This window comes from Nonomuraea coxensis DSM 45129, from assembly GCF_019397265.1.
Lineage (GTDB): Bacteria > Actinomycetota > Actinomycetes > Streptosporangiales > Streptosporangiaceae > Nonomuraea > Nonomuraea coxensis.
Genome location: NZ_CP068985.1, coordinates 1,224,829 through 1,282,499, shown reverse-complemented (window position 1 = coordinate 1,282,499; position 57,671 = coordinate 1,224,829). Strand labels below are relative to the sequence as shown.

At 72.0% G+C, this 57,671-nt stretch carries 50 protein-coding genes (2 of these 50 only partly in view); 31 read left to right on the top strand and 19 right to left on the bottom strand.

What is annotated here, in order from left to right; all coding sequences use genetic code 11:
• Window positions 1-641, top strand: the 3' portion of a protein-coding gene (locus Nocox_RS06430; protein WP_157382851.1) for a ferric reductase-like transmembrane domain-containing protein. 205 nt of this gene lie to the left of the window's left edge; 641 of the gene's 846 nt are visible here — the last part of the coding sequence; the start codon falls outside the window, past its left edge; the stop codon is at window positions 639-641.
• Window positions 642-672: 31 nt separating this feature from the next.
• Window positions 673-2,286 carry an NADH-quinone oxidoreductase subunit NuoF family protein gene (locus tag Nocox_RS06425; protein WP_343224366.1) on the top strand — a complete coding sequence of 538 codons (1,614 nt, stop codon included), beginning with the start codon at window positions 673-675 and terminating at the stop codon, window positions 2,284-2,286.
• Window positions 2,287-2,518: 232 nt separating this feature from the next.
• On the opposite strand, the gene Nocox_RS06420 is transcribed toward Nocox_RS06425, so the two are convergent.
• Entirely contained in the window at window positions 2,519-3,151 is a 633-nt protein-coding gene (locus Nocox_RS06420) for a L,D-transpeptidase family protein (protein WP_020541416.1), read from the bottom strand.
• A 203-nt stretch (window positions 3,152-3,354) separates the two neighbouring features.
• Here Nocox_RS06420 and Nocox_RS06415 point away from each other — a divergent pair, with 203 nt between their 5' ends.
• The 6 genes from Nocox_RS06415 (at window position 3,355) to Nocox_RS06390 (ending at window position 7,337) form a co-directional block, all read left to right on the top strand.
• Window positions 3,355-3,993 carry a GNAT family N-acetyltransferase gene (locus Nocox_RS06415; RefSeq protein WP_020541415.1) on the top strand — a complete coding sequence of 213 codons (639 nt, stop codon included), beginning with the start codon at window positions 3,355-3,357 and terminating at the stop codon, window positions 3,991-3,993.
• Between the two features lie 70 nt (window positions 3,994-4,063).
• Window positions 4,064-4,717: an HAD family hydrolase gene (locus tag Nocox_RS06410; protein WP_020541414.1), complete on the top strand. Its 654-nt coding sequence runs from the start codon at window positions 4,064-4,066 to the stop codon at window positions 4,715-4,717.
• A gap of 55 nt (window positions 4,718-4,772) precedes the next feature.
• A complete protein-coding gene (locus tag Nocox_RS06405; protein ID WP_020541413.1) occupies window positions 4,773-5,282 on the top strand; it encodes a DUF6912 family protein in 510 nt (169 codons plus the stop codon).
• An 89-nt stretch (window positions 5,283-5,371) separates the two neighbouring features.
• On the top strand, window positions 5,372-5,821 hold the full coding sequence (locus Nocox_RS06400; RefSeq protein ID WP_020541412.1) for a DUF2690 domain-containing protein: 450 nt from the start codon (window positions 5,372-5,374) through the stop codon (window positions 5,819-5,821).
• Window positions 5,822-5,906: 85 nt separating this feature from the next.
• On the top strand, window positions 5,907-6,533 hold the full coding sequence (locus tag Nocox_RS06395) for an HAD family hydrolase (RefSeq protein WP_020541411.1): 627 nt from the start codon (window positions 5,907-5,909) through the stop codon (window positions 6,531-6,533).
• Window positions 6,534-6,629: 96 nt separating this feature from the next.
• Entirely contained in the window at window positions 6,630-7,337 is a 708-nt protein-coding gene (locus Nocox_RS06390; RefSeq protein WP_020541410.1) for an HAD family hydrolase, read from the top strand.
• A gap of 2 nt (window positions 7,338-7,339) precedes the next feature.
• Here the strand turns inward: Nocox_RS06390 and Nocox_RS06385 are convergent, their stop codons facing one another.
• Window positions 7,340-8,956 carry a penicillin-binding transpeptidase domain-containing protein gene (locus tag Nocox_RS06385; RefSeq protein ID WP_084685364.1) on the bottom strand — a complete coding sequence of 539 codons (1,617 nt, stop codon included), beginning with the start codon at window positions 8,954-8,956 and terminating at the stop codon, window positions 7,340-7,342.
• A gap of 244 nt (window positions 8,957-9,200) precedes the next feature.
• Between Nocox_RS06385 and Nocox_RS06380 the strand changes: the two genes are divergently transcribed.
• From Nocox_RS06380 to Nocox_RS06360, 5 genes are all read left to right on the top strand, one after another.
• Complete coding sequence (locus Nocox_RS06380; protein ID WP_026213955.1) at window positions 9,201-10,631, top strand: ATP-binding protein; 1,431 nt, start codon at window positions 9,201-9,203, stop codon at window positions 10,629-10,631.
• A gap of 74 nt (window positions 10,632-10,705) precedes the next feature.
• Window positions 10,706-11,623 (top strand): LysR substrate-binding domain-containing protein, encoded by a 918-nt coding sequence (locus tag Nocox_RS06375; protein WP_020541407.1) that lies wholly within the window; start codon window positions 10,706-10,708, stop codon window positions 11,621-11,623.
• The gene (locus Nocox_RS06370) at window positions 11,620-12,477 is read left to right on the top strand and encodes a serine hydrolase (RefSeq protein ID WP_020541406.1); all 858 of its coding nucleotides are present in this window, start codon (window positions 11,620-11,622) and stop codon (window positions 12,475-12,477) included. Before Nocox_RS06375 ends, Nocox_RS06370 begins: the two co-directional genes overlap by 4 nt.
• A 59-nt stretch (window positions 12,478-12,536) precedes the next feature.
• The gene (locus tag Nocox_RS06365) at window positions 12,537-14,498 is read left to right on the top strand and encodes an acetoacetate--CoA ligase (protein WP_020541405.1); all 1,962 of its coding nucleotides are present in this window, start codon (window positions 12,537-12,539) and stop codon (window positions 14,496-14,498) included.
• A gap of 91 nt (window positions 14,499-14,589) precedes the next feature.
• On the top strand, window positions 14,590-15,162 hold the full coding sequence (locus Nocox_RS06360) for a substrate-binding domain-containing protein (RefSeq protein WP_020541404.1): 573 nt from the start codon (window positions 14,590-14,592) through the stop codon (window positions 15,160-15,162).
• A 14-nt stretch (window positions 15,163-15,176) separates the two neighbouring features.
• Here the strand turns inward: Nocox_RS06360 and Nocox_RS06355 are convergent, their stop codons facing one another.
• Window positions 15,177-16,109 (bottom strand): LysR family transcriptional regulator, encoded by a 933-nt coding sequence (locus Nocox_RS06355; protein ID WP_020541403.1) that lies wholly within the window; start codon window positions 16,107-16,109, stop codon window positions 15,177-15,179.
• Between the two features lie 83 nt (window positions 16,110-16,192).
• Here Nocox_RS06355 and Nocox_RS06350 point away from each other — a divergent pair, with 83 nt between their 5' ends.
• Window positions 16,193-17,119, top strand: coding sequence for a Gfo/Idh/MocA family protein (locus tag Nocox_RS06350; protein ID WP_020541402.1), 927 nt, complete (start codon window positions 16,193-16,195; stop codon window positions 17,117-17,119).
• A 334-nt stretch (window positions 17,120-17,453) separates the two neighbouring features.
• On the opposite strand, the gene Nocox_RS06345 is transcribed toward Nocox_RS06350, so the two are convergent.
• Entirely contained in the window at window positions 17,454-18,125 is a 672-nt protein-coding gene (locus Nocox_RS06345; RefSeq protein WP_020541401.1) for a response regulator, read from the bottom strand.
• Window positions 18,122-19,495, bottom strand: a complete 1,374-nt coding sequence (locus tag Nocox_RS06340; protein WP_211212547.1) for a sensor histidine kinase — start codon at window positions 19,493-19,495, stop codon at window positions 18,122-18,124. Before Nocox_RS06340 ends, Nocox_RS06345 begins: the two co-directional genes overlap by 4 nt.
• A gap of 136 nt (window positions 19,496-19,631) precedes the next feature.
• Between Nocox_RS06340 and Nocox_RS06335 the strand changes: the two genes are divergently transcribed.
• The 5 genes from Nocox_RS06335 (at window position 19,632) to Nocox_RS06315 (ending at window position 25,497) form a co-directional block, all read left to right on the top strand.
• A complete protein-coding gene (locus tag Nocox_RS06335; protein ID WP_020541399.1) occupies window positions 19,632-20,549 on the top strand; it encodes an ATP-binding cassette domain-containing protein in 918 nt (305 codons plus the stop codon).
• Window positions 20,546-22,120 carry an ABC transporter permease subunit gene (locus Nocox_RS06330; protein ID WP_020541398.1) on the top strand — a complete coding sequence of 525 codons (1,575 nt, stop codon included), beginning with the start codon at window positions 20,546-20,548 and terminating at the stop codon, window positions 22,118-22,120. Before Nocox_RS06335 ends, Nocox_RS06330 begins: the two co-directional genes overlap by 4 nt.
• Window positions 22,117-22,893, top strand: coding sequence for an ABC transporter permease subunit (locus tag Nocox_RS06325; protein WP_020541397.1), 777 nt, complete (start codon window positions 22,117-22,119; stop codon window positions 22,891-22,893). Before Nocox_RS06330 ends, Nocox_RS06325 begins: the two co-directional genes overlap by 4 nt.
• Window positions 22,894-22,961: 68 nt before the next feature.
• Entirely contained in the window at window positions 22,962-24,191 is a 1,230-nt protein-coding gene (locus Nocox_RS06320) for an FxsB family cyclophane-forming radical SAM/SPASM peptide maturase (protein ID WP_343224365.1), read from the top strand.
• Between the two features lie 10 nt (window positions 24,192-24,201).
• Window positions 24,202-25,497: an HEXXH motif domain-containing protein gene (locus tag Nocox_RS06315; protein ID WP_051112467.1), complete on the top strand. Its 1,296-nt coding sequence runs from the start codon at window positions 24,202-24,204 to the stop codon at window positions 25,495-25,497.
• Here the strand turns inward: Nocox_RS06315 and fxsT are convergent.
• Window positions 25,487-27,997, bottom strand: a complete 2,511-nt coding sequence (gene fxsT, locus Nocox_RS06310; protein ID WP_157382850.1) for an FxSxx-COOH system tetratricopeptide repeat protein — start codon at window positions 27,995-27,997, stop codon at window positions 25,487-25,489. The two genes, Nocox_RS06315 and fxsT, sit on opposite strands and share 11 nt — an antisense overlap.
• A 163-nt stretch (window positions 27,998-28,160) precedes the next feature.
• On the opposite strand from fxsT, the gene Nocox_RS06305 reads away from it, so the two are divergent.
• The 4 genes from Nocox_RS06305 (at window position 28,161) to Nocox_RS06290 (ending at window position 34,681) form a co-directional block, all read left to right on the top strand.
• Window positions 28,161-28,319, top strand: a complete 159-nt coding sequence (locus Nocox_RS06305; RefSeq protein ID WP_020541392.1) for a hypothetical protein — start codon at window positions 28,161-28,163, stop codon at window positions 28,317-28,319.
• 172 nt (window positions 28,320-28,491) lie between these two features.
• Window positions 28,492-30,381 (top strand): tetratricopeptide repeat protein, encoded by a 1,890-nt coding sequence (locus tag Nocox_RS06300; RefSeq protein WP_157382849.1) that lies wholly within the window; start codon window positions 28,492-28,494, stop codon window positions 30,379-30,381.
• A gap of 258 nt (window positions 30,382-30,639) precedes the next feature.
• Window positions 30,640-31,887 (top strand): MFS transporter, encoded by a 1,248-nt coding sequence (locus tag Nocox_RS06295; RefSeq protein ID WP_020541390.1) that lies wholly within the window; start codon window positions 30,640-30,642, stop codon window positions 31,885-31,887.
• A gap of 52 nt (window positions 31,888-31,939) precedes the next feature.
• Entirely contained in the window at window positions 31,940-34,681 is a 2,742-nt protein-coding gene (locus Nocox_RS06290) for a P-loop NTPase fold protein (RefSeq protein WP_020541389.1), read from the top strand.
• Here the strand turns inward: Nocox_RS06290 and nagZ are convergent.
• The 6 genes from nagZ to Nocox_RS06260 form a co-directional block, all read right to left on the bottom strand.
• The gene (nagZ, locus tag Nocox_RS06285) at window positions 34,678-35,967 is read right to left on the bottom strand and encodes a beta-N-acetylhexosaminidase (protein ID WP_020541388.1); all 1,290 of its coding nucleotides are present in this window, start codon (window positions 35,965-35,967) and stop codon (window positions 34,678-34,680) included. The two genes, Nocox_RS06290 and nagZ, sit on opposite strands and share 4 nt — an antisense overlap.
• A gap of 21 nt (window positions 35,968-35,988) precedes the next feature.
• A complete protein-coding gene (gene ptsP, locus Nocox_RS06280; RefSeq protein WP_033408241.1) occupies window positions 35,989-37,650 on the bottom strand; it encodes a phosphoenolpyruvate--protein phosphotransferase in 1,662 nt (553 codons plus the stop codon).
• Entirely contained in the window at window positions 37,647-37,910 is a 264-nt protein-coding gene (locus Nocox_RS06275; RefSeq protein WP_020541386.1) for an HPr family phosphocarrier protein, read from the bottom strand. Before Nocox_RS06275 ends, ptsP begins: the two co-directional genes overlap by 4 nt.
• Window positions 37,911-38,035: 125 nt before the next feature.
• Window positions 38,036-38,482: a PTS sugar transporter subunit IIA gene (locus tag Nocox_RS06270; RefSeq protein WP_026213953.1), complete on the bottom strand. Its 447-nt coding sequence runs from the start codon at window positions 38,480-38,482 to the stop codon at window positions 38,036-38,038.
• Window positions 38,483-38,493: 11 nt separating this feature from the next.
• Entirely contained in the window at window positions 38,494-38,730 is a 237-nt protein-coding gene (locus Nocox_RS06265; RefSeq protein WP_020541384.1) for a PTS sugar transporter subunit IIB, read from the bottom strand.
• Window positions 38,731-38,763: 33 nt separating this feature from the next.
• Window positions 38,764-39,798: an SIS domain-containing protein gene (locus Nocox_RS06260; RefSeq protein WP_020541383.1), complete on the bottom strand. Its 1,035-nt coding sequence runs from the start codon at window positions 39,796-39,798 to the stop codon at window positions 38,764-38,766.
• 126 nt (window positions 39,799-39,924) lie between these two features.
• Between Nocox_RS06260 and Nocox_RS06255 the strand changes: the two genes are divergently transcribed.
• The 5 genes from Nocox_RS06255 (at window position 39,925) to Nocox_RS06235 (ending at window position 44,637) form a co-directional block, all read left to right on the top strand.
• Window positions 39,925-40,665, top strand: a complete 741-nt coding sequence (locus Nocox_RS06255; protein WP_020541382.1) for a GntR family transcriptional regulator — start codon at window positions 39,925-39,927, stop codon at window positions 40,663-40,665.
• Window positions 40,666-40,725: 60 nt separating this feature from the next.
• Window positions 40,726-42,042 carry a PTS transporter subunit EIIC gene (locus Nocox_RS06250; protein WP_020541381.1) on the top strand — a complete coding sequence of 439 codons (1,317 nt, stop codon included), beginning with the start codon at window positions 40,726-40,728 and terminating at the stop codon, window positions 42,040-42,042.
• 30 nt (window positions 42,043-42,072) lie between these two features.
• Window positions 42,073-42,663, top strand: a complete 591-nt coding sequence (locus tag Nocox_RS06245) for a DUF6461 domain-containing protein (RefSeq protein WP_020541380.1) — start codon at window positions 42,073-42,075, stop codon at window positions 42,661-42,663.
• An 80-nt stretch (window positions 42,664-42,743) separates the two neighbouring features.
• On the top strand, window positions 42,744-44,087 hold the full coding sequence (locus Nocox_RS06240; protein WP_157382848.1) for a PTS transporter subunit EIIC: 1,344 nt from the start codon (window positions 42,744-42,746) through the stop codon (window positions 44,085-44,087).
• Window positions 44,088-44,253: 166 nt separating this feature from the next.
• Entirely contained in the window at window positions 44,254-44,637 is a 384-nt protein-coding gene (locus Nocox_RS06235) for an Rv3235 family protein (protein ID WP_020541378.1), read from the top strand.
• A gap of 67 nt (window positions 44,638-44,704) precedes the next feature.
• Here Nocox_RS06235 and secA read toward each other — a convergent pair whose 3' ends face one another.
• On the bottom strand, window positions 44,705-47,494 hold the full coding sequence (gene secA, locus Nocox_RS06230) for a preprotein translocase subunit SecA (RefSeq protein ID WP_020541377.1): 2,790 nt from the start codon (window positions 47,492-47,494) through the stop codon (window positions 44,705-44,707).
• Window positions 47,495-47,718: 224 nt separating this feature from the next.
• Here secA and Nocox_RS06225 point away from each other — a divergent pair, with 224 nt between their 5' ends.
• Together Nocox_RS06225 and Nocox_RS06220 are read left to right on the top strand one after the other, a co-directional pair.
• Entirely contained in the window at window positions 47,719-47,979 is a 261-nt protein-coding gene (locus tag Nocox_RS06225) for an HGxxPAAW family protein (protein WP_020541376.1), read from the top strand.
• Between the two features lie 246 nt (window positions 47,980-48,225).
• Window positions 48,226-49,662 carry a winged helix-turn-helix domain-containing protein gene (locus Nocox_RS06220; RefSeq protein ID WP_084685352.1) on the top strand — a complete coding sequence of 479 codons (1,437 nt, stop codon included), beginning with the start codon at window positions 48,226-48,228 and terminating at the stop codon, window positions 49,660-49,662.
• A 124-nt stretch (window positions 49,663-49,786) separates the two neighbouring features.
• Here the strand turns inward: Nocox_RS06220 and Nocox_RS06215 are convergent, their stop codons facing one another.
• The 6 genes from Nocox_RS06215 to mtrA form a co-directional block, all read right to left on the bottom strand.
• The gene (locus tag Nocox_RS06215; RefSeq protein ID WP_020541374.1) at window positions 49,787-50,485 is read right to left on the bottom strand and encodes a response regulator; all 699 of its coding nucleotides are present in this window, start codon (window positions 50,483-50,485) and stop codon (window positions 49,787-49,789) included.
• 172 nt (window positions 50,486-50,657) lie between these two features.
• Window positions 50,658-51,347 (bottom strand): ribosome hibernation-promoting factor, HPF/YfiA family, encoded by a 690-nt coding sequence (hpf, locus tag Nocox_RS06210; protein WP_020541373.1) that lies wholly within the window; start codon window positions 51,345-51,347, stop codon window positions 50,658-50,660.
• A gap of 612 nt (window positions 51,348-51,959) precedes the next feature.
• Window positions 51,960-52,694, bottom strand: a complete 735-nt coding sequence (locus Nocox_RS06205) for a ComF family protein (protein ID WP_020541372.1) — start codon at window positions 52,692-52,694, stop codon at window positions 51,960-51,962.
• 22 nt (window positions 52,695-52,716) lie between these two features.
• The gene (locus Nocox_RS06200; protein WP_084685350.1) at window positions 52,717-54,456 is read right to left on the bottom strand and encodes an LpqB family beta-propeller domain-containing protein; all 1,740 of its coding nucleotides are present in this window, start codon (window positions 54,454-54,456) and stop codon (window positions 52,717-52,719) included.
• Window positions 54,443-56,188 carry an MtrAB system histidine kinase MtrB gene (gene mtrB / locus Nocox_RS06195; protein WP_020541370.1) on the bottom strand — a complete coding sequence of 582 codons (1,746 nt, stop codon included), beginning with the start codon at window positions 56,186-56,188 and terminating at the stop codon, window positions 54,443-54,445. The genes Nocox_RS06200 and mtrB overlap by 14 nt, the downstream gene beginning before the upstream one ends.
• Window positions 56,189-56,208: 20 nt before the next feature.
• Window positions 56,209-56,886 (bottom strand): MtrAB system response regulator MtrA, encoded by a 678-nt coding sequence (gene mtrA, locus Nocox_RS06190; RefSeq protein ID WP_026213951.1) that lies wholly within the window; start codon window positions 56,884-56,886, stop codon window positions 56,209-56,211.
• A gap of 268 nt (window positions 56,887-57,154) precedes the next feature.
• On the opposite strand from mtrA, the gene Nocox_RS06185 reads away from it, so the two are divergent.
• Window positions 57,155-57,671 carry the beginning of a DUF7847 domain-containing protein gene (locus Nocox_RS06185; protein ID WP_063711603.1) on the top strand. The gene runs 728 nt beyond the window's last position, so only the first 517 of its 1,245 coding nucleotides appear in the window; its start codon is at window positions 57,155-57,157; its stop codon lies beyond the right edge, outside the window.

Below are 57,671 nucleotides of genomic sequence, written 5' to 3'. Positions count from 1 at the left end.
CGGTCGCGCTCGGCATCATCACCACCGAGCGCGTCTTCCTCTCGCCGGCGAACCGGGTCCGGGCGCAGCTCGCGCACCGGGCCACCGCCCTCATCGGGCTGGCCTACCTGATCACGCACGTCTCCCTCATGATCAGCCTCGGCCACATCCCGCTGGGGGCGGCGTTCGTGCCGGTGGCGGGGATCTACGTGGCCCTCGGGACGGTGGCGCTCGACCTGATGGTCCTGGCCGTGGTCACCGGCATGATCCGGGGGCGCTTCGCGACGCGGAACAGGCCGTGGATGTGGCGGGTCATGCACTCCGCCGCGTACCTGGCCTGGCCCATCGCGATCATGCACGGACTCACGGCCGGCCGCCCGGCGGCCGGCTGGGTGGCCTGGTCGTACGTGGCCAGCCTGGCGGCGGTCGGCGGGGCGCTGATCGTGCGCGTGCTGGCCTCCCTCCGCCGCCCGCCCCAGGTGGCGGAGCGCGTCGAAGGACCCGCGGTGACCGCTCCGGCGGCCGTGGGCGTGCCCGCCGAGCGGCCGCGGCGGGTCGTGGCGGCCAACGCGGCAGCAGGCAACGCAGCCGCCGCCGCGGCGGCGAGGAACGCGCCGGTGAGCCTCGCGGAGGCTCGCCGCAGATATCGGGAGGCCGGTTGAGCAACTCGACTGTCATCACGAAGGAGCGACCGTGATCCCGGCCAGAGTGCCCAGGGTGTTGCGCATGGGTCCGGCCCGGCTGACCGCCGGGCTGGACCACTGCCGTCGACTGGACCTGCCCGCCCACCGCACCCTCCACGGCCTCGTGGAGCCGCGCGAACTGGGCGAGCTCATCTCGTACGCCAACGAGGTGGACATGCGCGGACGCGGCGGCGCGGCCTTCCCGTTCGCGCGCAAGCTGCGGGCCGTGGCCGACGCGGCCGGCTCGAACGGCGAGAGCGTCGTGCTCGTCAACGGCGCCGAGGGCGAGCCGGCCAGTTCGAAGGACGCCATGCTGCTGACCCGCAACCCGCATCTCGTCCTCGACGGCGCGGTGCTGGCCGCCGAGGCCCTGGGGGCGAGGGAGGTGGTGGTCGCGACGGCCGGGGGCGAGGTGGCCGAGGCGTCCGTCGCCGCCGCGGTGGCCGAGCGCCGGGCGGCCAACGTCTCAGGCGGGGCCGAGAGCCGGGTGCCGATCCGGGTGGTCGGCATCAAGGAGCGCTTCATCTCGGGCGAGGGCGGCGCGCTGGTCAAGGCCGTCAACGGCGAGGAGGGCATCCCGCCGGGCCGCAAGAAGCGGGCCGCGACGAGCGGCGTGGACGGGCTGCCGACGCTGCTGTCCAACACCGAGACGTACGCGCAGCTCGCGCTGCTGGCCGAGTGCGGCCCCCAGAAGTACGCCGCCGTCGGCACCGCCAAGGAGCCGGGCACGATCCTGCTCACCGTGAGCGGCGGCGCCGCCGAGGGGGCCGTCATCGAGACCCCGACCGGCGCCCTGCTGGCCGACGTGCTCGCCATGTGCGAGGCCGACATCGGCGACGGGGTGCTGATCGGCGGCTACCACGGCGCGTGGCTGTCGGCCGACGCGGTCGAGACGGCCGTGATCTCGCGCGAGGGCATGAAGGCCGCCGGCGCCACGCTCGGGGCGGGCATCATCGTGCCGCTGGGCGAGTCCACGTGCGCCCTGGGCGAGGCGGCCCGGGTCGCGTCCTACCTGGCCGGAGAGTCGGCCGGGCAGTGCGGCCCCTGCCGGCTCGGCCTGCCGGACATCGCCAAGCTGATGAACGCGCTGGTCGAGGGGTCCGGCTCGGTGGACGCGGTACGCCGGGCCGTGCGGCTGGTCGAGCGGCGGGGCGCGTGCTTCCACCCCGACGGCACGGCCAAGTTCGTGCTGTCGGCGCTGGACGCCTTCGAGGCGGAGATCGCGCTCCACCTGGAGCACGGCTCGTGCGGGCGGCCGGTGCGCGGCGTCATGCCGATGCCCGAGCGCGCGGCCGAGCTGGAGTACCGCCTGGAGGTGGACTGGTCGCGCTGTCAGGGCCACGGGCTGTGCGCGCACCTGCTGCCGGAGTTCGTCGAGCTGGACGACTACGGCTTCCCGTCGTTCCGCAACGTGCCGGCGTGGATGGCCAAGGAGGCGCGGCGGGCCGTGGACATGTGCCCGGCGCTGGCCCTGCGCCTCGCCGGCACGACCGGGGACGGGCACGGGCCTGGCCCGTCGAGGTCGACCGGGTCCCCGCTCCGGCTGGTCAAGGACGGAGTGATGAAGGCGGCGAGCGTGCCCCGGCTGGCCCGGGCGGGCGCAGGAGGCGGCGCGGCCGGCTGACGGACGCATGACGCACGGCGCATGACGCACGGCGCACGGCGCATGGCGCACGGCGCATGGCGGGTGGCGCACGGCGCATGGCGGGTGGTGGTGGTGGCGGGCGGTGGCCCGGCCTTTTGCCACCGCCCGTACGCCGCGCGCTCGCCGGGTGGCGGTTCAAGGAATGGGCCAGACGGGCCGCGACAATAGACGCCAACATGTCCGATTATTTCGCGGAAAATGCGTATGTGAATTAGTTCCGGTGATGCCGTTTCTGCCGGTAGATCTTGCCGCGCACGTACACCGGATCGCCGATCTTGACCAGCTCGAACAGCCGCTTGGAGACCGTTATCGGCACCCGGACGCAGCCGTGCGAGGCCGGCCGCAGCGGCACCTGCGTCGAGCCGTGCAGGGCGATCCCGCCGACGAAGTAGAGCGAGTTGAACATCGAGCCCAGCCGCCCGGTCGTCCAGCCGGGCGCGCGGCTGGTGACCCGGAAGTCGCCCACCGGCGTGATCGCGGTCCCGCAGCGACCGTCCTTGCAGTAGCGCACCTCGGCGCCCGAGGAGATGTGCGAGGTGAGCACGGGGCGGCGGTTGCGGTAGACGGTGAGGAGCTGGTAGCTCAGGTCCACCTCGACCCGGTTCGCGGCACCCCTGGGCACGAGGGGCCGCTGGCGCGAGCGCCGGTCCAGCGCCTTCCACACCTCGGGGCCGACCGCGCCCCTCGGCATCATCCTGCGGGTCTTCTGCAACGCCCAGACGGCGAACTTGGTCTGCTCGTCGTAGACGCCGTTGTACCGGCCGAAGTAGAAGCCGCCCTGGTGGAGGCGGCGCTGCAGCGCCCTGACCTCCTCGCCGCGGTCGCCGGGCCGCAGAACGGTCACGGAAGCCGTTTCCTCCTCCGCTTCCTCGTCCGCCGCGGCCGGCGCACTCATCACCGTTGAAAAACCGCATAGCAGGATGAGAGCGGCTATTCCCCGTACCTTAGTCTTCATATAGCGCGCGTACCCGAATCATCGAATAAGCACCTTCTGGCTTCGGAAAATAAGTCGCGATCCTCCTATCTGCTCGGGGAAGATGTGGCGGTATGCGTAACTGGCCGTTTTTCGACCTGTCCATCACGACGCCGCGCCTCGTGCTGCGCGTCCCGTCCCTGGAGGATCTCGACGAGCTGGGCGACCGCGCCGCCGAGGGCATTCACGAGGACGGCTTCATGCCGTTCCTGTTCCCCTGGACGGACGGCGACCCCGCCGAGCGGGCCCGGAGGACCGCGCAGTACCACTTCCGCGCCTGGGGCGCGCTGACCGCCGACGACTGGGCGCTGGAGTTCGCCGTCCTGTACGAGGGCCAGGTCATCGGCACCCAGGGGATCCAGGGCAAGGACTTCGCCGTCACCCGCGAGGCGGGCACCGGCTCCTGGCTCGGCCGGCGCTTCCACGGCCAGGGCATCGGCACCGAGATGCGGGCGGCCGTCCTGCACCTGGCCTTCGCCGGGCTCGGCGCGCGCCACGCGGTGACGGAGGCGTTCGAGGACAATCACGCCTCGCTCGCGGTCACGCGCAAGCTCGGCTACCGCGAGGACGGCATCAGGATGCACGCCCGCAAGGGCGAGCCGGTCGTCACCCAGCGCTTCCGGCTGGCCGCCGAGGACTGGAGCGAGACCCCGGGCATCGAGATCCGCAACCTCGGCCCGTGCCTGCCGTTGCTGGGCCTCGACGCCTCCTGACCTGGCAACTTAGCCTGATTTATCGCCATTTCCGAGGACGTCCTATTCTAGAACGGAGTTCGAGCTGGAGGTGGCCGTGGTCACGGGTGTGCTGATCGACTGGGGCGGGGTGCTCACGACCAGCCTCGCCGACTCCATCGCCAAGTGGATCGAGGCGGACCGGATCGACGGCGCGCACTACCGCTCCGTCATGCGCGAGATGATCGACCACGCCTACGGCGAGGGCGCGGGCGAGAACGCCGTCCACGCCCTGGAGCGCGGCGAGCTCGACGGGCCCGCGTTCGAGCGCGACCTCGCCGCCCGCCTGCTCACCCTGGACGGGGTGCCGCCGGTCGCCGACGGGCTGCTGGAGCGCATGTTCGCCGGGTTCGAGCGGGTCGAGGCGATGCACGACATGCTGCGCGACGTCCGCGCCCAGGGCGTCAGGACCTGCCTGGTCTCCAACTCCTGGTCCCACACCTACCAGCGCGACGGCTGGGACGACATCTTCGACGCCGTGGTCATCTCCGGCGAGGTCGGCATGCGCAAGCCCGAGCCGCGCATCTTCCACCACGCGCTCACCCTGATCGGGCTGCCCGGCGCGGAGTGCGTGTTCATCGACGACATCGAAGCCAACATCACGGCCGCGCGGGCCCTCGGCATGGCCGGGATCCACCACCGCGACCCGGACACGACCATCGCGGAACTCGAGTCTCTCCTCCGCCTCACGCTGCGGCGGGCATGATAGGTGCCCTGCACGCCGGGCCGTTCCCGGCGGCCTGAAGCACGAAAGGTTCGTGATGCGCGTCTATCTGCCGTGCACCCTCCCGGCCCTGGCCACCGCGGTCAAGCTGGGAGAGCTGGGCCCGGCCCCGCTGACCGGCTACGCGGTGACCCCCGCGCTGACCGAGTGGTACGCCTCGGGCGACACCGAGGAGCTCGAGTACGTGGCGCTGACCGAGGCCGCCCGTGCCTCGCTGCGCCTGCTGGCGGCCGACCGCGCCGACGGCGTCCAGGCGCCGCCGCGCCGGGTGGTGATCGCCGCCGAGGTGCCGGAGGGCACCGCCAGAGCCGGCGCAGACCTGGAGGAACGCGCCCGCGTCCGGCTCGCGCAGGCGGTGCCGATGACCAAGGTGGCCGCCGTCCACATCGACGACGTGGGGGCCACCGCCGACATCGAGGCCGCGCTCGCCGCGCTGCCCGCCGCCGACGAGGGCGACGACGACGCCCGGTTCACGGTGGACGGGGCGGAGGCCCACGAACTCATGTGGTACGCCACCCAGGAGATCCCCGACCTGTTGCGATCATGACAAAGATCACAAAATCTTGACCGTTCCGCGCGGATTCTCGCTAATGTCCCGACGCAGCACTGTTTTTTGACACGAGGAGTCGATTCCAAGTGAAGCTTCGCGTAGCGGCGACCGCGATCGGGGCCGCGGCGGTCACCCTCCTGGCGGGCTCCCCAGCCCACGCACAGGCCGCGCTGAAGCCCTACGACCACCAGGACCCGTACCGCACCGGCTGCGGCAACTCGGCGCGCGTCGTGCGCACCGCCGCGATCAACAGCCGGGCCAACGGCAAGGTGGGCACGATCAAGCTCATGTGGTCGGGCAAGTGCAAGACGAACTGGACGGAGATCTTCACGGCCTCCTCCGCGTCGGGCACCATCCGCGTCTACCGCAACGGCGCCAGCGACACCTTCCGCTTCAAGAAGGGCAACGGCGGCCGGCACTGGGGCAACATGCTCTACGCCAACAACGTCTGCGCGTGGGGCAGCGTCACCGTGCAGTGGAACGGCGGCCGGGGCGGCCAGAACGGCTCCGGCGCCACCTCCAAGGCCTGCGGCTGAGCATCACCCCGGGCCGCGGCCGGACGGTCGTGGCCCGGGGCCCTCGCACGAGAATGTCGGCCCCGGGGCATAGGCTGGCCGCCAAATGACGAAACACATCATTTGGGACTGGAACGGCACGCTGTTCCACGACATCGACGCCGTGGTCGGGGCCACCAACGAGGTCTTCAAGGCGTACGCGCTGCCCGCCCTGACCGCCGACGGCTTCCGCGCCGTCTACACCCGGCCCATCTGGGTCGCCTACGAGCGCCTGCTCGGCCGGCCTCTGAACGAGGGCGAGTGGGAGCTGCTCGACGAGGGCTTCCACGAGCACTACTTCCGGCTCAGCGAGATCTGCGGGCTCGCCGCCGACGCCGAGACGGTGCTCACCGGCTGGACCGGCACCCAGTCGCTCTGCTCGATGGCCTCGCACACGCACCTGGTGCCGAAGGTGGACGCGTTCGGCATCACCCGGCACTTCACCCGGATCGACGGGCTGCACGGCGCCACCGGCGGCGAGAAGGCCGCCCACATGGCCGCGCACATCCAGGCGCTCGACGTCGACCCCGCCGAGGTGCTGGTGATCGGCGACAGCGTGGACGACGGGCTCGCCGCCCGCCACGTGGGCGCGCGCGCCGTGCTCTACACCGGCGGCATGTCCACCAGGGCCGAGCTGGAGGGCACCGGGCTGCCGGTGGTCGACACGCTGGCCGCCGCCCTCGACTTCGCCTGACCCGGGCCTACGGAAATCCGCGGGACGGCGGGCCTCGCGGGCGCGCCGCCCTTACCCTTGCAGTGTTCCTTCCAGGAGGCTGCCATCAACCGCCTTGTGCTGTGGAACGTCGACCTGACGCTGGTCGACGTCGCCATCGTGACCAGAGACGCCTACGCCGAGGCGTTCCGCGCCGTGACCGGCCGCCCGCTGGTCAAGCTCGTCCCGCCCATGGGCCGGCCCGACTCCGAGATCGTCTTCGAGACGCTCGCCGTCAACGGGGTGCGGGCCGAGGACGAGCATCTGCCCGGGTTCCTGGCCGCGCTGGCCACGGCCTTCGCCGCGCGCAAGGGGCGGCTGGCCAAGGAGGGGCGGGCGATGGCCGGGGCCAAGGACGCGCTGCGGGCCGTGTCCCGGCTGGACGGCGTGGCGCAGACCGTGCTGACCGGGACGATCAAGAGCAACGCGGTGCTCAAACTGAAGGCGTTCGGGCTGGACAAGTTCGTCGACTTCGAGCTCGGCGGTTACGGCGAGGAGCCCTACCCCAAGGCGACGCTGCTCCAGGTCGCCCAGGGGCGGGCCAAGGCGCGGCTCGGCACCGCCTTCACGGCGGACAACACCGTGGTGATCGGCGACTCCGTCCGCGACGTCCAGGCGGCCAGGATCGGCGGGGCGGCGATGATCGGCGTCGCCTCCGGCCGCTCGACGGCCGCCGAGCTCCGGGAGGCCGGCGCCGACCTGGTGCTCCCCGACCTCTCCGACGCCTCCGAGGTCGTCAACGCCGTCGCCGCCCTCACCGCCTCCGCCTCCCGCAAGGCGGGCTGACCTCAGCCGAGGGCCCGCAGGAAGCGGGCGGCGGCCGGCGCCGCCACCGCGGAGCCGGCGCCCCCGCCCTCGGCGATGACGGCGAAGGCCACGTCCCCCTTGTAGCCGATGAACCACGAGTGGGCGGGCGGCTCCTCTCCCGAGCCGTACTCGGCTGTGCCGGTCTTGCCCGCGGTGCCGGCCGGGAACCGTACGGCCTGCGCGGTCCCGTCGGTGACGACGGCGGGCATGAGGGTGCGCAGGGCGTCCGCCACGGCGGGCTCCAGCGGCCGGGGCCGGCGGTCATGGCCCGCGTTGTGCTCATCCAGCACGAGGCGGGGCGGGATCCACGCCCCCGACGCGATGGCGGCGGCGACGGAGGCCATGTTGAGCGGGCTCGCCAGCACCCGCCCCTGGCCGATGGAGGCGGAGGCGAGGTCGGTGTCGTCCTTGGGGTCGGGGAACTCGGCCCGCACGGCGGGCACGCCGGGCATGATCGGCGTGCCGAACCCGAAGCTGCGCGCGACTTCCCCCAGCCGCCCCCCGCCGAGCGAGGTCACGCTCATCTCGCCGAACGTCGTGTTGCACGAGTGCGCGAACGCCTCGCGGAACGTCAGCGTCCCGAAGTCCTCGAACCCGGCGTTGTGGAACGGGAAGCCGCCGATGTTCTTCTCGGCCGGGCAGGCGACCCGCTGCCCCGGTTTGACGCCGCCCGCGACCAGCGCCGACGCCGTCACGACCTTGAACGTCGAACCCGGCGGGTACTTCCCGAGCAGCGCCCGGTTGAACCCGCCCGGCTTGTTGACCACGGCCAGGATCTCCCCCGTGGAGGCCCGCAGCGCCACGAGCGAGGCCGGCTGGGTGACGTCCTCCAGCGCCGCCGCGCCCGCCCGGTGGACGGCGAGGTCGAGGGTGGTCTTGACGGGCCGTACGCCGTCGGCGGGCACGACGGTCCGCACCCGCTCGTCCCCCTGGTAGAGGTCGATGCGCACGCGGTCGCGGACCTTGAAACGGTCGGGGTGGGCCTGCTTGACGCCCTCGACGAGCTGCTGCACCGAGCCGGGCGCGTCCGGGGTGCTGACGGGCGTGCCGTCGGCGGCCAGCACCTGCGGCGGCTCGCCCTTCTCGCTCACCGCGCGCAGGGAGCGGCCCGGGGTGGCGAGCAGCGGGTGCAGGGCGGCGGGCGTCCAGGCGACCTTCCACGCGCCGCCGCGCTCGACCAGGCGCAGCCGGCCGTCGTACCTCCAGTCGCGCACGCCGGACAGCCTCGCGGTGAAGCTCAGGTAGCCCTCGTCGTCCGGCCCGTTGTCGGCGAAGGGCCCGGTGGAGATCGGCCGGTGGAACGTCGCCTGGGTGATTTTGAGATCGGTACGGAACCGCTGGAGCCGCTCCTCGAAGTCGGCGGGCGGGTCGGCGACGAGCTCCCGCATGGCGGCGTGGTCCGGCTCGCTCCAGGCCGCGAGGTAGCGGTCGGCGGTCTCCTCGGCCGACCCTTCGGTGCGCAGTGCCCAGATCACGCCGCCCGCGGCCACGAGCGGGACCAGGAGCACGGCGAGCAGCCAGGGCCAGCGGCGCCGGCGCCGCCTTGCGGGCTGCTCCGGCTGAAGATAGGCGTACTTTGCCCCCGTTTGTGGTGCCATGCGGCCGAGCAGACCAGAGCGGGAGCCATGATGTCCAATACCGATATGGGACTGCCATCCTTAGGGAAATGGATATAGCCCCTGTTCGCGGGCCTCGTCGGCGCTGCCAGGAGTGTCATGGTTCACCGCGGCGTCAGGCGCGCCCGAAGATGTGATCGCGTGTCCGTACGGCCCATGCATAAATGTAACCAGAACCGAAGTTAATGTAACCAGCGCATGGTGACATTTGCCTATGAGCCAGAGGATGAACGAGTTGGTCGCACGTCTCCGCACGGCCGGAGGCGACTACGACGATGTGGAGGTCAAGTCGGCGGCAGGAGGATTGCCGCAGTCACTCGCCTCAACTTTGAGCGCGCTGGCGAACCACCCAGGCGGCGGGACGATCATCCTCGGCCTCGACAAGGCAACCGGCTTTCGTCCGGTACGGCTTTCCGATCCGCAGGCTCTCAAGCAGGGCCTGGCTCACAAGGCCCGCTCGTTCTCGCCACCCGTCCAGCTGACGATCAGCGACGCGGAGCTGGATGGGGCGCCGATCATCGTCGCCAGGGTTCATGAATGCGATCCGTCGTCCAAGCCGTGCCGGATCATCGCGTCGGGCACGGCCTACATGCGAGGGTACGACGGGGACTTCCCCCTGTCGGATCTGGAGGAGCAGGCGTTCCTTGCCGCCCGGAAGCCGCCGCTCTTCGACCGACAGCCCGTGCCAGGGGCCACCCGCGAGGACCTGGACATCGACCTTGTCGCGGCGTTCCTGCGTTCGGTCCGCGAACGGGATCCCCACGGACTCGGCCGTTTCCCTGACGATGCCGAGTTGCTACGGCGTGCCGGAGTTACTCTGCCCGATGGCACGCCGACCGTCGCCGGGGTGCTGGCTCTCGGGGTTCATCCACAGGAGTGGTTTCCGCGCTTCGTCATCCAGGCTTCGGCAGAGCCATCGCCGACCGATCCCGCAGGATCGCGGGCTCGGAACCAGGTCACGATCACCGGGGCCATTCCACGGATGCTGGAGGAGGCCCTGGCCTGGGCACGGCGAACCTTCGACACCAGCGTCGTGTCAGCGCCGGACGGAACTGTCCGTGATCGCCCCGCCTACCCGTACATCGCCTTTCGCGAGATCATCGCCAACGCTCTCGTCCATCGCGACCTCGATCATTGGTCGGCCGGCATGGCCGTCGAGGTTCGGCTCCGTCGTGACCGGCTGATCGTCTCCAACCCGGGCGGCCTGTACGGCATCACGGTCGATCGACTCGGCCGAGATGCCGTCACCTCAGCACGCAATGCGCAACTCGTTGCGATCTGCCAGCACGCCCGCACACCGGAAGAAAACGCGCGAGTGATCGAGGCGCCGGCAACCGGCATTCCGACCGTGGCCGATGCCCTGGCAGAGGCCGGGCTTCCGCCTGCGCACTACATCGACGCCGCCATCCGCTTCACTGTCGTCCTGCGGCGGCAGGCACGCCCTGTGATCCGTCCGGGCGACGACCTCAACGAGACGGAGCTGCGCGTCTACGACGCCTTGGCCGCAGGGACACGCAGTGTCGCCGATCTCAAGCAGGAACTGAACCTGTCCGCGCCCAACATCCGCAAGGTACTCCGCGAACTGCGATCAAGAGGGCTCGTCGAGCAACTAGGGGGCCAAGGGAAGCCGACAACCTACCGAAGACTCCCGGAGTAGGGGATGTTGACGAAGAAGAAGTCCCTTTTGATATGAAACGCCGGAAATTACGAATCTCGATATAGTGCCTGTTCGTGGACCTCGTCCGGCACCTTCGCTACTTCATCGCGGTGGCCGAGGAACTCCACTTCGGGAACGCCGCGATCCGGCTCGGCATGGCCCAGCCGCCGCTCAGCCAGCGCATCAAGCGGCTGGAGGAGGAGCTCGGCGCCCGGCTGTTCGACCGATCGGCGCGGCAGGTGCGCCTCACCGAGACGGGGCGGCTGCTGCTCGGCGAGGCGCGTGAGATCGTCGCCCGCGCGGACCGGCTGCACGAGCTGGCCCGGCAGGGGCGGGGGGCGGTGCTCAGGGTCGGGGTTCCGCCCGACCTGGCCGCCGCCGTGATCGCGGCTCTGGTGGCCCGCTTCCGGGAGAGCCATCCGGAGGTGCGCCTCGCGCCGGCCGAGATATGGACCGCCGACCAGGTCGCCGCCCTCGCCGAGGGGACGATCGACGTCGGCCTGGTCCGGCACCCGGTCTCCGCGCCCGGCCTGCGCTTCGGCGAGATCCTCGTGCAGGCGCAGGGCGTGCTGCTGCCCGAGGGCGACCCACTGACCGGGGCCGGCGAGGTGCACCTGGCCGACCTCGCCGGGCGGGAGCTGCTGATGCCGCCGAAGGAGGGCGAGCCCGGCCTGCACGCCGAGGTGCTGGCGGCCTGCCGCCGCCACGGGTACGTGCCGCCGCAGGTGCACCAGGGCGCGGGCCTGGGGCTGGTGCTGGCGGGCGCGGCGGTCGCGTTCGGGCCGGAGGCGGAGGCGCCGGGGCTGGCGTGGCGGCCGCTGCTAGGCTCGCCGATCACGTCCCGGGTCTCCACGGCCTGGCGCGGCGAGACGGCCGCGGCCGGCGACTTCTCGGCCGTCGCCGTACGCACGTTGAAGGAGAGCGCCGGAATGACCGACGAGGGCGCGGTGCCGCCGCGGCGCGTCAGCCGCAGGCCGGGGATGCTGGCATGAGCGGGCCCGACTTCGAGGCGCTGTTCCGGGTGGCGGGGGTCACCGGCTGGCTGCACGCCGCCGACCTCGACACCGGGCGGGAGATCGGGCACGGGGCCGACGAGCCGCTGCCGATCGCGTCGATGTTCAAGGTGCCGCTGCTGGCCGAGCTCTGCCGGCAGGCCGACGCCGGGCTGCTCGACCCGGCCGAGCGGGTGACGGTGCCGGCCGGCGACCGGTCGTCGGGGCCGACCGGGATCTCGGCGATGCTCGACGACGTGACGATGTCGCTGCGGGACCTGGCGTACCTGATGATCGCGGTGAGCGACAACGCCTCGGCCGACGTGCTGCTGCGGCGGGTCGGCAGGGAGGCGGTCAACGCCATGCTGGCGTCGTACGGGCTGGACGTGACGCGGGTGCGGCGCAGCAGCCAGGAGATCAACGACAGCATGGCGGCCGACGCCGGGCACGGGTGGCCGTACCAGGATCCCGATGAGTTGTCCCGGATGCGCGCGTTCGACCCGGCGTGGGGCAACACGAGCACGCCGCGGGAGATGGCGCGGCTGTCCGGGCTGATCTGGCGCGACGAGATCGCCTCCGCCGCGTCGTGCGCGTGGATGCGCGGCGTGCTCAACATGCAGGTGTGGCCGCACCGGCTGGCCTCCGGCTTCCCGTACGACGACGTGGCCGTCAGCGGCAAGACCGGCACGCTGCCGACGCTGCGCACGGAGTCCGGCGTGGTCGAGTACCCCGACGGCGGGCGGTACGCGGTGGCGGTCTTCACCCGCTCCTTCTCCACCGCGCTGAACCAGCCGCGGGCCGACGCGGTGATCGGCACCGCCGCGCGTATGGCGGTGGACCACCTGAGACGCTAGCTAGTTATGTGGGGGGTACAGGTATGACTCTCCATGGATCGGGCGACAGGATGGGGCACATGGTTGCTGAGGGCGAGCTTCTCTGGGAGCCGGGCGAAGAGGTGGTCGCGCGGTCGGGGCTGACCCGCTATCTGGAGTGGCTGGGCAGGGCGGGCGAGGACTACGAGAGCGTGTGGCGCTGGTCCGTCGAGGATCCGGCCGCGTTCTGGACCTCGATCTGGGACCACTTCGGGGTGATCGGCGAGCGCGGCGACGGGCCGGTGCTGTCCGGCGCGATGCCGGCCGCCCGCTGGTTCGAGGGCGCCAGGCTCAACTACGCCGAGAACGCGCTGCGCCGCGACGAGGGCACCGCCGTGATCTTCGTCTCCGAGGACGGCGCCCGCCAGGAGCTGACCTTCGCCGAGCTGCGCGAGGAGGTGGCCCGGGTGCGGGCCGGGCTGGTCCGGCTGGGCGTGCGGCGGGGCGACCGGGTGGCCGGCTACCTGCCGAACATCCCGCAGGCCCTCATCGCCTTCCTCGCCACCGCCTCGCTCGGGGCGATCTGGTCGGCCGGCTCCCCCGACTTCGGGGTGCCGAGCGTCGTCGACCGGTTCAAGCAGATCGAGCCCAAGGTGCTCATCGCGGTGGACGGCTACCACTACAACGGCAAGAGCTACGACCGCTCGGCCGCCGTCAACGAGATCGCCGCCGCGCTGCCCTCGCTGCGGGCCACCGTCTGGATCCCCTACCTGGCCGCGGCCGGGGACGGCCGGGCGCCGCAGCGGGCCGAGCCCACGTCCCCGCACACGCTGGAGGTGCCGCACGGCGAGGTGATCGGCTGGGAGGGGCTGCGGGCGGAGTCCGCGCCGCTGGAGTTCGAGCGGGTGCCGTTCGACCATCCCCTGTGGATCCTCTACTCCAGCGGCACGACCGGGCTGCCCAAGCCGATCGTGCACGGCCACGGCGGCATCGTGCTGGAGCACCTGAAGTCGCTCTCCTTCCACCAGGACCTGGGCGAGGGCGAGGTGTTCTTCTGGTACACCACCACGGGCTGGATGATGTGGAACTACCTCGTCGGCGCCCTGCTGGTGGGGGCCACGGCCGTCCTGTACGACGGCGCGGCGACCCATCCCTCCCCCGCCGCGCTGTGGCGGATCGCCGCCTCGGAGGGGGTGACGTACTTCGGCACCGGGGCGCCGTACATCATGGCCTCGCTCAAGGCCGGGATCGAGCCCGAGGGGCTGGAGCGGCTGCGCGGGGTGGGCTCCACGGGCTCGCCGCTGCCGCCCGAGGGGTTCGCGTGGGTGGCCGGCGCGCTGCCGGGGGTGCCGGTCGGGTCGTTCTCCGGCGGCACGGACGTGTGCACCGGCTTCGTCGGGGCGACCACGCTGCACCCGATCAGGGCGGGCATCATCCCGTGCCGGTCGCTGGGGGCGAAGGTGGAGGCGTACGACCCGGCGGGCAAGCCGGTCGTGGGCGAGGTGGGCGAGCTGGTGATCACGCAGCCCATGCCGTCGATGCCGGTGATGTTCTGGAACGACCCCGGCGGCGAGCGCTACGCCGAGAGCTACTTCGACGTCTACCCCGGCGTGTGGCGGCACGGCGACTGGATCAAGATCAACGAGGACGGGAGCTGCGTCATCTACGGCCGCTCCGACTCCACGCTCAACCGCGGCGGCGTACGGATGGGCACCAGCGAGTTCTACCGGGTGGTCGAGCGGTTCGAGGAGGTCGCCGACAGCCTCGTGATCGACACGGGGCAGCTCGGCCAGGAGGGCCGGCTCCTGCTGTACGTCACGCTGGCCGAGGGCGCCGAGCTGACCCCGGAGCTGGAGCGGGCGCTGTGCGGCGCGCTGCGGCAGGAGCTGTCGCCCCGCCACGTCCCGAACGAGATCCGCGTGGTCCCCGGCATCCCGCGCACGCTGTCGGGCAAGAAGCTGGAGGTCCCGGTCCGCAAGATCCTGCTGGGCACCCCCGTCGAGCAGGCGGCCAACCCGGACGCGATGGCGAACCCGGAGGTGCTGCGGCACTTCCGGCCCTGATCCCGCGCCTTGATCGACTATTGACGCGCCGCCGTCCCTGAAATAACGTCCTGGCACCGCTTAAAGCGCCGAAGACCTGGGGCGTACGGAGGTGCAGCTCCTCGCCAAGCAGCTCGGCAACAAGGGCAGGATCGCGATCCTGTCCGCCACGCCGAACGCGACGAACCAGAACACCTGGATCGAGTTCATGAAGGACGAGCTGAGCAAGCCCGAGTACAAGGACATGGAGCTGGTCAAGGTCGCCTACGGCAACGACGACGACCAGAAGTCCTTCACCGAGACGCAGGGGCTGCTGCGCTCGTACCCGGACCTCGCGGGCATCATCTCGCCGACCACCGTGGGCATCGCGGCGGCGGCCCGGTACCTGTCGGACTCGCCGTACAAGGGGAAGGTGAAGCTGACCGGGCTCGGCACGCCGAACCAGCTCCGCAAGTTCGTCAAGGACGGCACCATCGAGGCGTTCGAGCTGTGGAACCCGGCCGACCTCGGCTACCTCGCCTCGTACGCCGCCGCGGCGCTCGCCTCCGGGCAGATCACCGGCGCGGAGGGCGAGACGTTCAAGGCGGGCAAACTGGGCGAATACCCCGTCGGGGCCAAGGGCGAGGTGCTGCTCGGCAAGCCCACCGTGTTCGACAGGTCCAACATCGACGACTTCGACTTCTGACCGTCACGTCGAGCTCAGGCCTGTCCAGGCGGCCTTCGAGGTGAGCCGGCGGCGATCGGGGCGCACCTTTCGGCAGCCGAGGCTTGGAGGAGGGTGAGGAAGGCGGCCAGCGCCGGATGGTCAGCGGCGTACTCCCTGACCACGACGTAGATCTCGCGGCGCGGGACCGGGCGGGTGATCGGCCGGCAGGTCAGATTGCCCGTGGGGATGGCGCCCAGGGCGAGCTGGGGGAGCACGGTCACGCCCAGCCCGGCCGCGACGAAGGCGACCGCCGAGGAGTAGTCGTGGGCTTCCACGACGAAATGCGGGCTGAACCCGGCGGCCCCGCAGGCGTCGAGGACGATTTCGCGGCAGAGCGTGCTGGGCCACTCGTTGTCGATCCACGGCTCACCGGCGAGCCGGGCCAGATCGACCACCTCCACCTCGGCGAGGGGATGGCTGGACGGCAGTACGACCACGTAGGGATCGTCGAGCAGATGGATCGCGCGGAACCCGGCGGGCACCCCGGCGGTGCCGGGGAGCACCACGATCTCGGCATCGGCGCCCTCATTGTCGAGGCCCTTGCCGAGCCGCAGTTCCACCCGCACATCCGGGAACCGGCGGCTGAAGTCGGCCATGATCGGCGGGATGAGCACTGCTCCTGCCGTGGCGAAGTAGCGGACGACCAGTCGCTGGGTCTTGCCTGCGCGCAGGTCGGCGAGGGCGGTCTCGGCCGCGGAGATCTGACTTTGGATCCGCCCGGCATGGGCGGCGAGCAGCCGTCCCGCCTCGGTCGGCCGGATGCCCCGGCCGATCCGCTCCATGAGCACTGTGCCGGTCTCACGCTGCAGGGTGGCCAGGTGCTGGCTGATCGCCGAGGGGGTGTAACCCAGGTGCGCGGCAGCGGCCTGAATCGAACCGGTCTCCACGACGGAGCGGAGCACCATCAGCCGGTGAACGTCGAGCACGGGCCGATAATACACTGAAACTTAATCGTCATTAAGAAATCATCGCTTGTGCTGATGGTTCCTCGGGCGACAGGCTGGGTCGCATGAATCAGCAGGTCATCCGCCTGGGCATCATCGGCTTGGGCGCCATGGGTTCTGAAATGCTCGGCATCGCGACCGGCCATCCCGAGTTCGAGACCGTGCTGACCGCCGACCCGGTCCGACTGGCACCCGATGGCGTCCCGCACACGCCGGACGCCCAACGCGTCATCGACCACCCGGACATCGACGCGGTCTACATCGCCTCACCGCCCTCGACCCACGCCGGCTACGCCGTCCAGGCGATGAAGGCGGGCAAGGCCGTCTTCTGCGAGAAGCCGCTCGCCATCGACCTGGACGAGGGCGCTGAGATGGTCTCGGTCGCCGCGGAGCTGGGGTCGGTGAACGCGCTCAACTTCGTACTGTCCGACCGTGCCGCCGCGGTCGAGGTCGGCCGGGCGCTGCGCGCGGGGGAGGCCGGGACGGTGCTGGGCGTGGAGGTCCGGTTGCTCTTCCCGGAGTGGCCGCGCGCCTTCCAGCGCGCAGCCGGTTGGGTGGCCGGGCGGGAACAGGGCGGGTTCTTGCGCGAGGTCGCCTCGCACTTTCTCTTCCTGACCGACCGCCTGCTGGGCCCGCTTACCCGGTCGCACGCCCAGATCACCTACGGGCCTGCCGCCGAGACCGCGGCGGACGTGCTGCTGACGGCAGCCGACGCCGTGCCGGTGCGAGTGTCCGGACAGGTGGCCGCCGGGCCGGAGAGCTATGAGTGGACGCTGTACGGCTCCCGGGCCTCCTACCGAATCACCGAGTGGGGACGGCTTTTCGAAGGCGATGGGTCCGGCTGGCGAGAGGTCACGCTGGATGGTCCGCGGGGTGATGAGCAGACCCGGCTGACCGAGTTCGCCAGAGCGGTCCGAGGCGAGCAGACCACACTGGCCGACTTCTCTGCCGGGCTGCGAGTACAGCGGCTCATCGAGGGCTTCCACCTGTGAAGGCGATCGTCGTCTCTTCGCTCGGTGGCCTGCCGGTCCTCAAGTTCCGCGAAGTGGAGACGCCCCCGCTGACCCGCGACCAGGTGCCGGTCCAAGTCACCTGTGCCGGGGTCAGCCACGTCGACATCCACCAGCGCCCAGGAGCGTGTTCCCCTCCGGTACCGTTCGTGCCCGGTGGGGAGGGTCGCAAGGACTGACCGCGCACCACCCGGCTCGTGGCCGGCCGTGATCGGGGCACGGGCAAGCGGCTCCTCAAGGTCGCCGCCGGCCGACTCCGCCCGCACCTCCCGCTGGGCTGGGTGCCGGCCCAGGTGGGTGGCTCGCCGGTCTGGGATCACGAGTGCCGGCTGCGCGGCACGACCAGGCCCGTCTCGTACGCGGCGACGACCGCCTGCGTCCGGTCACGCAGCCCCAGCTTGTTCAGCACCCGGCTCACGTGCGTCTTGACCGTCTCCTCGGTCACCACGAGCCGGGCGGCGATCTCGGGGTTGGACAGGCCCTCGGCGACCAGCCGCAGAACCTGCGTCTCGCGCGGGGTGAGCGTGCCCAGCGCCGCCACGGGGACGCCGGGGCGCGGGCCCATGCGGGCGAACTCGCCGATCAGGCGGCGGGTGACGGCCGGGGCCAGCAGCGCCTCGCCGGCCGCGACCACGCGCACCGCGTCGAACAGGCGCTCCGCGGTGACGTCCTTCAGCAGGAAGCCGCTCGCGCCGGCGCGCAGGGCGTCGTAGACGTACTCGTCGAGGTCGAACGTGGTCAGGATGAGCACCCGCGGCCCGCCGGGGCCGGCCAGCTCCCTGGTCGCCTCGATGCCGCCCATGCCGGGCATGCGGACGTCCATGAGGACGACGTCCGGCTTCACCTCGCGGCAGATCCGCACCGCCTCCAGCCCGTCGGCGGCCCTGCCGGCCACCTCGAAGTCCGGCTGCGTGTCCAGCAGCTCGCCGAACCCCGTCCGCACCACCAGGTGGTCGTCGGCGATGACGACCCGGATCGGCCCGCTCACGCCGCGCTCTCCCTGCCCGGCAGGACGGCGAGGACGAGGAAGCCGCCGCCGGGCGCGGGCCCGGTGACCAGCTCGCCGCCCACGGCCGCGGCCCGCTCCCGCATGCCGGCCAGGCCGTGGCCGCCCTGCCCGTCGAGCGGCCCAGGGCCGTTGTCCCTGATCGACAGGCGCAGGCCGGCGCCGGTGTAGTCCAGCTCCACGTCCACGGCCGCGCCCGGCGCGTGCCGCCGCGCGTTCGTCAGCGCCTCCTGCACGATCCGGTACGCCGCCAGCTCCACCCCCGGGTCCAGCTCGGCCGGCGCGCCCCGGAGGATGAGCCGGGTGGCCGCGCCCCACGCCTCGCGGGAGCCGTCGAGCAGCTCGTTCAGCTCGTGCAGGCGCAGGCCGGGCTGGGGGCGCCAGGACGCCTCGGCGCCGTCGTCCTCGCGCAGCACGCCGAGCAGCCTGCGCATCTCGGTGAGCGCCTGCCTGGCGGTGTCGCCGATGGCGAGCAGCCGCTCCGCCCCCGCCTGCGGCATCCCCGGGACGGCCAGCCTGGCGGTCTCGGCCTGGACCGCGACCAGGGAGATGTGGTGGGCGACGACGTCGTGCAGCTCCCGCGCGATGCGCGCCCGCTCGCCGCGGGCGGTGTGCTCCAGCAGGTCGCCCGCGGCCTGCCGCCGGGCCGCGCTGTGCGCGCCCGCCGCGGCGCGCGCCGCGAGCGCGACGCCGCCGAGCGCGGCGACCGGCGCCAGGCAGGCCAACCCCAGAACCAGCTCCCCCACCGGGAGCCCCGCCACCGGGAGCAGGGCCAGCGCCGGGAACGGGGCCGCGAGCGCGAGCGCCGGGACGGGCCGCCCGTGCCGCCCCGCCCGGTAGAGGGCGATCACCTGGGCCGCCGCCCCGGCGACGGTCAGCGTGTGGAACGCCCCTGCCGACAGCACGGCCGCCGCGCCGCCCACGGCCGCCGCGATCATCGGCTGCCCCGCCAGAAGCGGGAGCGGCAGGGTGGTGGCGAGCGCCAGCAACGGAAGGACCAGCAGGCGAAGCGGCCCCCGCGCCGGGAACACCGCCCCACCGGCCACATCCTCCGGAGGCGAGGCCGGCCCGCCGCCCAAAAGGTTCTGGGACGACGCCGCCCCGTCAGCCGGGTTCTCCAGGGCGGAGGCCGGCCCGCCGGCCGGGTTCTCCAGGGCCGACGCCGGCACGCCGGCCGGGACGCTGACCGACCAGCCGCCGGAGATCGGGTGGGTGGCGAGCGCTTCCGCCACCGCGACCAGGGCCAGCAGGAGCCCGAGCGCCACCAGCGCGCGGCGACGGCGGCGGTCCGGGCCGTCGCCGTCCGCCGGCCGCGGCCCCCACAGAACGCCCACACCCTGCCAGATCGCCACGAAACCCATTGTCACCGCCGGACCGTACCCCCCGCATCCCTCACGCGAGGGACCCCGTGTCGCGGGCGCCGGTGACCCGGAAGATCGCTCCCACGCGGGACGACCGCCCCCCGGCCCACTGCCTAGGTTCGGAGCCGTGGAAGCAACCATCGAAGTCTCCGGCCTGCGCAAGCGGTTCGGCGCGAAACAGGCCCTGGACGGGATGACCTTCACGGTCCGCCCCGGCCACGTCACGGGCTTCGTCGGCCCGAACGGCGCGGGCAAGTCCACCACCATGCGCGTGGTGCTCGCCCTGGACGCCCCCGACGAGGGCCACGCCCTGGTGGGCGGGCGCCCGTACGCGAGCCTGCGCACCCCGCTCAGGCACGTCGGCGCGCTGCTGGACGCCGCCGCCCTCCAGCCGGGCCGCACCGGCCGCCACCACCTCCTGTGGCTCGCCCACTCCCAGGGCCTCGGCGCCCGCCGGGTGGACGAGGTGCTGGAGCTGTCGGGGCTCGGCGCGGCGGCCCGCCGCCGGGCGGGCGGCTACTCGCTCGGGATGCGCCAGCGGCTCGGCATCGCCGCCGCGATGCTCGGCGATCCGCCGGTGCTGCTGCTGGACGAGCCGTTCAACGGCCTCGACCCCGAGGGCATCGTGTGGATGCGCGGCTTCCTGCGCGCGCTGGCCGCCGAGGGGCGGGCGGTGCTGGTCTCCAGCCACCTGATGAGCGAGCTGGAGGACACCGCCGGGCACCTCGTGGTAGCGGGACGGGGACGGGTGGTGGCGGACACGAGCGTGGCCGACCTCATCGCCCGCGCCTCCGGCGGCCGGGTACGCCTGCGCACGACGGCCCGCGAGGCGGCCATGCGGGCCCTGGCCGAGGCCGGGGCCACGGTGACCGTGGAGGACCGGGAGACGCTCGTCGTGGACGGTCCGGGAGCCGAGCAGGTCGTCCGGCTGCTGACGGCGCGCGAGGTGCCGTTCGCGGAGGTGTCCGCGCACCGGGCCACGCTGGAGGCGGCGTACCTGGATCTGACCAGGGACGCCGTCGAGTACCGGGGGGCCGCCCGATGACCGCGACCGCCCCCTACCGCTCGCCGCTCGGCACGGCCGGGCGGGACGGGTTCGCCCGGCTCGTCCACGCCGAGTGGACAAAGTTCCGCACCGCCCCCGGCGGGCCGGTCGGGCTGGTGCTCGCGGCGCTGCTCGTCGCCGGGCTCGGCCTGCTGTCGGCGGCCGGCAGCCACGCCTCCTGCTCGAAGGGGCCGGTCGAGGTGGCCTGCCCGGTCCCGCCGCGCGGTCCCGGCGGCGAGGCCGTCGAGGACCATTTCTTCTTCGCCCACCGGCCCCTGACCGGCGACGGCTCGATCACCGTGCGGGTGAGCGCGATGTCCGGTCAGATCCGCCTCCCCGACGCCGTGCCCGGCGTGCGGAACGTCGCCGCGGCCATGACCCCGTGGGCCAGGGCCGGCCTCATGATCAGGGCGAGCACCCGGCAGGGCGCCTCCTACGCCGCCGTCATGGTCACCGCCGAGCACGGCGTCCGCATGCAGCACGACTTCACCGAGGACGTGGCCGGGCTGCCGGGCCAGGTCACCCCGTCCACCCCCCGCTGGCTGCGCCTGACGCGGGCGGGCGACACGGTCACCGGCGAGGAGTCCGCCGACGGCGTCCGGTGGACGAAGGTCGCCGCCGTCCGCATGCCTGGGCTGCCGGCGCAGGCCCGCGTCGGCCTGTTCGCCGCCTCCCCCGGCGACGTGCGGGTCAGCGGCAACGCCGCCGGCGGGTCCACCGTCGCCTCCCGCTTCTCCGAGGTCACCGCCGTCATGGACCGGCTCGGCGTGCGCGGGGCGGGCACCGCCGGGCCGTTCGCCCTCGACGACGTCGGCGTCTCCTACGAGCTCGACGGCTCGCCGCACCATCCGGGCGGCTTCCGGGAGTCCGGCGGCACGTACACGATCACCGGCGTGGGCGACATCGCCCCCCTGACGGTCGGGAGCACCGTCGAGAACACCCTGGCGGGCGCGATGTTCGCGCTGGTCGCCGTGATCGTCGTGGGCGTGCTGTCCGTGACCGCCGAGTACCGGCGCGGGCTGGTCCGCACGACGCTGCTGGCGAGCCCGCGGCGCGGCCGGGTGCTCGCGGCCAAGGCCGTCGTGGTCCTGGGGGCGACCTTCGCCGCCTCGCTCGCCGCCACCGCGGTCACGCTGCCGCTCGCCCGGCGCGTCCTCGCGGGCAACGGCGTCCATCTCCTGCCGGTGTCCACGCTGACCGAGCTGCGGGTGGTCGCGGGCGTGGCGGGGGTGCTGGCGGTGAGCGCCGTGCTCGCCCTCGCGTTCGGCGCGCTGCTGCGGAGCGGCGCGGCGGCGGTCATCGCGGCCGTGGCGGCGGTCCTGGTGCCGTACGTGCTCGCGACCACGTCCGTGCTGCCCGAGCCGATCGCGGACTGGCTGCTGCGGGTGACGCCGGCGGCGGGCTTCGCCGTCCAGCAGAGCATTCCGGAGTACCCGCAGGTGCTCGGCCACCACGCGCCGGCGGGCGGCTTCTATCCGCTGCCGCCCTGGGCCGGGTTCGCCGTGCTCTGCGGGTACGCGGTCCTGGTGCTCGCCCTCGCCGTACGCCGCCTGAACAGGGAGGACGTGTGAGACGGGCGACGCTCGCGGAGTGGACGAAGCTCCGCACCGTGCCGGGCCTCGCCTGGCTGCCGGCCGCGACGGTCGTGCTGACCGTCGCCCTGAGCGCGCTGGCGGCGGCGGTCGTCCGCTGTGACGCGGCCGGCTGCGGCCACGACGCCACCCGGGTGGCCCTGACCGGCGTGCGGCTCGGCCAGGCCCTGGTCGCCCTGCTGTCCGTGCTGGCGGTCTGCGGCGAGTACGGCAGCGGCATGATCCGCACCAGCCTGGCCGCGGTGCCGCGCCGGGGCGTGCTGCTGGCCGCCAAGGCCGCCGTCGTCACCGGCCTGGCGCTGGCCGCGGGAGCCGTCGCGGTGCCGGGGTCGGTGCTGGCCGGGCGGCTGCTCCTGCCGGGCGGCGGCTTCACCCCGGGGCACGGCTACCCGCCGCTGTCGCTGCTCGACGGCCCCACCCTGCGCGCCGCCGCCGGGTCGGTGCTCTACCTCGGCCTGGTCGCGCTGCTCGGCGTGGGGGTCGCGGCCGCCGTGCGCGACCCGGCCGCCGCCACCGGGGTCGTGCTCGGCCTGCTCTACCTGTTCCCCCTGGCGGTGCGCCTGGTCGCCGACGAGGACGTCCAGCGCCTGCTCAGGACGGTGTCGCCGGTGGACGCGGGCCTCGCCGTCCAGGCCACCACGGACGCCGCCGCGCTCCCGCTCACCCCTTGGGCCGGTCTCGGCGTCCTCGCCGCCTGGGCCGCCGCCGCCCTCGCCCTGGGCGCCCTGGTGCTGCACCGCCGCGACGCCTGACCAAATGCCATTCTCCACAATTGGCTAAGTGTCAGCTAGCATCGTGAATCACTCCGATATTTCCGGCGGTGCGGGGTGTTTCCAGCTTGACCCATCAGGGGGACGACCCGGCGCGAGAGTGGCCCGCCACTCTCGACGTGCGTGAATTGCTGGATAACGGCTGGCGGCCGCATCCCTTCCGGCAATTCCTGCTGAAAGTGCACAGCCGCTGCAATCTCGCCTGCGACTACTGCTACGTCTACAATCTCGCGGACCAGAGCTGGCGGACGCGGCCCAAAATCATGGCGCCCCGGCTCGTCACCGCCGCCGCGGAACGTATCGCCGAGCACGCCGCCGAGCACAGGCTGTCGACCATACGGTTGATCTTGCACGGCGGTGAGCCACTTCTCGCCGGATCCACATACCTCCGCAAAATTGTGGAAACCGTACGGGCTGCGGTCGGTCCCTATATCCGCGTGGACACCGCCGTCCAGACCAACGGAGTTCTGCTGGACGAGGACACCCTGCGTTCCTTCCGCGACCTCGACGTCAGCGTGGGCCTCAGCCTCGACGGCGGCCGGCGGGCCAACGACCGCAACCGGCGCTACCGCAACGGCGACAGCAGCTACGACGCCGTGGCCGCCGCGCTCGACCTGCTGCGCAGCCCGCCGTTCCGGCACCTCTACAGCGGCCTGCTGTGCACCGTGGACCTGGCCAACGACCCCGCCGAGACCTACGAGTCGCTGCTCCGCTTCGAGCCGCCCGCGATCGACTTCCTCCTCCCCCACGGCACCTGGGAGTTCCCGCCGCCCGGCCGTTTCCCCGACGCCGGCACCCCCTACGGGGACTGGCTCGTCACGATCTTCGACCTCTGGTACGCCGACAGCGGGCGGACCGTCGTACGCCTGTTCCAGGAGATCGTCAACCTGCTGATGGGCGGCGCCTCGGCCAGCGAGTCCGTCGGCCTGACACCGTCGTCCCTGGTCGTCGTCGAGACCGACGGGACGATCGAGCAGACCGATTCGCTCAAGGTCGTCGGGCAGGGCGCCGCCGCCACCGGGCTGAACATCGTCGACCACCCCTTCGACGCCGCCCTGCGGCATCCGGGGATGATCGCCAGGCAGCTCGGCAGGGACGCGCTGAGCGACACCTGCGTCGCCTGCCGCTTCGGAAGGGTGTGCGGGGCCGGGCTCTACCCGCACCGCTACCGGCCGGGCGCCGGCTTCCGCAACCCCTCGGTCTACTGCCCCGACCTCTACCACCTGATCGGGCACATCCGCTCCCGCCTCGTCGGCGATCTCCGCAGGGCCGCGCGCTGAAAGGACTCCGATGCGACCAAGGCAACACCGGCTGCCCGGCGACGTTCTGGACCGGCTCGCCGGCGGAGGGGGCGGCGCGGTGGGCGCCCGGCACCTGGTGGCCGCCGAGCGGAGCAAGCTCAAGCTGCTGACGCTGCTGATGGTGCGGCTGGCCGCCGAGACCCGGCATCCGCAGGCGGAGGCGGCCGAGCACGCGTACGAGCTGCTCGCCGAGGCCGAGCGGAAACAGCCGGCGGCGGTGCGTGACGTGCTCGGCCACCCGTCCGTGGGAGCCTGGCTCCACGCCACGGTCCGGGCCCTGGACGACGCCGCCCGCCTCCCCCTGGGCCCGGCGCAGCTCGGGGCTGTGGCGCTGGTCGCCGCGCTCAAGGCCGGGCTGCCCTGCCGGGCCGAGGTGCCCGCGCCGGGCGGCGTGATCACCCTGCCGTCCCTGGGCCAGGTCGTGCTCCCTCCGGGCGGGCCGGAGTCCGCCGACCTGCGGGTGCACGCCGACGGGCAGGTGGAGGGCGAGGGCCTGATCCTGCGCCCGGACGGGCGCGAGCAGCCCCATTGGCGTCCGCTGCGCCGCCTCACCGCCGGCGACCTCGACCTCCTGCTGGACGACCTCGACCCGGCCCGCTGGTCCGCCGCGACGGTGATCGAGGGCCGCCTGCCGGACGACGAGCTGCGCGCCTGGCGGACGAGCCTGGCCTCGGCCTGGGACCTGCTGCTGCGGCAGCACTGGACGACCGCGGCGGAGACCCGCGAGATCGTCCGCGTCCTCACCCCGATCAAAGGCCCGGACTGGGGCATGGACAGCGCCACGACCGGCGACCGGTTCGGCACGATCGCCATGTCCACGCCGCCCGACGGCCGGTGGCTGGCCTCGACGATCGCCCACGAGATCCAGCACGCCAAGCTCGGCGCGGTCCTGGACGTGGTCCGGCTCCTGGAGCCCGACGAGGGCCGCTACTACGCGCCCTGGCGGCCGGACCCGCGGCCCCTGGCCGGCCTCCTCCAGGGCGCGTACGCGTACCTGGGGGTGAGCGGCTTCTGGCGGCGGCAGCGGGCGGCGGAGCCGGACCTGCGGCCGCACGTCGAGTTCGCCCGCTGGCGACGGTCGGCGTACGAGGTGACCGGCGTGCTCCTGGACAGCGGGCGGCTCACCGGCACCGGGCGGCGTTTCCTCACCGGCATGCGGCGCACGCTCGCCGCCTGGCAGGACGAGCCGGTGCCGGCCGAGGCGCTGCGCGTCGCACGCCAGGAGGCCGAAACCCACCGGGCGGCCTGGCTGGCGCGCGCCGCCGGACCGGGCGCTACAGGCTGAACGGGTCGAAGTCCCAGTTGAACCGCTCGCCCTTCTTCGCGAACGTCCTCTCCGGGTGGCCGGGCGGGAGCAGCCGCTCGTAGGCGGCGACCGTGGTGTCGTACAGCTTCCTGCCCTCCTCGGCCTCACCGCTCGCCCGCATGTCGATGGACAGGTTGACGGCGGCGGCCAGGTAGAGCAGGTTGTCGAAGCCGTAGAAGGCCGCGATCTGCTCCAGGACCTCCGCGCCCAGCGCCCGCGCGCCCGTCGCGTCGCCCAGCGCCGCGAGGTCGTTCGCCAGGTTGATGGTGGCGCTGAAGGTGTAGGCGTGGTCGGGGCCGACCTTGGCGAGCAACCCGTCGCGGGCCTGCTCGTCGAGCTCCTTCGCCCGCCGGGCGTCGCCGCGCAGCCGGTAGAGGAGCGCCACGTTGACCATGCAGCCGTAGGTGAACGGATGTTCGGGGCCGAAGGCCCGCTGATAGCGCGGCAGGGCGTCGCGCGCCATCTTCATGGCCTCCTGGGGCTCGTTCGCCTGGCGTAACGTGTTGCTGAGCGCGACGGTGGCGGCCATGGTGTCGGGGTTGTCCGGCCCGTACAGCTTCATCAGCCGGGCGTGCGTCTCCCGGATGAGCTCCAGCGCCTCCTCCAGGTCGCCGTTGCGGCGCTTGGCGATGGACAGGTCACGGGCGGTCATGAGGGTGAGCGCGTGCTCGACCCCGAGCTCCCTGACCCCGTGCGAGTACGCCTCCTCGCCGAAGTCCACGGCGCGGGCGTGGTCACCGGACAGCCGCAGCACGCGCGCGAGGTTGTTCCAGGCCAGCTGCACGTCCCACTTGCTCACTTCGAGCTGGGAGCTGCTCTGCTCGACGAACGCGAGCTGCTGCAGTTCGAGGGCGGAGTCGTACTGGGTGAGCAGGGCGTGGTCCAGCGCCAGATTGTTGATCACGCGGAGCGTGGGCGGCGCGTACGGGCCGAACTTGTCCTCGTGCGCGTCGAGCAGCTGCTTGTCCTGGTTCATGGCGTCCTGGAAGTTGCCCTGGGCGCGCAGGTTCGCCGCGTAGGTGAGAGCCTGGCGCAACGTCTCCTCGTGGTCGGCGCCGAACTCCTTGCGCATGAGGTCGAGGGTCACTTCGTTCATCTCGTACGACTCTTTGTAGGCCCCGGTCTGCCACAGCACGTGGCCGAGCTGCCTGCGCAGCCGCAGGACGTTGCCGTTGCTCGGCCCGTGCGCCGCGGACCAGTGCCTGAGGAACGCCTCGCCGAAGGACTTCGCGGAGGTGTAGTTGGCCGACTGGAGGAGGTAGCGGACGATGTCGATGCCGAAGCGCTGCACGGGCTCGTCGGTGCACTCGACCAGCCCGGAGGGCCGCAGGTGCGGGAGCAGGCCGGCGTAGGTGTCCCAGTTGACGGTGTTCTCGGGGTCGGCGGGGGCGCCGGCGGCCAGCAGCAGGTGCACCTCGTGCCGGATCTGGTCGCGCTCCTCCTCCTTGAGCGAGTCGCGCAGCAGCGCCTGGACCAGCCGGTGCACCTGGACGGTGCCCGTCTCCGGCTCGATGCGCACCAGCGCGAACCGGTTGAGCTCGGCGAACGCCTGGTTGAGCGTGAGCGGGTCGGAGAGGATCGGGCCCATCCGCCGGGCGCCGCTCCGCTTGCCGCGGCGGAAGATGTCACGAAGGATCGGGTCGGGACCGAAGAAGGCCAGGCAGCGCAGCACCTCGGCGGCGGCGGGCAGCCGGTTCTCGATCTCGTGCACCGAGATCTGCCAGGCCGCCGTCATGGAGTGCGGATATTCGGTGGACTTGCTCAGGTTGAGCACCGCCCGGGTCTCCCTGGCCAGCAGGTCGATGTAGTCGTCGGTCGACATGCCGGTCATGGCCTGCAGGGCGGCGGCCTGCTCCAGCGCGAGCGGCAGGTCCCCCAGCTCGCTCGCGAGGCGCTCGGCCTCCTTCTGCGCGACGTCACGCTGCAGGCGCTTGCGCAGGAAGGCGACGCTCTCGGAGGTGGAGAAGACGTCGACGGGCACGGTCTCGGCCACGCCGCTCCAGCGGCTGTTGCGCGAGGTGATGAGCACGTGGCCGGGGCCGCCCTGTGGGATGAAGTCCCTGATCTCCTCGGGTTCGTCGGCGTTGTCGAAGATGAGCAGCCAGCGGTCGATGGGGTCGCCGCGCTGCAGCGCGGCGCGGACCGCCGAGGCCGCCTCCTCGATGCCGGTGCTGCTGGCCGACGGCAGCTTCAGGTCGTCGGTGAGCGCGGCCAGCGTGCTCGGCACCAGCATCGGCTGGTCGGCGGGCACCCACCAGACGAGGTCGTAGAAGCCTCGGTAGCGCCAGGCGTACTCGATGGCGAGCTGGGTCTTGCCCACCCCGCCGAGCCCTTGCAGCGCCTGGGGCAGCGGCACGACGGCGGCCGTGGTGCTGCTCTCCAGGCTCGCCCGTAGTTCTTCGAGCAGGCTTTCCCGACCGGTGAAATTCTTGTTGCGCCCCGGGATCTTCTTGCCCCAGATCGGGGGCACTCTGGGCACCGACTGGCTGCTTACCCGCTCGTCCACGTCTTTCTCGCCCTCCCGTCCGCGTTGTCACTGATCCTACGATTGATTCTCGCGAAAGGTGCCCCGAGAATCACATCAGAGGGCTTTTCATGGCGAGACATTTTTGGCCGACCGAAACCTGACCCTAGGAGGGTTTGTGGGCAACGAGAACACGACCGGGCTCATCGACGTCAGCGACGTGGATCTGGAGGATCTGCGGCAGCTGCGCAATCCCGCCCTCATCCGGGCGATGGAGCAGCTCAGGCGCACCGGTCCCACGGAGGCCCTGTTCCAGTCATTCATCGACCGCGACTGACGTCACGGGACCGACGGGGGAAACGCCGGGGAAATCCGGGGCTTTGTGGCAAGTGGCACAGGCGACGGCGGCGGCGTCAAAGTAAGATGGAAACGCTCCCCATTCCTTTCACCTGACGAACACCACGCGGGGATCGGCCTTCGGGGCATCAATCGACCGGCGGAGTATGCAGATGACTTCCAGCGGCAGAGGCTCGCACCCGTTCGTCGGACCACGGCCGTTCCGCCGGGATGACGCGGCGAGGTTCTTCGGCCGCGAGCGCGAGGTCGAGGAGCTGACGAGCCTCTGGCTGTCCCACCGGCTGACCGTCCTGCACGGGCCGTCCGGCGTCGGGAAGACCTCGCTGGTGGCGGCCGGCGCGCTGCCCCGTCTCGACCCGTCCCGCGTGGACGTGCTGCCGATGGGCGAGGTGCGGCGCCCGTCCTTCGTGCCCGTCGCCGTGATCCCCGAGGACAGCGATCCGCACGTCTTCGCCCTGCTCGCCTCCTGGTCCCCGAACGAGAACCCGATCAGGTTCGCCGGCCTCACCGTGCGCTCCTACCTCCGGCGGCACCGCTGGAGCCCGTACGGCCGGGAGATCCTGCTCGTGCTCGACCACGCCGAGGACGTCTTCACCGCCCACCGCACGCGGCCCGGCGGCCACACCCGCGTCCTCGACCAGCTCGCCGATCTGCTGTCCGGCGACCTTCCCGTCCACCTGCTCCTGGTGATCAGCGACGAGCACGTCGAGTCCCTGCGCCGGCACGAGGGCTTACGCGGGCACATCACGCGGGGGGCGTCCTACAAGCTGGAGCCCCTGGGTCCGGCGGAGGCGCTGGAGGCGGTCAAGCGGCCGGTCGAGGCCGCCGGGGCGGCGTTCCTGCCCGGAGTGGCGCGCCGGCTCGTCCAGGACCTGACCCCCGCCGAGCCGGCCGCCCCCACCGTCGAGCCGCTCCACCTCCAGTTCGCCGGCGTGAAGCTGTGGGAGGCGGCGCGCTGGAAGGACGGCGACATCGGGGAGCGCGACCTGGTGAACGTCGAGGAGATCCTCACCGATCTGTGCCGGCACGCGCTGCGGGACGTCGCCCACGATCACCTCCAGGACGACGTGGACCGCCTGACGGCGCTCGTCCGGCCGGTCCTGCGGGGGGAGCGCGCCGACGGCGAGGAGCCGCCCCCGCGCATAGCCGCGGCGCTCGCGACCCGCCACCTGCTGAGGTTCGGCGACAAGGGCCGGTACGAGATGCCGGCCAGGCTCGTCGGCCCGTTCCTGCGCGCCGCCTCCGGCGATCCCGGCGACCTGCCCCCGCCCGTCACCACCGACCGGCTCGCGGCGGCGGCGGCCGCGCTGCACCGGGGCTGGTTCGACCTGGTGGCCCGGCTGGCCGAGGAGGAGGCCCGTGATCCGTCCGGGCCGCGCTCGCGAGCCCAGGCCGCGTCCCTGCTCGGCGACGCGGCCTACCTGCGCGGCGACCCCGACGCCGCCTTGACGCACTACCGCACGGCCACCCGGCTGTTCGACGCGCTGCTCGGCACCGACCAGATCGTGGCCACCCTGCTCACCGCCGCCGGCCGCATCCTCATGGACCGCGGCGCCTACCGGGCCGCGGTGGCGGAGCTGCGCTCGGCGGTGCGGCGCAGCCCCGAGCCGGTCATCCAGACCGAGCTCGCGTGGGCGCTGTGGTACGTCGGCCAGGAGTCCGGCGCGGTGGACGTGCTCGACGGGGCCCTGCGGTCGGGCGGTGACACGCCGGAGGCGCTGCGGGCGCGCGGCGAGATCCTCTCCGACCTGGCCGATCCCCGGGCGCTCAACGACCTCGACCGGGTGCCGCACGACCTGGACTCGACGCGGGCCGCGTACGCGCTGGCGCTGGCGCGCAAGGGCGAGGTGCGGCGGGCCGTCGAGGAGGTCCCGCCGCTCGGCGTGGACAGCGACCCGGCCACGCTGCTGCGCGCCGCCCGCGTGATGAAGGCGGCGGGGCGCGACACGGAGGCGGCCCGGCTGGCCCAGGACGCGCGCAGCAGCCGGGGCCGCCGCCCGCTGCCGCCGCAGCTCGCCGCCGAGGCGGACCGGCTCATCTAGCCAGGCGCGGCGGGCGCCGGCCCGGCAATGACTTCGCCAAATAACGTGCCACCGGTGTGATTGGCCTTGCGGCGGTCAAGGTTGCTCTATTCTCTGAGCGTGCCTCGGCTTTGGTCGGTGCACCGAATCAGGGTTATGGTCGCCAACGTCCGAAATTCGCGAGCCGAGGTGGCGGGCGTCGGGCAGATTCGGTGCTTCAAAGAACTACTCACCGATTATCCCCAGTTTCGGTGGTCATGGGCGGGATCGACCGTTTCCATGCTGGGCAGCCGGACGATCGGCGTCACCTATCCCCTGCTCGCCTACCAGCTCACCCACTCGGCCGCCTGGATCGGCTGGGTGATGTTCGCCTCCACCGTGCCCGCCCTGCTCACGCACATCCCGGCCGGCGCGGTCATCGACCGGTTCGGCCCGCGCCGGGTCATGGTGATCAGCGAGGTCGTCCGCGGCGTGCTGGTCACCGGGCTCTGCGGCCTGCTGCTCCTCGGCCGGCTGGAGATCTGGCACCTCGTCGCCATCGCGCTGGTCGAGGGCGCGCTGTCGGTGAACTCGTCGGTGGCCGAGACCGCGCTCATCCCCACCACCGTGAAGCCCGGCAACGTCGAGACCGCGCTGGCCATGCATGAGGGGTCGGTGCAGAGCATGGTGCTGGCGGGCCGGCCGTTGGGCGGATTCCTCTTCGGAATTGGGCCAATCTTCTCATTTGCCGCTAATGCCGCAATGTTCTTTTCTGCCGCTCTCATCCTGCGCCGCCTCCAGCCCGACATCACCGCGCGGGGAAGCCTGCGGGGAAAACTCCTCGCCGAGATCAAAACCGGTCTCACGGAGTTGTGGAACGACGCGTTCCTCCGGTCCGCGACCCTGGTCATCACCTTCATCAACCTCATGGTCCAGGGCCTCATCGTGGTCTTCCTCGCCAAGGCCACGGACGAGCGCCTGCCCAGCGTGCTCGCCGGGACGATCCTGGCGATGTCCGGCGTGGGCGGGATCGTGGGAGCGTTCCTCTCGCCCCGGCGGGAGGACATCCGGCAGCGGTTCGGGACGTGGGTCTCCCGATGGACCTGGATCGCCGCCACGGCCAGGCGGCTGCGCGCGCGGCGGCAGGGCCGGTCCATGATGCTGGTGCACCTGTGGTCGTGCGTGCTGGCGCTGACGCTGCCCCTGCTGCTCGGCACGATGCCGCTGGCGTTCGCGCTCTCCCTGCTCGCCATCGGGCTCACGGGCGGGCTGAGCAACGTCACCATGCGCACGGCGCTCAGCCGGGTCCCCACCGACCGCGTCGCGCGCGTGGTGGGCGTCTCCCGGCTCGCCACCTACAGCGCGGTCGCCATCGGGCCGCTGCTGACGAGCCTCGTCGTGCAGCGGGTCGAGCCGTACGTCGTCCTGATCGTCCTGTGCGTGCCCGCGATCCTGATCTCCGGGCTCATGACCACCGTTCCCGCGCTGCGCGACACCCTGACCTCGGTCGGCAAGGGGACCCACTCGCCGGCCGCGGCCTCCTCATAACTGATCAGTCACGACCGGTGCGCCGTACGCCACCATGAGTTGCAATGGAGGAATGCCGCCCAGACGCCGCGCGCTGCCACGCCTGTGTCTCGTCACCGCCGTCATCCTCCTGAGCTTCTGGCCGTCCGCCCTGGCCCGGGCCGCCGCGGGCCCGGAGTTCCTGGAGCGGGACCGCCTCACGATCCCGCTGGACCGGCTGGCCAAGGGCACGTGGCAGGTCGTGCTGGTCAACCCGGGGCCCGCGACGGACGTCGAGGTCCGCCTCGCCGGCTCGGTCACGGACGCGCTCGCGCTCAAGGGCGACAGCCGCGTACGCCTCCCGCCGGTCGGCACGGCCACCGTGACCGTGGCCGCCGGTCCGCGCCCGCACGCCGGGACCGGGCACCTCGTGCTGATCTCCGCGGCGGGCGTGGACCGGCTCCAGGTGGCGGTGACGCCGCCGCCCGTCCCGTTCGTCCAGCGGCACGCCTGGACGATCACCGGGGCGGGCACGGTCCTGCTCGCGGCCGCCACCGCCTGGCTGCTGCGGCGGCGCGCGCGACGCCGCCCGGCGAAGGGGGCCGCCGCGCCGGCGCCGCGCGCCCCCGCCGCGCCCGAGTCCAAGGGCTTCACCCACACCGACGAGCCCGCGCTCAAGGACGGCCTGCGGCGCGAGGAGTACGCCCGCCACCTCGCCGACCTGGCCCGGTACGCCACCCCGCCCATGGTCATCGGCGTGTTCGGCGAGTGGGGCACCGGCAAGACCTCGATGCTCATGCAGGTGCGCGGGCAGTTGCGCGACGCCCCCGAGTGCGCCCACGTCTGGTACGACCCCTGGCAGCACCAGTACGACGAGAACCCCGTCCTGCCGCTGCTGCACGTGATCGTCAAGGACCTCGGCCTGGAGGGCAGGGAGAACGTCCTGCGCACCTTACGAACCATCTCCGACGTGCTCGGCTCCCTCGTCCTGTCCGCGGCCCTCAAGATCAACCTGTCGGACGTGCGCGCGTCCGTCGAGGACTACGACAGCGAGCACTTCCGCATCCGCTCCGAGCGGACCCGGCTGCACGAGCACCTGGGAGCGCTCATCGACGAGGCGCTCGCCGCGTCCGGCAAGGAACGCCTGGTCGTGTTCGTGGACGACCTCGACCGCTGCGAGGCCGACCGCATCACCGCCCTGCTGGAGGCGCTCAGGCTGCACTTCAACCGGAAGAACTGCGTGTTCGTGCTGGGCGTGGCCAAGGGGCCGCTGATCGCGGCCGTGCGGGAGAAGTACAAGGACCCCGTCGGCGAGTACCTCGACAAGATCATTCAGTTTCCGTTCGAGATGCCCCGGCTGTCGGAGGACGACTTCGCCCGCTACCTGGACGGGCTGCTCACCGACGAGATCCGCGTGGCGGGGCCCATGCTCAGATGCGGGCTTCGGCGCAACGCGCGCGCCATCAAGCGCTTCGTCAACGTGCTGATCCTGCAGGACCGGGTGGCCAAGGACCGGCGGCTCGACCCGTACGACGTGTCGGTGCTCGCGGCCGTCCTCCTGCTCAGGGACAGCGCGCCCGCCGACTACGCCCGGCTGGTGGCGGACCCGGCGCTGCTGCGGCGGCTGGTGCGCACCCCGGACCTGGAGCCGGGCGCGGGCCTGAGCGAGCTGACCCTCAGCATCGTGCGGGAGCTGCGGAACTCGCCCTCGGGCGCTCCCGACGACATGCTCTCCTACATCGACCTGGTCAGGGAGTCGCCGGTGCCGCAGCCGAGCGAGCTCAGCTCGGCGGCGGAGCAGCCGCCCGCCGCCGAGCTGAGCCGGCAGCTCGAACTCCGCGCCATGCTGGAGGAGGCCGCCACGGAGGCGCGCTCACGGGCCGGCGACATGGTGAACGACCTGGTGTGCGACGGCGATCCGCTGGAGCCGGTGCTGCGCGTGCGGGGCGCGGAGCGGACCGGCCTCGCCGCCCTGGACGGCGTCCTGGCCCGGCCGGGCGCCAAGGTGTTCCTGTCAGGCGTCCCCGGCGTGGGCAAGAGCGTGCTCGCGGCCGGGCTGGCCCGCCGGCTGGCCGAGCGCCGGGGGCCGCAGACACCGGTCCTGCTGTCGTGCGGCGAGCTGCCGACCCGGTTCGCCGAGCACGAGAGGTGGGTGACGCACGCGCTGGCCGCCGAGTACCGGCTCTCGGCCGCCGACGCCCACGCCGCGGTGACGCGGGGCATGCTCGTGCTGATCCTCGACGGGCTGGAGGCGCTGGAGCCCGGCCTGCGGCCCGGCTTCCTGAGCTGGGCCCGCGCCACCGGATGCGGCGTGGTCGTCACCGGCCGCGACCAGGCCGTGCCCGGCTTCGAGCCGGTCACCGTGCTCGGCGTCCCGGCGACCGAGGCCAGACGCCGCTTCGAGGCCCTGCTGACCACCCACCGGATCGATCCCGACCGGCTGCTCGGGCTGACCACCGAGCTGATGAGCTTCCCCCTGCTGCTCGGCGTGCTCACCCGCGACCAGCGCTGGATCGACGACCTGCCGGAGGACCCGGTGCGCTTCCTGCCGTGGTACGCCGACCTCGCCATGCACCGGACGGCCGCCGCCGGGTTCGCCCCCGAGTCCGCCGAGCTGGCCCTCGGCGGGCTCGCCCGCGCGACGGCCGCCCGCCACCACGTCTTCTCGGCCGAGGACACCGACGTCAGGACGCGGGTGCGGGGCGCGGGCGTGCCGGACGTCCCCGCGTTCCTTGACGCCGCCGCCCGCGCCGGGCTGCTGCGGGAGGCCGCCTCCGGGAGCTACCACTTCGTCCACCCCCTGCTCCGGGAGCGGCTGGCCGCCGGCGGGCGCTAGCCCGCCGCGGACTTCACGCGCGTCGCGAGCCTGCGGTGCTCGGCGGAGCGCAGCACGTCGTCCGCGCGGCTCGCGGAGGCCACCGGCGCCTCGGTCAGGTAGCCCTTGGCCTGCTTGAGCTTGAGCAGCCGGGTGACCGACTCGTCGAGGCGCCGCTCGCTGATGCGGCCCGACCGCACCGCCGCCAGCACCGCCCGGTAGGACTTCGGCAGGTCGTTGGGCATGAGCAGCAGGTCGGCGCCGGCCAGCACGGCGCGCACCGCGATCTCGCCGTCGTTGTACTTCTGGCGCACCCCGGCCATGTTGAGCGCGTCCGTGGAGATCACGCCGTCGAAGCCGAGCTTCTGCCGCAGCAGCCCGGTCAGGATCGGCTTGGACAGCGTCGCCGGGTCACCCGACGGGTCGAGCTTGGGGAAGACGATGTGGGCGCTCATGACGGCGTCCACCCCGGCCCCGATGGCGGCCTTGAACGGCGGCGCGTCGATGCGCTCCCACTCGGCCTTGGTGTGCTTGATCACCGGCAGCCCGGTGTGGCTGTCCACGGAGGTGTCGCCGTGGCCGGGGAAGTGCTTGGCGGTGGCCGCCACGTCCGCGTCGGCGAAGCCCTTCACCGACGCCGCCACCATCTTCGCCACCCGCTGCGGATCCTTGCCGAACGCCCGCGGCCCGATGACCGGGTTGCGCGGATCGACATTGACGTCGGCCACCGGCGCGAAGTCGAGGTTGACGCCGAGCGCCCGCAGCTCAGCGCCGGTCGCCTCGGCGACCTTCCGCGCCAGCGCCGGGTCCCCGGCCGCGCCGATCACGGACGCGCCCGGAAAGTCGGTCATGAGCGCCGACATGCGGGAGACCAGGCCGTTCTCCTGGTCGGTGCCGATCAGCAGCGGCACCTCCTTCGAGGCCCGCTGCAGGCCGTTGGTCAGGCCGACGACCTGGGAGACGCTCTTGACGTTCTGCGGGAACAGGATCACGCCGCCAAGGTGGTAGCGGGCGACCACCTTGGCCGGGGTCGCGGCGCCGTAGCGGGTCTGGTTCTCGCCGGAGGAGGAGGTGGCCGTGGTGCCGTAGAGGACCGGCATGAAGAGCTGGCCGACCTTCTCCTCGACGCTGAGCCTGGCCAGGGTCCTGGCCACCGGGTCGGGCTGCGACGCGGACGGGCTCGCGCTCGGGGCGGGCGGGGCGGCCTTGCCCCCCGTCGGGGTCGCTCCCGCCGTGCCGCCGCCGCCGGCGCACGCGGTGAGAGCGATCACGAGCAGGCCCGTCGTACCGATCCGTCGTCGCAGCATGACTCCAAAGGTATCCAGAATCTAGACACCGAGACGCCCGAGCGCGGGCAGGTACGCCCGCGCCGCGGCCCGCGCCTCGACCGCCGTGACGGCGTCCCGCGCGGCGTCGGCGGCCAGCCGGCACTCGTCGGACGTGTGCGCGGCCAGCGCCGCCCGCACGCCGGGCAGAGCCCCCGCCCCCATCGACAGCGTGGTGGCGCCGAGCCCGACGAGCACGCAGGCCATGGCCGGATCGGCGGCCGACTCGCCGCAGATCCCGCACGCCTTGCCCGCCTCCCGCGCGGCCGTCGCGGTCAGCGCGACCAGGTCGAGCAGCACGGGCTGCCACGGGTCCTGCAGCGCGCTCACCGCGCCGAGCTGACGGTCGGCGGCGAAGGCGTACTGGGAGAGGTCGTTGGTGCCGATCGAGACGAAGTCGGCCGAGCTCAGCAGGTCACCGGCGCGCAGCGCGGCCGACGGGATCTCGATCATCACGCCGGCCTGCGCGATGCCGTGCGAGCGGCACGCGCGCGTGAACCACTCGGCCTCCTCGGCGGTGGCCACCATCGGCGCCATCACCATGAGGTCGCCGGCCGCGGCGAGCGCGTCGAGCTGCGCCTCCATGACCTGCGGGTAGCGCCGGAACAGGCGCACCCCGCGCTCGCCCAGCGCCGGGTTCGGCTCCGGCGGGACCGGCAGGAACGCCAGCGCCTTGTCCGCGCCCGCGTCCAGGGTGCGCACGATCACCTTGCCGCCGGGGAACGCCCGCGCCGCCGCCCGGTAGACCGGCACCTGCTCCTCCACGCCGGGCGGCTCCGTACGGTTCAGGAACAGGAACTCGGTGCGGAAGAGCCCGATGCCCTCGGCGCCCGCCGCGACGGCGGCGTCCAGTTCGGCGGGGCCGCCCACGTTCGCCAGCAGCGGCACCGGACGGCCGTCGGCGGTCCGGCCCGGCCCCTCGGCCTGCGCGTACGCGGCCCGGCGCACGGCGTTCGCGCTGACCGCCTCGGCGACGTCGGACTCGGCGGGTTCGACGCGTACTTCGCCGGAGGTGCCGTCGGCCAGCACGCGCGCTCCCGGCCTGATGCCGGTCGCGCCCGGGCAGGCGACGACGGCGGGCACGCCGAGCGCCCTCGCCAGGATCGCCGTGTGGCTGGTGGGGCCGCCCTCCTCGGTGACGAAGGCGGCCACGTGCTCGCGCGACAGCAGCGCGGTGTCGGCGGGCGCGAGATCGCGGGCGACCAGCACGTACGGCTCCGCCGGCGCCCCGTGCAGCCCCGGCATGGTGATGCCGTAGAGCACCGCGATCACGCGGTCCCTGACGTCGCCGAGGTCGGCGGCCCGCTCGCCGAGGTAGCCGCCGGACCCGGCGAGCACCTCCCGGTAGCGGGCGAAGGCCTCGTAGACGGCTCGCGGCGCGGCCAGGCCGCGGTCGATCAGCGAGCGCACCCGGACGACCAGGCCGGGGTCCTCGGCCATCAGCGCCTGGGCCTTGAGGATCTCCTCGGCCTCGCCGCCCGCCCGGTGGCCGCGCGCCTCCAGCTCGCCCGCGACCTGCGTGAGCGCGGTGATCGCGCGCTCCTTCTCCTGCTCCGCCTCGCCTGTGTACGTTGCGCCCTCGGGGGGTTCGGGCACCGAGACGGAGAGCACATAAGCGGGGCCGTGCCCGAAGCCCGGGCTGACCCCCACCCCCCGCAGGTTCATGGCGTGCCGGCGATCTCGGCCAGCTCGTCGAGGACGTCTTCCGAGCCCTCGCCCTCCGCGCTGATCACCACGGTCTCGCCCTGGCGGACGTCCAGCGCCATGATGGCGAGGATGCTCTTGCCGCTGACCGGGGCCTTGGCACTGTTCATCTTCGTCACCGTGATGTCCATGGGGGCCTTCATGGCCCGCTGGACGAACGTCGCCGCGGGACGGGCGTGCAACCCCACCTCCGCCGCCACGGTGACCTTGCGCTCACCCATCGACTCCTCCTTCTGCCGGTCCGGACCAGTCGCCGGACGCGCGTCGCGATGAACCCGCCGACCGGGGGGCGAAATCGGGGGCCGTGCCTATTGTGTCGCTTTCCCGGCAGCCGCGGTCCCAAAGGTCAGTCCCATCGGAAGAGCTCATCCCCCACATGCACTGCCCCCTCGGCGAGGCCCGTCACCGCCCCGTTCGTCGCGTCCAGCGCCACCACGGGGCAGACCGGCGAGCGGCCGCCCGCCTCGACGGCCGCCGGGTCCCACGCGACGACCGGCTGTCCCGCGCTCACCCGGTCGCCCTCGGCGGCCAGCAGCCGGAAGCCCCGGCCCTTGAGCTGGACGGTGTCGATGCCGAGGTGCACCAGCACGCCCTTGCCGTCGTCCCCCACGATGACGTACGCGTGCGGATGCAGTTTCATGATTTTTCCCGCTATGGGGGCCACGGCCTTGCCGGGCCCCCGCAGCGGGTCGATGGCCGTTCCCGGACCGACCAGGCCCGCGGAGAACACCGGGTCGGGCACGGCTGCCAGCCCCACGGCCGCCCCCTCGACCGGGGCGAGAACAGTCGTCATGGTCCTCGCCCTTAGCCGATGATGTCCTCGATGTCGCTGGCTATGGTGTCCGCCTCCGGCCCGACGACGACCTGGACCACGTTGCCCGCGGCCATGACGCCGTGCGCGCCCGCCGCCCGCAGCGCGGCCTGGTCGACCTTGGTCGCGTCGTGCACCTCTGTCCGCAACCGGGTGATGCAGGGCTCGATCTCGATGATGTTGTCGGCCCCGCCCAGCCCGGCGATGATCGCGTTCACATCCGCCGCCATCCGGCCTCCCTAGCTCCTGCCGACCAGGCTAGATCAGTCCGTCTGGGTGACCTTGTTCAGGCCGCGCGGCGCGTCGGGGTCGACGCCGAGCCGCCTGGCCAGCGCCTCGGTGAGGAGCTGCCCCGGCACGATGAGCCCCATCGGGGCCACCCATTCGGGCAGGTCGGGGCCGTTGAGCGCGGCCGTGCCCGCCCGCGCCAGCCCTTCGCCGCCACCGATCGTGTACGCCGCCGCCCCCGCGGCCACCACCCGCTCGGCCAGCGCCACCGTGCCGGGCAGCGTCGGGCTGTTCTCGGCGGCGACCAGCAGCGCCGGGGTGTCGGCGTCCACGACGGCGATGGGGCCGTGCAGCAGGTCGGCGTAGGAGAGGCCCATGGCGTGCAGGTAGCAGGCCTCCTTGAGCTTGAGCGCGGTCTCCAGCGCGGTCGAGAACGCGAGGCCGCGGCCGGAGACGACCACGCCCGGCTTGTCCAGCAGCCCTTCGACCACGGCGTCCAGGTCGCCGGGCTCGCCGAGCAGCTTCTCCACCGCGTCGGGGACCCGCCGCAGGTCGTCCTGGTCCACGTCGGCGCCGAGGCCGAGCGCCAGCACCGCGAGCGCGGCGAGCTGCGTCGTGTACGTCTTCGTCGCCGGGACGGCCTTCTCCTCCCCCGCCTCGGTGCACAGCGCCACGTCGGCAGCCTGCGCGAGCGGGCTGTCCGGGCCGCCGTTGGTGACGGCGACGGCCGCCGCCCCGCAGTCCTTGGCCCAGGCCAGCGTCTCCACGATCTCCTCGGTGCGTCCCGACTGGGAGATGGCCACGGCCAGCACTCCGTCGAGGTCCAGCTTGCGCCGGTAGGTGGTGGCGATCGACGGCGCGGCCAGCGCGGAGAGCCGCCCTGCGTGTGATTCGACGAGGTAGCGGCCGTAAACTGCTGCGTTGTCGGAGGTGCCACGCGCGATGAACAGCAGTTGACGGGTGCGTTCGCCCACCGCTCTCACCTCGCCGATCCTGGGGAGCAGGGAGTCCAGTGTGGCCCGCAGCGCGGCCGGCTGCTCGGCGATCTCGCTGCGCATCTTCGTGGTCATCGGTGGGCTCATCCTTCAACTGGTACGGGATCGGGCTTGACCGTCTTTCGCGACCTGTGGTCTAGTCCGGACTAGACCAGTACGAACCATAGCCCATCCCGTGGCACGGAACGAGGGGAGGATCCCGTGGCCCACATCGACCCGGACAGCCCGGTGCCCAAATACTTCCAGCTCCGCGAGATCCTGCTGGACCTCATCGACAGCAACGAGCTCAGCATCGGCGCGGCCATCCCGTCCGAGCGCGAGCTGTGCCAGCGCTTCGGCCTGTCCAGGATGACCGTCCGGCAGGCCGTCGACCATCTCGTCTCCGAGGGCCGGCTCCACCGGGTGCCGGGCAAGGGCACCTTCGTGGCTCGGCCGAAGATCGAGCTGGCGCTGCAGCTCACCTCGTTCAGCGACGACATGCGGGCCCGCGGCATGGTGCCGGGCTCGCGCGACCTCGACCGGCGCGTGGTGCGCGCCAGCGCCCACCTCGCCAAGGAGCTGGGCATCCAGCCGGGCGAGGAGGTGCACTTCATCGAGCGCCTGCGCACCGCCGACGGCGAGCCGCTGTCCATCGAACGGGCCCACATCCCGGTCAAGCTCGCCCCCGGCCTGGCCGAGCACGACCTGTCGGACAAGTCGCTCTACGAGCTGCTGGAGCGCCGCTACGGCCTCGTCATGGACGCCGGCGAGCTCACCATCGACGGCGGCATCGCCGACCCGAGCGACGCCGACCTGCTGAAGCTGCCGCGCGGCGGGGCCGTGCTGCTGCTCCAGCGCCGGTCGTTCTCCGGCGGCGTCTGCGCGGAGCTGGGCGTGTCCACCTACCGCGCCGACCGCTACCAGCTCCGCACCATGCTCGAGATGCCCGTACGACGGGGCTGAGGCCCCCGAGCTCCCCAGACTGCCGGAAGCCCGGTGCTCCCACCCCCGGAGGAACGCCCGGTGAACGAGACCGCCGCCGCCCGGCCCTCGCCGTTCGCGCGCGTCATGTCCGTGCTGCAGCGGATGGGCCGCTCGCTGATGCTGCCCATCGCCGCCCTGCCCGCCGCCGCCCTGCTGCTGCGCTTCGGCCAGCCCGACATGCTCGGCTCGAACGGCGCCGAGCCCGGCGGCCTGGCCGACGTCGCCGGCCTGTCCTGGATGAGCGCGGTCGCCGAGGTGCTGGCCGCGGCCGGCGGCGCGCTGTTCGAGAACCTGCCGCTGCTGTTCGCCGTCGGCGTGGCCATCGGCTTCGCCCGCAAGTCCGACGGCTCCACCGCGCTCGCCGCCGTGGTCGGCTACCTGGTCTTCGACCGGGTCACCAAGGTCATGTTCTTCGGCTCCGACATCAGGGACACCGTCTCCATCAAGGAACTCCCGGCCCAGGGCGGCGTACGGGAGATCATCAACTACGGCATGCAGAACCCCACGAGGGTGCTCGGCGGCGTCGTGATCGGCCTGGTCGCGGCGCTGCTCTGGCAGCGCTTCCACCGGATCAAGCTGCCCACCTGGCTGGCGTTCTTCGGCGGACGGCGCTTCGTCCCGATCATCACCTCCATCGTGGCGCTGCTCATCGGCGTGCTCTTCGGCTGGCTGTGGCCGGTCATCGGCGAGTGGTTCCGGCACGCCGGCGAGGCCCTGACCGCGCTCGGCCCGGTCGGCACCGGCATCTACGGCGTGGTCAACCGCCTGCTCATTCCCCTCGGCCTGCACCACTTCGTCAACTCGGTGGTCTGGTACGTCGTCCCGCAGTGCGAGGTGGGCGGCCGGGTGCTGGTCGGCGACTGGAACTGCTACTTCGGCGGCGCCGCGCAGTCCGGGCAGTTCATGGCGGGCTTCTTCCCGATCATGATGTTCGCGCTGCCGGCCGCCGCGCTCGCCATGTGGCGGGCCGCGCCCAGGCACCGGCGGGCCACGGTGGGCGGCATCATGCTGTCGGCGGCGCTGGCGTCGTTCGTCACCGGCATCACCGAGCCGATCGAGTTCGCCTTCATCTTCGTGGCGCCGCTCCTGCTGGTGGTGCACGCGCTGCTGACCGGGCTGGCGATGGCGCTGACCACGCTCATCGGCGGGCAGCTCGGCTTCGGCTTCTCCGCCGGCCTGCTCGACATGCTGCTCAACGCCAGCAAGTCCAACACCCAGAACGTGCCCGGCATCCTCCTGCTGGGCGTGGTCTACGGGGTGGTCTACTACGCCGTGTTCACGTTCCTGATCCGCAGGCTCGACATCATGACCCCGGGCCGCGAGCCCGAACCGGACCTCGACTCGGGCGAGACCTGAAATGTCGGCCGTGACTGCCAGGATGGCGCAATGATCGCCGACTGGCTCTCCGAGGAGAGCTATCCCCTGCTCGCGGGCTCCTACGGGCTCACCTACGTCCGCGACCTGACCCCGGAGCAGGTCACGGCCCGGCTGGGCGGCCGGCCGGAGGATCTCGTGCCCATGACGCTCAAGGAGCTGGAGGACGAGGCCCGCCGCAGGTTCGGCGACCGCGGCCACTTCTTCGGCCTCACGGCGATCGGCGGCTGGACGCTCGTCGTCGAGACCCTGGGCGACCTCGCGTGGTCGGAGGAGATCCTGGCGCCGCTGTCGGCCGGCACCCGCGTCGTCGCCCACGCCTACCTCGACGTCAAGGGCCTGGACAACTTCCTCTGGATCGAGGACGGGCGGCTCCGCTTCGCCTTCTACCCCCAGGAGGGCTACGTCGAGGAGGTGCCCGGCGAGCTGGCCGCCACCATGCGGCTGATCGAGACCGGCCACTGGCATCTCGATCCGCACGAGGGTCCCGCGTTCATGCTGGCCGAGCACCTGACCGGCATCGCGGTGACGCCGCAGCTCCTCCAGGACGCCTCCTACCGGTGCGGTTTCGTCCCGCGCCCGATCCCCTCCCTGGCCACCTGACCCGTTTTCTCCCGATCCCGGAGTGGTAGGAACACCCCGATCCCCCGCACTATGACCAGCGAGCGGGGGTGGGCGCGGCGATGGCGGCCATCGGCTCCGGCGAGCCCCCCTCCGGCAGGCACCCCTCCGGCGAGCCCCCCTCCGGCAGGCACCCCTCCGGCGAGCGCCACCCCGGCAGGCGCCTCTTCGGCCCTGCTCTCGCCGTGTTGCAGCGCATCGGGCGCTCGCTCATGCTGCCCATCGCCGTCCTGCCCGCCGCCGGCCTGCTCTTCCGCTTCGGCCAGGACGACCTGCTCGGCGCCGTGCCCGGGCTGGCGCCGCTCGCGCGGGTCCTGGCCGCGGCCGGCGGCGCGCTGTTCGAGAACCTGCCGCTGCTGTTCGCCGTCGGCGTGGCCATCGGCTTCGCCCGCAAGTCCGACGGCTCCACCGCGCTCGCCGCCCTGGTCGGCTACCTGGTCTTCGACCGCGTCACCAAGACGCTGTTCTTCGACGCGGGCGAGGGCGCCGTCTACGAGGAGGTGCTGCTCGTCCTCCAGGACGGCACCCGCGCGCTCAACGCCGGCGCGCAGAACCCGACCGGCGTCCTCGGCGGCATCGTCATCGGCCTCACCGCCGCCCTGCTCTGGCAGCGTTTCCACCGGGTGAAGCCGCCCGCCTGGCTGGCCTTCTTCGGCGGCCGGCGCTCGGTCCCCATCATCACCGCCGTCGCCGCGCTGCTGCTCGGCGTCGTCTTCGGCCTGCTGTGGCGGCCGGTCGGCGACTGGCTGGCCGGGGCCGGCGACTGGCTGTCGGTCCACGGCGCCGCCGGCGCGGGCATCTACGGCGTCGCCAACCGCCTGCTCATCCCCGTGGGCCTGCACCACTTCCTCAACACGATCGTCTGGTTCACGCTGCCGGACTGCCGGGCCGACGTGCGCGGCGCGACCAGGAACGCCGCCGGCGACCTCAACTGCTACTTCGCCGGCGAGCAGGGCGCGGGCATCTTCATGACCGGCTTCTTTCCCGTCATGATGTTCGGGCTGCTCGGGGCGGCCGTCGCCATGTGGCGCGCGGCCCCGCCGGAGCGCCGCCCGGCGGTCGGCGGCATCCTGCTGTCGGCCGGGCTCACGTCCTTCGTCACCGGGATCACCGAGCCGCTGGAGTTCGCGTTCATCTTCGTGGCGCCCGTGCTGTTCGCCGTGCACGCGCTGCTCACGGGCGTGTCTATGGCGCTCATGGCGGAGCTGGGGGCGCGGCTGGGGTTCACGTTCTCCGGCGGCGCGATCGATCTGCTGCTGAACGCCGGCAAGGCGAACACGCACCGCCTCGGGCTGATCCTCGGGTTCGGGGTGGCGTACTTCGTCCTCTATTACGCCATCTTCGCGCTGCTCATCCGCGCCCTGAACCTGCCCACTCCCGGCCGCGAGGTTACGGCCGACCCTTAGCCCCGGCCCTTCCGCCCGGAACCGGGCATCGGCCGCTCCAGCTTCCGCGGCCCCCACCGGACAAACCCGGACGTTGACCGGCACGAACGGGAGAAGCTGGTGCGGCACGTACAACGGGGCCGGGCCGAAAACTCCTGAAGGCGTTTCCCCGCGAGAAGGAGGACCCGTGTCGGCAGCCCCCCGCATCCCGTGCACCGACGGCGCCCTGGCCCTGAGCCCCATGATCTGGGGGCCGCCGGGCGCGACCCCCGACGAACGCCGACTGCGCCACCTCGGCCAGGCCCTCGCCGAGGTGCTGGCCGGCCGCCGCGCCCCCGAGACGCTGGCCGACCGGCTCACCAGCCGCGCCTACCGGCACCTCATCACGACCGGCCCGCTGTTCAGGACCGGCCGCACGCCGTTCGTCCGCCGCGTCCACGTGACGGAGCCGCGCGAGGGCGTCATCGAGATGTGCGTGATCGTACGCTGCGGCGAACGCGACCGCGTGCTCGCCGTCCGCCTCGAACGCCACGGCATCCACTGGCTCTGCACCGACGTCGAAGCCGCCTGACCCACCCCCTGACGACGGAAGGACCCCCGCCCGTCGGGGCGGAGGTCCTTCCGTGACGTCAGCGCGCTCAGGCGGCGTTCTTGGGGTCGCCGTGGCAGCGCTTGTACTTCTTGCCGGACCCGCACGGGCACGGCGCGTTCCGCTCCACGTTGCCGTACGCGGCCCGCTCCGCCGAGGTGGTGCGCACCCGGGTGTGCTCGACCTCGCCCTGCTCGCCGGGAGCGGAGTACTCCAGCTCGGCCGGCCGCTCGGGCCCGCGCAGCCCGCGCGCGATGATCGAACGGGTCTCCGCGAGGACCGCGTCCTCCTCCTCCACGATCGGGTTCTCCTGCACCTCGACCTCGAGGTTGAACAGGAAGCCCACGGAGTCCTCCTTGATGCCCTCAAGCATCGCGGCGAACATCTCGAACCCTTCCCGCTGGTATTCGATCTGCGGGTCCTTCTGCGCGTAGGCCCGCATGCCGATGCCCTCGCGCAGGTAGTCCATCTCGTAGAGGTGCTCGCGCCACTTGCGGTCGAGAACGGACAGGATGACCCGCCGTTCGAGGTCGCGCATGGTCTCGGCGCCGATCTCCTCCTCGCGCCTGGCGTACGCCTCCATGGCGTTGGCCTTGACCTTCTCGCTGATCAGCTCGGCGGTCAGCTCCTCGCGGCCGCCCGCCTCCTCGACGAGGTCGGCGACGGTGACCGTGATCGGGAACAGCTCGCTGAACGCCTTCCACAGCTTGTCGAGGTCCCACTCCTCGGCGAAGCCCTCGGACGTGGCGCCCTGGACGTAGCCGTCGATGACCTCGCCGACGAAGCCCCGCACCTGGTCGTGCAGGTCGGCGCCCTCCAGCACGCGCCGGCGCTCGGAGTAGATGACCTTGCGCTGGCGGTTCATCACCTCGTCGTACTTCAGAACTTCCTTGCGGATCTCGAAGTTCTGCTGCTCGACCTGGTGCTGGGCGGAGGCGATGGCCTTGGAGACGATGCCGGACTCGATCGGCTGGTCGTCGGGGATGTTGAGCCGGGTCATGATGACCTCGACCCGCGCCGAGTTGAACAGGCGCATGAGGTCGTCGCCGAGCGAGAGGTAGAAGCGCGACTCGCCGGGGTCGCCCTGGCGGCCGGAACGTCCGCGGAGCTGGTTGTCGATGCGGCGCGACTCGTGGCGCTCGGTGCCCAGCACGTAGAGGCCGCCGAGCTCGGTGACCTCGTCGTGCTCGGCCTTGACCGCGGCGCGGGCCTTCTCCAGCGCCTCGGGGTAGGCCTTGTCGTATTCCTCCGGCGTCTCGACCGGGTCGAGGCCGCGCTGGCGCAGCTCCTGGTCGGCGCGGAACTCGGAGTTGCCGCCGAGCATGATGTCGGTGCCTCGACCGGCCATGTTGGTGGCGACGGTGACGGCGCCCTTGCGGCCCGCCTCGGCGATGATCGCGGCCTCACGCTCGTGGTTCTTCGCGTTGAGCACCTCGTGCGGCACGCCGCGGCGCTTGAGCGCCTTGGACAGCCGCTCGGACTTCTCCACCGACGTGGTGCCGACCAGGACCGGCTGGCCGCGCTCGTAGCGCTCCTTGATGTCCTCGACCACCGCGTTGAACTTGGCGTCCTCGTTCTTGTAGACCACGTCGGCCTGGTCCTTGCGGATCATCGGCCGGTTGGTCGGGATGGGGACCACGCCCAGTTTGTACGTCTGGTGGAACTCGTTGGCCTCGGTCGCCGCCGTGCCGGTCATGCCGGCCAGCTTGTCGTAGAGGCGGAAGTAGTTCTGCAGGGTGACCGTGGCGAGCGTCTGGTTCTCGTCCTTGATCTTGACGCCCTCTTTGGCCTCGATGGCCTGGTGCATGCCCTCGTTGTAGCGGCGGCCGTGCAGGATGCGCCCGGTGAACTCGTCGACGATCAGGACCTCGCCCTCGGAGACGATGTAGTCCTTGTCGCGCTTGAACAGCTCCTTGGCCTTCAGCGCGTTGTTGAGGAAGCCGACGAGGTGGGTGTGCTCGGGCTTGTAGAGGTTGTCGATGCCGAGCCAGTCCTCGACCTTCTCGACGCCGGCCTCCAGGATGCCGACCGTGCGCTTCTTCTCGTCGACGATGTAGTCGCCGGTGCTCTCCTCGCCCGGGTTCTTCGCCTCGACGCCCCTGCGCAGGCGGGGGACGATCTTGGCGAACTCCTGGTACCACTTGCCGGACTGCTCGCCGGGGCCGGAGATGATGAGCGGGGTCCTGGCCTCGTCGATGAGGATGGAGTCGACCTCGTCCACGATCGCGTAGTTGTGGCCGCGCTGGGCGCACTCCTCAAGGGACCACGCCATGTTGTCGCGGAGGTAGTCGAAGCCGAACTCGTTGTTCGTGCCGTACGTGATGTCCGCTTCGTACTGCTTGCGGCGCTCGTCGGGCTGCTGCCCGGAGACGATGCAGCCGACCTCCATCCCGAGGAAGCGGTGGATCCGGCCGATCGTCTCGGCGTCGCGCCTCGCCAGATAGTCATTGACCGTGACGATGTGGACGCCCTTGCCGGAGAGCGCGTTGAGATAGGAGGGCAGGGCACAGGTCAGGGTCTTGCCCTCACCGGTCTTCATCTCGGAGATGTTGCCCATGTGGAGGTTGGCTCCACCCATGATCTGCACGTCGTAGGGGCGCTGGCCGAGCACGCGGCGGGCCGCCTCGCGCACCGTGGCGAACGCCTCGGGAAGCAGATCGTCGAGAGTTTCGCCGTCCGCGTAGCGCTGTTTGAATTCGTCCGTCAGCGCGCGCAACTCCGCGTCGGACAGGCTCGTGAAGTCGTCCTCGATGGAGTTGACCTGGTCTGCGATCCGCTTGAGCTTGCGCAGGGTCTTGCCTTCGCCGGCACGCAGGATCTTGTCGAGAATGGCTGCCACTTTATGTAAAGCTCCTCGCAGGTCTACCCCGGCGGCGCCGCCAGGAGGAGAGGCCGAGACAAACTTCCCCGAGTGCCATCGTAGGCGCTTCCGCAACCAGACACAGCCACCGTGCCGACGAGGGCGCAGGACTGGTCTGGGAGAATGGGGGCAAGGCAGAGGGTATGCCGGTTGACCGCCGGCCCGCATGTATAGCGGCATAACCGGCAAAGGAAGGATTAAGCATGGTTGAGGGGAAGAAGTCGGAGCAAACGGAGGATCTCGGCAGCCACGGCGGACGGGCGTCATCGTGGCTGGCGGTGACGGTCATGTTGGCCGGATTCGTCGTCGCCGGCTTCGGGCTGACCGTCGCCAGCTGGACGCTGGTGTGGATCGGCGCAGGGGTGTTCGTCGTGGGCGGCATCCTCGCCCTCGTCTTCGACATCTTCACCGACGTGGTGATCGACGCGCCGCGCGTGGGCATGCGGGCCGAGGATCACCGCTGACGGCGGCGTTCGACGACCATCGCCACCGCGATCTCCGAGGCGGGCCCCCTACGAGGCGGCCCGCCTTTCTTTTTGCCCATCCCCTTCCCCTTCTTCCTGCCTGCTCAAAATCCTCCCCATGTGATGCTTTCCCGCCGCTCGTCGGCGTGTCGGAGGAACCCGGGCCATTCCTTCGCCCCCCTCCCCGGTTCCCCGCCGTCCGCCCACGGCGGGCGTTTTGTCAGTGACCGCCGCTAGATTGCACGCATGCACCGCCCTGAAGACCCCCAGGACCTCCTGGACGACGCACAGGCGCTCGACACGGACCCCGACACGGGACTCGTCACGGGACTCGACACGGGGGACGCCTCCCCCGGCGCTCCCGCACCGGCAGCCGGTGCCCCGAGCGTCGCCCAGGTGAGCGCCGTCGCCACAGCCGGGGCCGCTGCCGCATCCGAGAGGAAACCCCTCCTCCCGGGATCGCCCTCCCCCGCCATCGGGGCGCCGCCCGCGCCCGGTGGCGCTGTGGAGCTCTCGCTCGACGACGCGCGTCGCCTCATCCTGCGCGCCCAGGGCCTGCTGGGCGCCGACGCGCGCAAGGGCGGGGTGCACGCCATGCTGCGCAGGCTGGGCGCCGTACAGCTCGACACCATCTCGGTCCTGGCGCGCTCCCACGAGCTGGTCGCGTACGCCCGCCTGGGCGCGGTGAGCAGGTCCGCGGTGGAGCGGGCCTACTGGCACGACCCGGCGCGAAGCTTCGAGTACTGGTGCCACGCGGCCTGCATCCTGCCCGTCGAGCACTGGCCCCTCTACTCCTTCCGCCGCCGCGCCTACCGCGAGCGCAGATACCGCTGGCACGAGGTCCCCGACAGCGTCGACAAGCTGCTCGGCCAGGTGCGCGACTCGGGCCCGGTGATGACCTCCGACGTCGGCGGCGCCAAGAACGGCGGCCCGTGGTGGGACTGGTCCGACTCCAAGATCGGTCTGGAGTGGCTGCTGGACATCGGCGAGCTGGTCTGCACCCGCCGCACCGGCTGGCGCCGCGTCTATGACCTGGCCGAGCGCGCGATCCCCGCCGACCTGCTCGGCCAGGACCTGACGGACGAGGAGTGCGTCGTACGGCTGGCCGGCATCGCCGGGCGCTCGCTGGGCGTGGCCAACCGCACCGACCTGATCGACTTCCTCCGCCTGAAGGGGCGCTTCGCGGCGATCCTGGACGAGGCCCTGCTCAGCGGGGCGGCCGGGCTGACGCCGGTGACCGTCGCGGGCTGGCCGGGCAAGAAGGGCCAGGCCAACGCCTGGGCCGATCCCGCCGCGCTGGCGAGCGAGCCGCGCGGCCGGCACCGCACCACGCTGGTCTCGCCGTTCGACTCCCTCATCTGGCACCGGGGCCGCACCGAGCGGATCTTCGGCTTCAGCTACACGCTGGAGCTCTACGTCCCCAAGCACAAGCGGGTGCACGGCTACTTCACGATGCCGGTGCTGGCCGGGGGCCGGCTGATCGGCCGGGTCGATCCGGCCCGCGAGGGCACGACCCTCGTGGCCAGGCAGGTGCACCTGGAGCCCGGCCTGTCCCCCGCCAAGTGGGCCGGCGCGTTGGCGGACGCCCTGTGGTCGGCCGCCGAGTGGGTCGGCTGCGACAGCGTGCGCGTCGAACGCGCCGATCCGCCAGAACTCGTCCCCATTCTGAACGCCCCACGATAGGCCGGCAGGCCGAGAGCGCCCCGAGCACCAGGCCCACGACCATCGGCCCACCGGGGCGCCTCGGGCGGGTCATGGGGAGGGGGTCACGCGGTCCGGGATGCGTGGGCGGGGGTGGGGGCTTCGCTTACGTGATCTCCAGCATGCGCTCCCGCACCGCGTAGACCACCGCCTCCATCCGGGAGTGCAGTTGCAGCTTGTCGAGGATGTTGCGTACGTGGTTCTTCACGGTGTTCTCGGAGATGAAGAGCTGCTTGGCGATCTCGCGGTTGTTCATGCCCTTGGCGACCAGCCGCAGGACCTCCATCTCGCGGTCGGTCAGCCGGGGGACGGGCAGCTGGGGCGGGCGCTCGGCCTCTTTGCGGCTCATGTTGGCGAACTCGCTGATGAGCTTGGCCGCCATCGCCGGGTTGATTAACGACTGGCCTTCGTGCACGCCGCGCACCGCGGCGGGGACGTCGTTGATCTGGACATCCTTGAGGAGGTAGCCGGTGGCTCCCGCCTTGATGGCCTCGAAGAGGTCCTCCTCCTCGTCGCTCACCGTCAGCATGATGATGCGGGTGCTGGGGACCGAGGCCTTGATGCCCTTCGTCGCCTCGATCCCGTCCTGCCGCGGCATGCGCACGTCCATGAGCGCCACGTCGGGCATGAGGCGGTCGGCCAGCTCGACCGCCTCCTGCCCGTCGCTCGCCTCACCGACCACCTCGATGTCGGGTTCAGCCGCCAGCGCCAGAGCCAGGCTGCGCCTGATCAGCTCGTGGTCGTCGACGATCAGCACGCGAATGGGCTCGCTCGCTGACGCGCGGGCCTCGTCGGACTCGCTCACGAGGCCTCCTTGATCCGCCTCGCGACCGCGCTTCCCTCGTTTCGCTCGCTCGGCTGAACCTGACTGAGCTCGCTCACGTCTCCTCCTCGTCGGGGGGCCAGAGCCGTAACCGCCATGATCGCACGTGTGCCGCGGTCCTCGGGTGGTCGAGAAGATCTTTTTCAGTGCGCGATCAGGGCTCTACGAGCCGCAACACGCCGTAGTTGTACCCGCGTCTGTTGTAGACGACGCTCGGCTGACCGCTCTCCTTGTCACGGAAGAGGTAGAAGTCGTGGCCGACCAGCTCCATCTCCAGCAGCGCCTGGTCGATGGTCATCGGCTCGGCCCGGTGGAACTTCTCCCTGACGATGAGCGGCCCCTCGCCGTCCATCTCGATAGGGACGATGTCCTCGTCGGCCCTGTCGTCGTAGGTGACGTCGGCGTAGTCACCGGCACGCTGCGGCTCGCCCTCGCCGGCCTGGGCCTTCTTCGGCGCGGCGGGCTCCTGGGGCGGCAGGCCGGTGACGTCGGGAAGCGTCGCGGTGATCTCCGCCACGGAGGGCGGGCAGTGGTTGCCGTGGTGCACCTTGCGCCGGTCGGCGAGCCGCCTCAGGCGGCCCTCCAGCTTGTCCAGCGCCAGGTCGAGGGCGGCGAACCGGTCGTCGGCCGAGGCCTCGGCGCGGATGGCCGGCCCTCGGGAGTGGATGGTGAGCTCGACGCGCTCCCGCTGTCCCGCGAGGCGCGGATTGCGTTCCTTGGACACCTGCACATCGACTCGGATGAGTTTGTTGTCCAGACGTTCGATCCTGGCCAGCTTGGTCGTCACTTGGTCGCGGAACCGATCACTCACACCCGTGTGCCGGCCCTTGACGATGATGTCCATGCAAAAGCCCCCCTTCCGTCTAACGACTGAGCAAGAGCGCCCGACGAGCTGCGGATCGGGCGAGGTCTCCTGTCCGCCTTCCTGTCACCGTTACCCTCCTCCGACTCGCGGTCACCGGGAACTCGGTTGGCACCCGCCCGGCCGACCTGGTCTTCGACCCCACATCCGCCTGCTGAGGGTCTCGCAGCTCTGTTGCCACTACTGCCCTTCTCTTCTGGCGAGAGGCATCTGACCTCTCGGGAAGGCAGGACTTACCCCTAAGCCGCACCGTGATCGGTCGACAAAGAGTCGCCTTACGTGGACCGTTTTGCCTGCGGCTGGCATCGGCTAGCAGAGCCGGGAGCCCCAGCTCTGCGCAACCACGGACCCGAACGGGTGCCATGTCAGAACGCTATCCGCATCCTGGGCCGATGTCAGCCGGAGGACCGGCGTGGCGATCACTTTGCGTGATATTCACGGGGCGGAGCGGCGTGGTTTGATGCCCTGTTTAATCGGCCGGCGTCCGCTGCGGCGGGGCGCTGAGCGCCGGTCGAGCACTGCGGCGGCAACCCGCGGGGAAGCGACATGTGGCCTCCTGGGGAGGGGCCGGTCGGCCGCGTCTTTCACTCACTGTCACTGTAATGCTTTTTTAGATCTTCGGCGTGTCGCGGCGACGGTGATCGCCAGCGGAACCGGCGTTCCGACTGATCGGAGGGCTCGCGCGGCCTCGGCGAGGGTGGCGCCGGTCGTCACGATGTCGTCCACGAGCAGCGCACACGGCGCTGGAGGGCCTGCCGCGGGGCGGGTGACCCGTAGTGACCCGGCGAGGTTGGCCGTCCGCTCAGCGCTGCTCAGGCCCGCCTGGTCGGCCACGGAGCGGACCTGCGTCAGGCCGTCCCAGGGGTGGGCGGGCAGGCCGAGCGCGCGCAGGGCGCGGGACGCGAGCAGGGCCAGGCGGGCGACCGGGTCGTGGCCCCTGGCCCCGGCCGTGGCCCGGGTGCTGGGGACCGGGACGACGGCGAAGCCGGCCGCGTACGCGCGGAGGGCGCCGGGGGTGCGGGAGAGCGCCGTGACGGCGGTGAACGCCAGCGCCTCGGCGAGGACCGCCGCCAGCGTCACCGCGCCCCGCTCCTTGTAGGCGAGGACGACGCGGCGGGCCCGGCCGTCGTACGGGCTCGCCGACCAGCAGTCGGGAAGGCCGGGCGGGCACGGGTCCGGCCGCCGCCGGGCCGGCCGGGCGGTCAGCTCGGCCACGCACGCGGCGCAGCACCGGGGCCCCTTGGCGCCGCAGCCCGCGCAGGCCGGGGGCAGGACGAGGTCGAGCACGGCGTTCAGCACGCCTGCCAGCATGCCCGCCGCCACCGACATTCCCGCCCCCTGAGCGGGCGGCTCAGCCCAAGGGGAACAGGGGGGCTTCGGCGTTGGACTCGATCCTGGTCTTCCAGCTCTGGTCCTGCGAGAGCTCCAGGATCTCCGAGCCCTTCCCCTTGCCCTTCTCCGCCTGCGCGAGCACGTGCTCGTTGAGCGCCGCGACCCGCCGCAGCCGGTTCTTCAGCGGGATCTCGGTGACGTCGCCGTCGCCGATGTCGATCTCGTTCAGCGTCTGCCCGGCGTTGCTCTTGACCAGCACGAGCACGTGCTCGTCGTCCCGCCACGCGAGGTCCTCGATGAGCCCGCCTGGCTCCCTGGCCGTCGGCACCCTGACGTTGCTGAGCATCAGCCCGCCCGCCTGGGTCAGCGCGCCGACGTGCACGATGTTCTCGCCGGTGGTCAGCACCACGCGGACGCCGTCCCTGGCGATGCGCATGCGGGTGACGTCCCAGCCCTTCAGCCCGGGCGCGGCGACACGCTCGGCGGGGCGGTTGGAGCCGGGTTCGTAGCGCAGCACGACGCCGTTCTTGCGGTCGAACGTCCACAGCGACCCGTCGCGGTGCCAGGACGGCGCGGTGAGGTCCTGCGGGGAGCCCTGGACGACCTCCTGCCACTGCCCCTCCTGGGTGGCGGGGGTGATGGAGATGCCCGTGGAGGTCTGGGCGGCGACGAGGTCGCCCTGCTTGGACAGCGCGAAGTTGGAGTAGCCCTCGCGCGGCTGGCCCGCGGGCCCGGCGACGGCGCCCCCCGGCCCCTCGTTGGTCATGTAGTGGACGGCGCCGTTGTCGATGTAGTAGTCGGTGTTGACGCCGTTGTCCAGCCAGCCCTGGTCGACGTTGGGCTGGGAGACGGAATACTGCTCCCCGTCCACCTGCACCTCGATGGGGCGGCCCTTGGCGACGTCGTTGTTGGTGAGGCTGTAGCGGATCTGGGCCATGAGGGCGTGCTCGCCGCTCAGGTCGAGCGGGTCGATCGGGCCCGACAGGTTGATGACGACCCGTTCGTCCTCGCCCGAGCGCACCGACTCGATCCTGGTGCCGGAGGGGAAGCTGGTGCTCACCGCGCCCTGGAGGGCGGCGCTCGGGGCCTTGAGCAGCCGTTCGAGCACGACCTGCGCGTACGTCTTGGTCGGCTTGAGCCGCAGCCGCACGCTGTCCACCACCAGCCGGTCCTGGGTGCCGCTGCTGAGGTAGTAGAGCTTGGTCGGCCGGTACGCCCGCGCGACGTCGGACTTCGTGAGGATGATCCCCTGCGGCAGGCTGCGCACCCGGTAGCCCACGCCCTCGACCTTGACCAGCTCGAACGGCCGCGCCCAGTTGCCGGCCAGCGGCACGTAGGTGTCGTCCTCCTCGATCCTGGCGATCTGGGGGGCCTTGACGGAGATCTTCTGCACCGACTCGGTGCCGTCCTGGTCGCCCAGGTCGAAGGTCCAGTTCCAGGCGTCGTCGAGCACGGTCACCGCGCCGTCGGGGCTCCAGCCGCGCAACGCCTCGGGCGTGAGGTACTGCGGCAGGACCGTCGGGTCGTCGTCGTAGGCGGCCATGGCCGCCTGGAGGCCCTTGAGCACGTCCTGGGGCCCCCAGCCGGGCTGCGGCGCGGTGGCGATCATCCGCTGGAACGGCTTGCTGAGCGGGTCGCCGCTGCCCGTGTCGTCCACCACGTACGGCCCGCTGACCGGGATCACGGAGCACCCCGAGCCCGTCAGCGCCACGGCCGCGGCCACCGCGGCGACGGCGCAGAGCCGCCTAGTCCTCGTCATCGACCGCCCCGTCCCCCACGGCGGGCAGCAGCACGGGCGTCATGGCCCCGCGCCAGGTGCGCCGCATCTCGATCTCGGGCGGCACGAGCGGCAGCGGCGAGCCCTTGAGGTCGGCCCCGGCCGTGCGCGGCAGGGTCAGCCTGAACTGCGAGCCCTCGCCCGGCTGCCCCCACGCCTGGAGCCAGCCGCCGTGCAGGGTGGCGTCCTCGCGGGAGATCGCCAGGCCGAGCCCGGTGCCGCCGATGGTGCGCGCCCGTGACGGGTCGGCCCGCCAGAACCGGTCGAAGACCATGGTGTCCTCGCCCGGTTTGAGCCCTATGCCGTGGTCGCGTACGGCGACCGCCACGGCGTCGCGGTCGGCGCCGACGGTGACGACGATCTCCCTGCCCTCGCCGTGCTCTATGGCGTTGAACAGCAGGTTGCGCAGGATCCGCTCGACCCGGCGGTTGTCGATCTCGGCCATGCAGGGCTCGGGCGGCAGCCGCAGCTCGAAGCGGGTGCCGTGGCGCTCGGCCAGCGCCTCGGAGTCCTCGATCGCGCGCAGCACGACCTTGGTGACGTCGACCGGCTCCAGGTCGAGCGTGGCCGCGCCGGCGTCGTAGCGGCTGATCTCCAGCAGGTCGCCCAGCATCGACTCGAACCGTTCGAGCTGGGCCTGCATGAGCTCGGCCGAGCGGGAGGCCATGGGGTCGAAGTCCTCGCGCGCGTCGTACAGCAGGTCGGCGGCCATGCGCACGGTGGTCAGCGGGGTGCGCAGCTCGTGCGAGACGTCGGAGACGAACTGCCGCTGGACCTGCGACAGCTCCTCAAGCTGGTGGATCTTGAGCGCCAGGTTGGCGGCCATCTCGTTGAAGGAGTTGGCCAGGCGGGCGAGGTCGTCCTCGCCGCGTACCTTGAGCCGTTCGTCCAGCTTGCCCGCGGCCAGCCGTTCGGCGGCCTGGCGGGCCAGCCGTACGGGGGTGACGACCTGCCGGGCCACCAGGTACGCGATCGCCGCGAGCAGCAGCACGAGGCCGAGCCCCACCACGACGATGGCGAGCCGGACGTTGGACAGCAGCGCCTCTTCCTCGTCGAGCGGGAAGAAGTGGTAGACCTCGTAGTTCTGGCCGCTGAAGGGCTCGTGGACGATGCCGCCGACGACGTACATCAGGCGGGGCTGGCTCTGCCCGGTCAGCGCGACGCGCTCGATGGAGACGATGGGCTTGTCGTAGACCAGCTTCGTGATGTTGCGCTGCAGCCCGGCGCGCAGGGCGGGCGGCACGTTGCCGGGCACGAGGCGGCCGGAGGCGCGTGACTGCCCGGGGGCGGCGACGTTGAGTATGAGCACGTCGTAGCGCTTCTTGGAGCCGCCGTCGACGGAGCCGGTGACGGCGCCCATCACCTCGTCGAGCGGGTTGACCGCGGCCTTGCCCGCGTCGACGGCCTTGGTCTGGTCGTCGTCGGGAGGCGCGAGCGCGTCGGCGATCTGCAGCCGGTCGGCGTTGGCCTCGCTGACCGAGGACTGCTGGCTGCTCTGGATGACGGCCCGGTTGATCTGCTCGGACAGGAACGTGCCGAGCACCACCACCACGACGACGGAGATCACCAGCGTGCTGGTGACGACCTGGAGCTGCAGCGAGCGCCGCCAGACGCTGCGCGCCCTGCCCGCCGCACGCCGCACCCGCCGGCGGACGCCGCCGAGGATCTGGCGCGGCGTCCGCCTGCGGGGGCGCTTGGTCTTCGTCGGGGGCATGGCGGGTGGGGGCGGGCGGATCAGGCGGGTCCGGCTTTGTAGCCCACGCCGCGGACCGTGACCACGATCTCGGGGTGCTCGGGGTCCTTCTCGATCTTGGCCCGGAGCCGCTGGACGTGCACGTTGACCAGCCGCGTGTCGGCCGCGTGCCGGTAGCCCCACACCTGCTCCAGCAGGACCTCGCGGGTGAAGACCTGGCGCGGCTTGCGGGCCAGCGCGACCAGCAGGTCGAACTCGAGCGGCGTGAGGTTGATGGTCTCCTCGCTCCGCTTGACCGAGTGGCCGGCCACGTCGATGGTGATGTCGCCGATCTGGAGGATCTCCGGCGTCGGCTCGTCCGTACGGCGGAGCCGCGCCCGCACCCGCGCGACCAGCTCCTTCGGCTTGAACGGCTTGACGATGTAGTCGTCGGCGCCGGACTCCAGGCCGAGGACGACGTCAATGGTGTCGCTCTTCGCCGTGAGCATGACGATCGGGACCCCGGACTCGGCCCTGATCCTGCGCGCCACGTCGATGCCGTCGGCCCCCGGCAGCATCAGGTCGAGCAGGACGAGGTCCGGGCGCGTGTCCCGGAACGCGTCGAGCGCCTTGTCGCCGTCAGACACGAAGGATGGTTCGAACCCCTCGCCCCGCAGCACGATCCCCAGCATCTCGGCGAGAGCGGCGTCGTCGTCGACGACCAGCACGCGACCTTTCATGGCCCCTCATTCGTTCTACGCATTCTGGGACATACCCGCACGATCGCTGAAGGTTACCCTTGGTGGACCCATGAGTGTGACCTGAGCCCTGAGAAAGGCGACAATCAGGTCCGCCCCCGCGACCGCATCCCAAGTCTGCGGTAACGGAGCGTCTTTAGGCCATCCCTGGTGCGGATCCTTGCCAGATTTCCCTATGAACAAAGGCGTCATCGGGCAGCGAATCTCCTCCGGGACACCAAGCTCCCGCCCAGCATGCCAGGATTGGGATATGTCAGACGGTCACGGTCCCTCGCCCGAGACGCCCCCAGGTTGGTCGGCCGAACAGCCCCCGCCCTACAGCGCCCCGCCGGCCTCCCCGTGGACCGCGCCCGGCTCCCCCGAGCAGGTGCCCTACGGGCAGCCGTACGGGCAGGCTCCACAGCAGCAGCCCCACGCCCCCGGCCCACGGCCGCCCTACCCGCCCCACCCGCAGCCGGGCTACGGCTACATGCCGCCGCCCCCCGCGCTGCGCCCCGGCATCATCCCGCTGCGCCCGCTGGGCCTCGGCGACATGCTCGACGGCACCATCAAGCTCATCCGCTCCAACCCCAAGGCGGTGCTCGGCCTGTCGGCCGTCGCCGCGCTGCTCGCCTCCGTGCCGCTGGCCGTCGGGCAGGCGTTCGTGCTCGACAGCATGGGCAGCATGCTCACCGACCCCTCCGCGCGCGAGGGCGACCAGCTCGACAGCAGCATGGCCGGCCTGGCCGCCCAGTACGGCGGCACCCTGGTCTCCTACGCCATCCAGT

Bases quoted from the DNA above. Each gene is read 5' to 3' on its own strand.
- Nocox_RS06225 (WP_020541376.1), top strand. From the start codon at position 47,719: ATGGTTGAGGGGAAGAAGTCGGAGCAAACGGAGGATCTCGGCAGCCAC.
- Nocox_RS06245 (WP_020541380.1), top strand. From the start codon at position 42,073: ATGATCGCCGACTGGCTCTCCGAGGAGAGCTATCCCCTGCTCGCGGGC.
- Nocox_RS06380 (WP_026213955.1), top strand. From the start codon at position 9,201: ATGAACGAGTTGGTCGCACGTCTCCGCACGGCCGGAGGCGACTACGAC.
- Nocox_RS06395 (WP_020541411.1), top strand. From the start codon at position 5,907: ATGACGAAACACATCATTTGGGACTGGAACGGCACGCTGTTCCACGAC.
- Nocox_RS06295 (WP_020541390.1), top strand. From the start codon at position 30,640: ATGCTGGGCAGCCGGACGATCGGCGTCACCTATCCCCTGCTCGCCTAC.
- Nocox_RS06260 (WP_020541383.1), bottom strand. From the start codon at position 39,798: ATGACCACGAAGATGCGCAGCGAGATCGCCGAGCAGCCGGCCGCGCTG.
- hpf (WP_020541373.1), bottom strand. From the start codon at position 51,347: ATGGACATCATCGTCAAGGGCCGGCACACGGGTGTGAGTGATCGGTTC.
- mtrA (WP_026213951.1), bottom strand. From the start codon at position 56,886: ATGAAAGGTCGCGTGCTGGTCGTCGACGACGACGCCGCTCTCGCCGAG.
- Nocox_RS06270 (WP_026213953.1), bottom strand. From the start codon at position 38,482: ATGACGACTGTTCTCGCCCCGGTCGAGGGGGCGGCCGTGGGGCTGGCA.
- Nocox_RS06315 (WP_051112467.1), top strand. From the start codon at position 24,202: ATGCGACCAAGGCAACACCGGCTGCCCGGCGACGTTCTGGACCGGCTC.
- Nocox_RS06405 (WP_020541413.1), top strand. From the start codon at position 4,773: ATGCGCGTCTATCTGCCGTGCACCCTCCCGGCCCTGGCCACCGCGGTC.
- mtrB (WP_020541370.1), bottom strand. From the start codon at position 56,188: ATGCCCCCGACGAAGACCAAGCGCCCCCGCAGGCGGACGCCGCGCCAG.
- Nocox_RS06365 (WP_020541405.1), top strand. From the start codon at position 12,537: ATGGTTGCTGAGGGCGAGCTTCTCTGGGAGCCGGGCGAAGAGGTGGTC.
- Nocox_RS06200 (WP_084685350.1), bottom strand. From the start codon at position 54,456: ATGACGAGGACTAGGCGGCTCTGCGCCGTCGCCGCGGTGGCCGCGGCC.
- ptsP (WP_033408241.1), bottom strand. From the start codon at position 37,650: ATGAACCTGCGGGGGGTGGGGGTCAGCCCGGGCTTCGGGCACGGCCCC.
- Nocox_RS06290 (WP_020541389.1), top strand. From the start codon at position 31,940: ATGCCGCCCAGACGCCGCGCGCTGCCACGCCTGTGTCTCGTCACCGCC.
- Nocox_RS06350 (WP_020541402.1), top strand. From the start codon at position 16,193: ATGAATCAGCAGGTCATCCGCCTGGGCATCATCGGCTTGGGCGCCATG.
- Nocox_RS06275 (WP_020541386.1), bottom strand. From the start codon at position 37,910: ATGGGTGAGCGCAAGGTCACCGTGGCGGCGGAGGTGGGGTTGCACGCC.
- Nocox_RS06205 (WP_020541372.1), bottom strand. From the start codon at position 52,694: ATGTCGGTGGCGGCGGGCATGCTGGCAGGCGTGCTGAACGCCGTGCTC.
- nagZ (WP_020541388.1), bottom strand. From the start codon at position 35,967: ATGCTGCGACGACGGATCGGTACGACGGGCCTGCTCGTGATCGCTCTC.
- Nocox_RS06370 (WP_020541406.1), top strand. From the start codon at position 11,620: ATGAGCGGGCCCGACTTCGAGGCGCTGTTCCGGGTGGCGGGGGTCACC.
- Nocox_RS06240 (WP_157382848.1), top strand. From the start codon at position 42,744: ATGGCGGCCATCGGCTCCGGCGAGCCCCCCTCCGGCAGGCACCCCTCC.
- Nocox_RS06330 (WP_020541398.1), top strand. From the start codon at position 20,546: ATGACCGCGACCGCCCCCTACCGCTCGCCGCTCGGCACGGCCGGGCGG.
- Nocox_RS06265 (WP_020541384.1), bottom strand. From the start codon at position 38,730: ATGGCGGCGGATGTGAACGCGATCATCGCCGGGCTGGGCGGGGCCGAC.
- Nocox_RS06220 (WP_084685352.1), top strand. From the start codon at position 48,226: ATGCACCGCCCTGAAGACCCCCAGGACCTCCTGGACGACGCACAGGCG.
- Nocox_RS06385 (WP_084685364.1), bottom strand. From the start codon at position 8,956: ATGGCACCACAAACGGGGGCAAAGTACGCCTATCTTCAGCCGGAGCAG.
- Nocox_RS06415 (WP_020541415.1), top strand. From the start codon at position 3,355: ATGCGTAACTGGCCGTTTTTCGACCTGTCCATCACGACGCCGCGCCTC.
- Nocox_RS06300 (WP_157382849.1), top strand. From the start codon at position 28,492: ATGACTTCCAGCGGCAGAGGCTCGCACCCGTTCGTCGGACCACGGCCG.